Here is a 54,408-nt window from a genome sequence, read left to right as displayed (position 1 = left end):
CAGCCCGGCCTCCACCGAGCCGAGCCCGCCCAGCAGACTGAGCGCGACGAGATTGTAGACGGCCACCGGCAGGGCCAGCAGCGGAAATGCGGCGAACATGCAGACGCCCTCCCCCAGCGGGCCTCCCCGGCCCGATGCGGGACATTAGCGCCGTGCGACGACAGCCGTGAAGGGGCCGCGCGCCAGACGGGAACCGGCCCTAGACCTCGTCCACGCCCTGCGGCAGGCGCGAGCGCGACTGCAGCCACATGACGCCCAGGAGATCCGAGGCCGAGGCCCAGAGCCGGCCGAGGTTGGTGTATTTGGACCGGCCCGTCTGGCGATGACGGTGCCCCACGGGCCGGAACTCGACGCGGTAACCCTCCCGCAGCATCAGGGCCGGCAGGTAGCGGTGGATATGGTCGAAATAGGGAAGGCGGAGGAAGGCTTCGCGGCGGAACGCCTTGAGCCCGCAGCCGGTGTCGTCCGCCGTATCCCTCAGAAGCCGCTTGCGCACGCCGTTGCCCAGGCGGGAGGCCACCTTCTTGGCCCGGCTGTCCTGGCGGCGGACCCGCTCGCCGCCCACCATGGCCAGGTCCGGCCCGCCCGCCAGCAGGGCCTCGACCAGGGCCGGTCCGTCGGCGGGGTCGTTCTGACCGTCGCCGTCGAGGGTGACGATCACCGGAGCCCGCGCCGCCATGACCCCGGAGCGGATCGCGCGGCTCTGGCCGGAATTGCGGCGGTGGGACAGAACCCGCAGTTGCGGAATCTCGGCCTTGAGGGCGGCGAGCGCGGCTCGGGTGCCGTCGCGGCTGGCGTCGTCGACGAAGATGATCTCGACCTGGCGGCCTGCGAAGGCGGCGGCGATCTCCCGCGCCAGGGCCGGGGCTGCGCCCTCTTCGTCGAAGACGGGAACCACCACGGAGATGTCAGGCGATTGGCTCATGCCCCTCCATAGCGGAAAAGGCGGCGCGCGGAAGGATCGTGCTACCACCACGCCATGACGTTCCAGTCGACTCTCCAGTGGGCCAGCCGGGGCTGGCGCGGCCCGGCGTTCGCCGCCCTGGTCGCGCTGATCGCCGGCCTGCCCGGCGTCTTCGCCATGCCGCCGCTCGACCGGGACGAATCGCGATTCGCCCAGGCGACGGCGCAGATGCTGGAAACCGGCGACTTCGTGGTGATCCGGTTCCAGGACGAGCCGCGCTTCAAGAAGCCGATCGGCATCCACTGGCTGCAGGCGGCCAGCGTCTCCCTCGTCTCGGCGGCGGAGGATCGGGAGATCTGGGCCTATCGCCTCCCCTCGCTGCTGGGCGCCATGCTGGCGGCGGCGGCCTGCGCCTGGGGGGCGGCGGCCTTCTTCGGCCCCACGTCGGGCCTGCTGGCCGGCGCCATGCTCGGCTCGACCTTCCTGCTGTCCACCGAGGCCTTCATCGCCAAGACCGACGCCGTGCTCTGCGGGTTGACGACCCTGGCCCTGGCCGCCATGGCGCGGATCTACGCCGCGGCGCGGGAAGGGCCCGCCGTGAGCTGGCGGACGCGCCTCCTGTTCTGGACAGGACTGTCCGGCGCATTGCTGGTCAAGGGTCCGGTCGCCCTGGTCGTCGTCGGGCTGACGGCGGCGGCGCTCGTCCTCTGGGACCGGCGCGCCGACTGGCTCGCGCGGTTCGGCTGGGCCTGGGGCCCGATCCTGCTGATCGCCCTGGTGGGCCCCTGGGCCTGGGCCGTCACCGTGGCCACAGACGGCCATTTCTGGCGGGAAGCCATCATGGGCGACCTGGCGCCGAAGCTGGCCGGCGGCCATGAGAGCCATGGCGCCTGGCCCGGCTACCACACGCTCGGCGTCTGGTTCCTGGCCTTTCCGCTGAGTCTTCTCATCCCGGCAGGCCTCATCTTCGGCTGGCGCCACAGGGCCGAGCCCGGCGTCCGCTTCGCCCTCTGCTGGCTCGTTCCGGCCTGGCTCTTCTTCGAGATCGCGCCCACTAAGCTCGTCCACTACACCCTGCCGACCTACGGCGCCCTGGCCTGGCTGGCGGCCGCGGCCCTGCAGGCGCCCATCGGACGGCTGGGACGCTGGAGCGGCGCGATCCTTGCCGGGCTCGCGGGCCTCGTCTTCGCCGGCGTCAGCTTCTATCTCGTGTCCCGGTTCGGCGGCGCGGCCGACGCCACGGCCGCCGCCGCAGCCGGCGGCTTCCTGGCCGCCGCCGGCCTGGTGGGCGGCTTCATGCTGGTCAGCAAGGCGCCGAAGGGTGCGATCGTGGCGGCCATGGGCCTGGCGATCATGGGCCACGGCGTGCTGGCCGCGGCCCTCGTCCCAGGCCTCGCGCCCCTGTGGCTGTCGGAGCGCGTCGCCCGCGCCATGGCCGAGGCCCGTCTGCTGCCCCGCCAGGGCATGGCGCCGCCGCCCGTGGCCGTCGCCGGCTACGCCGAGCCCAGCCTGGTCTTCGCGCTGGGCACGCCCACCGACCTCGGCGACGCGCCCGAGGCGGCCCTGGCCATCGCCACCTTCCGGCCCGCCGTCGTCGAGGCGGCTCAGGAGGCGGCGTTCCGGCGCCTGCTCGACGCCCGCGGCCTCACCGTCCGCCAGGTGCGCGAGGTCCGGGGCCTGAACTATTCCCACGGCGCCCCGGTGCTGCTGCGGATCTATGTGAACGCCGAGCCGCGGCCCGCCCAGCCGCGGGCCCTGCCCCCCACGGAGGCTGCGCCATGAGCCGCAGGATCGAAATCGTCGAGGTCGGACCGCGCGACGGACTGCAGAACGAGTCCGCAATCCTCGAGGTCGACCAGAAGCTCGCCTTCATCGACCGCCTGCGAAGGGCCGGCGCCCGGCGGATCGAGGTGGTCTCCTTCGTCAATCCCCGCCGCGTGCCGCAGATGGCGGGCGCCGAGGAGATCATGGCCGGCCTCCCGGCCGCCGAGGGCCTGTCGCGCATCGGCCTGGTGCTGAACATGAAGGGCTGGGAGCGCGCCGCGGCCGCCGGATGCGAGGAAGCCAATGTGGTGGTCTGCGCGACCGACGGATTCGGCGTCCGCAACCAGGGCGCGTCGGTCGCCGAACAGATGGCGACGCTGGCCGCCATCGCCGAGCGGCGCGCCGCCGAGGGGGGGCCGGCCTTGTCGGTGACCTTCTCCGTCGCCTTCGGATGTCCCTTCGACGGGGAGGTGAGCGAGGATCAGGTGGTCGCTCTGGCGCGCGAAGCCGGCGCCCTGGGCGTGCCGGAGATCGCCATCGCCGACACGATCGGGGTCGCCGACCCCTGGACCGTCCGCCGTCGCATCGCCGCCGTGCGCGCCGCCGCGCCCGAGGCTCGCCTGCGCGTCCACTTCCACGACACCCGCAACACCGGACTGGCCAACGCCTATGCGGCGGTCGAGGCCGGCGTGCAGGTGCTCGACGCCAGCTGCGGCGGGCTGGGCGGCTGCCCCTTCGCGCCGAACGCGACGGGCAACATCGGAACCGAGGACCTGGTCTACATGCTGGAGCGGGCCGGGTTCGAGACCGGCTATGATCTCGGCCGCCTGATCGAGACGGCCCAGTGGATGGCGGAGATCCTGGGCAAGCCGCCGGCCGCCTCCGTCAGCCGGGCCGGTAGCTTTCCGAACGCCTAGATCGCCCGGCCGGTGATCCGCCACAGGATCGGCCGCGCCACGGCGGCGCCGACCACCAGGGGGCCGATGAGCCAGGCGGCGACGCGCTGTCCGAGCCCCTGGGCCCGCTTGCGGAAATAGCGGGCGAGACCGAGGCCCTTGTAGAGTTCCACCCGCAGCGGACTGGCGCGGCTGGTGTGGCCCAGATGGACGACCTCGGCGGTCGGGTGGAACATGACTTCGCCGCCCGCCTCGCGGACCCGCCAGCACAGGTCGATGTCCTCCACGTGGAGGAAGTAGCCCTCGTCGAAGCCGTTGATGCGACCGTAGTCGATGCGGCGCATGGCGAAGAAGGCGCCGGAGATGGTCGGCACCGCGCAGAGCTCGGCCGGCGCGTCCTGATTCTCCCAATGCACTTCGTAGCGCTGGAGCGCCGGCACCCGGCGGGTGAGGCTGGAAAGCGACAGCAGGGCGGCCATGGGCGTGATTTCGCCCCGCCGTGCGCCGCGCTGCTCGCTGCGGTCGGCGTTCAGCACCCGCCCGCCGACGAGCCGCATGCGCCCCCCCTCCAGCACCGCCGCGGCGAGGGCGGAGGCCGCGCCGGGCTGCAGGAAGGCGTCGGGGTTGAGGAAGATCAGCACATCACCCGTGGCCGACTGCGCGCCGATGTTGGCGCCGCGGGCGAAGCCCACATTGCCGTGGCCCGTGACCAGGCGCAGCCGCCGGTCGCCGGCCGCCACCGCGCGCATCGCCGCCGCCTCGCGTGCGTTCGAGCCGTTGTCGACGAGGACGAACTCATCCACCTCGGGGTCGGCGAGCACACAGGCGAGGCTCTGCTCGAGCGCCTCGCCCGTCATGTACACGACCATGATCACCGAGATACGCGCCCGGGGGGCGATGCCGTCCGGCGTCGCAGCGGATTCGACCGCTACGAAGGATGCGCCGATGTCGTTCATCCAGCCTCCATGGCCTCGGCGGACACCGAATACTCCGCCTCGCCCCGAGCCTCGCGCTCAACATCGGGCGGAAGCGCCTCGGTGGCAAGCCTCGTCACCGCCTCGGCCACCGTCAGGATCTCCTGCCCCTGCGAACCCAGGCGCCGCAGGGCGACCTTGCCCTCCTCCGCCTCGCGACGACCGACCACGGCGATCACGGGCGCCTTGGCCAGGCTGTGCTCGCGAATCTTGTAGTTGATCTTCTCGTTGCGCAGATCGGTTTCCACCCGCAGGCCCGCCGCCGTCATCTTCGCCGCCACCTGACGCGCGAAGTCGTCGGCGTCGGAGGTGATCGTGGCCACCACCACCTGAGTCGGGGCAAGCCAAAGCGGGAAGGCGCCGGCATAGTTCTCGATGAGCATGCCGATGAAACGCTCCATCGAACCGGCGATCGCCCGGTGCAGCATCACCGGCCGCTGCTTGGAGCCGTCCTCGGCGATGTAGGAGGCGTCCAGGCGCTCGGGCAGGACGAAGTCCAGCTGCAGCGTGCCGCACTGCCAGGTCCGGCCGATGGCGTCGCGCAGGTGGAATTCGAGCTTGGGCCCATAGAAGGCGCCTTCGCCGGGCAGATGCTCCACGCCCATGTTCACCGCCGCGCGCGCGGCGCGCTCCAGCTTCTGCTCGGCGATGTCCCAGATCTCGTCGGTGCCGGCGCGCACGTCGGGGCGCAGGGCGAGCTTCACCGAGTGCAGCTCGACGCCGAAGTCCGCATAGGCCGAGTTCAGCAGGCGGACGAAGCGGCGCGTCTCCTCCTCGATCTGGTCCTCGCGGCAGAAGATGTGGGCGTCGTCCTGGGTGAAACCGCGGACGCGCATGATGCCGTGCAGGGCGCCCGAGGGCTCGTAGCGGTGGCAGGCGCCGAACTCGGCCATGCGCAGGGGCAGGTCGCGGTAGGACTTCTGACCGACGTTGAAGATCTGGACGTGGCCCGGGCAGTTCATCGGCTTGACGGCCAGGCTCTCGCCCTCCTCCGTCTCGCAGACGAACATGTTGGCCCCGAACTTCTCCCAGTGACCGGAAGCCTCCCACAGGGAGCGGTCCAGGATCTGGGGCGTCTTGACCTCCTCGTAGCCGTCGGCGGCGAGCCGACGACGGATATAGGCTTCCACCGTGCGGTAGAGGGTCCAGCCCTTGGCGTGCCAGAAGACCATGCCCTTGCCCTCTTCCTGGATGTGGAAGAGGTCCATGGCCTTGCCGATCTTGCGGTGGTCGCGCTTCTCGGCCTCCTCGATGCGCTGGATATAGGCCTCGAGGTCGGCCTCATTGGCCCAGGCCGTGCCGTAGATGCGCTGAAGCTGGGCGTTGCGATGGTCGCCGCGCCAGTAGGCGCCGGCCAGCTTGGTCAGCTTGAAGGCCTTGCCCACGTGCCGGGTCGACGGCAGGTGCGGCCCGATGCAGAGGTCCTTCCAGCCGCCCTGCCAGTAGACGCTGATCTCCTCGTCGGCCGGCAGGTCCTCGATGATCTCGGCCTTGTACGCCTCGCCGATCCCCTTGAAGTGGGCGATGGCCTCGTCCCGGTTCCAGACCTCTCGGCGGATCGGCTCGTCGCGCTCGACGATCTCGCGCATCTTGGCTTCGATCTTGGGGAAGTCGTCGATGCTGAAGGGCTCGTCGCGGGCGAAGTCGTAGTAGAAGCCGTCCTCGATCGACGGGCCGATCGTCACCTGGGTGCCGGGGAAGAGCTCCTGCACCGCCTCGGCCAGGACGTGAGCGGCGTCGTGGCGGATGGTCTCCAGGACCTCCGGATCGTCACGCGTCAGGATCTGGAAGGCGCCGCCGTGGCGCAGCGGCCGCTCCAGGTCGAGGAGCACGCCGTCGACCTTCACCAGCACGGCCTTCTTCTCCAGCGACTTGGAGATGCCGGCGGCGATCTGGCGGCCCGTGACGCCGTCCTCGAACTGGCGTTTGGACCCGTCGGGGAAAACAAGCTCGATCATGATTCACACGTCCATTTCCGCGCCTCGGGCCTCTCGGAGCCGGGCGGCGGGGGCGGCGGGTCATATCCCGAACCGCCCCAGGGGTTGCATCGGCACAGCCGGCTGGCCGCAAGCATCGAGCCGCGCCAGGGGCCGTGGTCGATCAGGGCCTGGGCCGCATAGTCCGAGCACGTCGGCAGGAAGCGGCACTGGCGTCCGATCAGGGGGGAAAGCGTCAGCTTGTAGGCGCGGTGGGCGCCTCTGACGCAGGATTCGTAGAGAGTCATGCCGGCCGCAGGCTTGCGAGTCCTCGCAGCGCTTACGTCTCAGGGGCGGTCAAATCAAGCCGCGCCGGCGCGGCTAGTTCGCTCCATGGCCTGGCGCACGGCCGCGGCCGCGGCCTCGAACGCCAGCAGCGTCGAGGCGTGTCGGGCGGGATAGTCCTTCACCGGCGCAAGCATCGAAAGGTCCGAAAAACGTCCTTCGGGCGGCTCTCCGCCCGCCTTCAGCATAGCACGGAAGGCGTCGCGGGCCATCTCGATCTCGGCCAGGCTGGCGCCGAGGACGTGCGCGCCCAGGACCGCGGCCGCGGCCTGGCCGAGCGCGCAGGCCTTCACGTCCTGGGCGAAGTCGACGACGCGGTCGCCCTCGACGGCCACGTCCACCACGACGCGGCTGCCGCACAGCTTGGCCGTCTTCTCGGCCGAGCCGTCCGGCGCAGCCAGCCGGCCGGCGTGCGGCAGGTTGGCCGCCAGGCTGAGCAGTTTCGCCGAATAGAGCTCGTCGATCATGGGCAGGATGTAGGCGCTCAGGCCCGCGCCCGCCACGCCGCCTCGGCGCGTTCCTTCAGCGCCTCGCCCATGGCCGCGAAGCCGCGTCTGAGCGGGCGCTGGATGCGCTTGGCCGAGCGGGGGCCGAGCAGCCCCAGGAACCACTCGCCGTTGGAGAGGATGCAGGCATGGTCGGCCACCTGCTCGATCTCGATGTAGCGGATGGCCGTGCCGAAGCCGCCGGCGACGCTGGTGCGCCAGTGGATCTGCTCGTTGGGCACCCAGTCGACGATCTGGGCGCGCACCTCGCGCGGCGCCTGTTCGGGCAGGGTGAGCGTCAGCGACAGCGGCGCGCCGATGGCCAGCCGGCCTTCGGCGCGGGAATAGAGCGGGTTCCACTCCGGCCAGGCCGCCGGATCGGCGAGGTTCTCCCACAACACGTCCGGCGGGGCCTGCACGCCGATGCGGTGCTCCACCTTCAGGCCCTTGGGTCCGGCCGCCTGCTTCTTCTTGCCGAAGCCGAAGCCGGGCATGAAGGAGGGGCGGAGTTGGCTGTCGTTGCGGTTGGGGCTCAGCATGGTCAGCTCGGCTCCTTCAGGCGCCAGGTGGCGCCGGTCGCGGAGTCCATGACCTCCACGTTCAGCGCGTTCAGTTCGTCACGGATGGCGTCGGCGCGGGGCCAGTCCTTGGCGGACCGCGCCTCGATACGGGCGGCGATCAGCGCCTCCACCCGCGTCTTCAGGTCCTCGTCGGCCCCGCCCTGGAACCAGGCCTCCGGGTCCGACTGCAGGAAGCCCATCAGCCTGCCCGAGGCCAGCAGCTCGCCCTTGGCCCTGGCCTTCTCTTCGGGCGAGCCGGTCTCCAGCGCCGAGGCGAGCGCGAAGAGCTCGGCCATGGCCTGGGCGGTGTTCAGGTCGTCTTCGAGCGCGGCGAGGAACTTCGGCGCCGGCGCATCGGTGGACGGCGTGACGTCGGCCGCCCGCCGCAGGGCGCCGTAGAGCCGGTCGAGCGACTTGCGCGCCTGCTCGATCAGCTCGCCGGACCATTCCAGCGGCGCGCGGTAGTGGCCGACGAGCAGGGCCCAGCGCACCGCCTCGCCCGGCGCCTGCTTCACCAGGTCGTGGACAAGGACGACATTGCCCAGGCTCTTGGACATCTTCTCCGAACCGAAGTTCAGGAAGCCGTTGTGCAGCCAGTAGCGGGCATAGTCGCCCGTATGGCCGCCCTCGCAGCCGTGGGCGGCGCAGACGCCTTGCGCCAGCTCGTTCTCATGGTGGGGGAAGATCAGGTCGTTGCCGCCGCCATGGATGTCGATGGGCAGGCCGAGCGCCTGTTCGATCATGGCCGAGCACTCGATGTGCCAGCCGGGCCGCCCCGGCCCCCAGGGGCTCTCCCAGACGGGCTCGCCCGGCTTGGACGGCTTCCACAGGACGAAGTCGGCCGGGTGGCGCTTGTAGGGGGCCACATCCACGCGGGCCCCGGCGATCAGGTCCTCCAGGGAGCGGCCCGACAGCTTGCCGTAGTCGGGATAGGCCTGGGTGTCGAAGAGGACATGGCCTTCCGCAGCGTAGGCGCCGCCCTTCTGGACCAGGGTCGCGATCATCGCCTGGATGGCGTCCATGGTCTGGGTGGCGCGCGGCTGGAAGGTGGGGCGAAGCGCGCCCAGCGTCGCCATGTCGCGGTTGTAGATCTCGATATAGCGCTCGGTGATCACGTCGATGGCGACGCCCTCGGCCTGGGCCTTGGCGTTGATCTTGTCGTCCACGTCCGTGACGTTGGCCGCATAGAGGACCGCCTCGTCGCCATAGGCGTGACGCAGCAGGCGGAAGAGGACGTCGAACACCACCACCGGGCGGGCGTTGCCGATGTGGGCGTAGTTGTAGACCGTCGGTCCGCACACATACATCGTCACCCGCTTGGGATCGGCGGGAACGAAGGGCCGCTTGGCGCGGGCCATGGTGTCGTAGAGATTCAGGGACATCGGCTACACTGACGCTGCGGAACGGTTGCCCGGTCGGGCGCTCGACCCATATACAGATCGCCCGGGCGGGAAGACAGGGGGCGCATCTGCTCAAGCTTCCGGCCCGTAGAAAAGGGTGGCACGCGTCATTTCCGGGACCTTCGTCCCGGCGCAACTCAGCCCTGGAAAGACCCATTCACGCCATGGACGCCATCACCAGCGACCGGAACCTGAACGGTCCGGACTCCCTTCAGCCCGTCGAACGCCCCACTCGCGAAGAGGCCATGGCCGCCGTTCGCACCCTGATCGCCTGGGCGGGGGACGATCCGCGCCGCGAAGGCGTGCTCGATACGCCCAAGCGCGTGGTCGACGCCTATGCGGAATGGTTCGAGGGCTACGGCGCCGACCCCGCCAAGGAGCTGTCGCGCACCTTCGAGGACGTGCAGGGCTATGACGACATCGTCATGCTGCGCGAGATCGAGGTGGAGAGCCACTGCGAGCACCACATGGCGCCGTTCCTGGGCAAGGCCTATGTCGCCTACATGCCCACCAACCGCGTCGTCGGCATCTCCAAGATCGCCCGGGTGGTCGAGATCTTCGCCAAGCGTCTCCAGACCCAGGAGACCATGACCCAGCAGATCGCCGACGCCATCACCGACAGCCTGCGCCCGGCCGGCGTGGCCGTCCTGATCGACGCCCAGCACCAGTGCATGACCACCCGCGGCGTCCACCACCGCCACGTGGGCACCATCACCACCCAGTTCACCGGCGTCTTCCGCACCGACGCCAGCCTGCGCCAGCGGTTCCTGGACTTCGTCAACAAGCGCTGAGGCGTAGGCCCCCTCCGGCCCTGCGGGCCACCTCCCCCTCGCCGAGGGGGAGGATCTGCTCAGCGGTTGCGGACATCTCGGCGCCAAGATGCTCCCCCTCCCAGGGGGAGCTGGCGCGAAGCGCCTGAGGGGGCGTCCGCCTCCGCCCTTTGCGGCCGGTGGACCAGGGTCACCAGGACGAAGCTCAGCATCATCAGCAGGTACCAGGAGCCCATCTTGGCGACGGAGACCGGCGTCCAGCCGTCCTGCTGCTCGGGATAGACCCAGGCCGAGGCGTAGGTGCCGAGGTTCTCCGCCACCCAGATGAAGAAGGCCGTCAGGACCGCCCCCAGAACGAGCGGCATGCGGCGCGCCGTCCGGTCCGGCGTGAACCGAATCCAGGTGCGCCCGAAGACGAGGACCGACAGGGCGAACAGGCCCCAGCGGATGTCGGGCAGATAGTGGTGCGTGAAGAAGTTGGCGTAGGACAGCAGCGCCAGGATCCACGGCGCCCAGAGCGGCGGATAGTTCTCGAACCTGATCTCCATCAGCCGGATGATGCGGGCCATGAAGGAGCCGACGCAGGCGTACATGAAGCCTGAGAAGAGCGGGACGCCGCCGATCCGCAACAGGCTCTCTTCCGGATAGGTCCAGGACCCTTGCGCGGTCTTGAAGACCTCCATGGCCGTACCGACCACGTGGAAGACGGCGATGACCACGGCCTCGCGCGGCCGCTCCAGGCGGGTCGCCAGCAGGAAGACCTGCAGGGCGACGGCCGCGATCACCAGGAAGTCGTAGCGGGCCAGCGGCGCATCGTCCGGCCACAGGAAGTGCGTGCCCACCAGCAGGGCCAGCATGGCGCCGGCATAGAGGCAGGCCCAGGCCTGCTTCAGGCCGAACAGCAGGAACTCGTAGGCGTGGCCGCGCCAGGGCGAGCGCTCGGCCCAGGGCCTGGCCCAGGCGTCGAAGGCCTCGACCCGGCCCTTGATCCGGTCCTTCAGGCTCAGCGTCGGAGCTCCGCCAGGAGCAGGTTGGCGGCCGCCTCGGGAGAGCCCTCCCCGGTCAGCGCCACGGCCACGAAGGCGCGGGTCTGCATCGAGTAGGCGACCACGGCCTTGGCGCCCGGCAGGCCGCCGGAGTGGCCGAGCCAGACGTCCGTGGCGGCCGGGTCGGCGGCGGAAAGATCGCTGACCATGACGCCCAGGCCGTAGTGGCCGGGACCGACGCCGGTCATCGGATAGAGACGGTAGAAGCGGCGGCGGGTCGCCTCCGGACCGTGCAGCCGGTCGGCCAGCAGGTCGCGCCAGAAGCGCACCATGTCGAGCGAGGAGGCGGCCACGGCGCCGGCGGCATAGGGCGTGGAAATCTCGTCGGCCGTTCCCGGCGCGGCCTCGGCCGGCGCCGGCGGCGCAAGCCCCTCGACCTTGGCCTGCGGGGCGATGAAGACGGTGTCCTCCAGCTCGCGCCGGGCGGCGATCCGCTCGGCCAGGGCCTCATGCCAGGGCTTGCCGTCCACGGCTTCGATGATCTGGCCCAGCAGGACGTAGTTGGTGTTGGAATAGGACCAGGCCGCCCCCGGCTGGAACAGCGGCGGATGGGCCGCGGCGACGGCGAGCAGCTGCTCGGGGCTCTTGTAGCCGGGCGTCGCGCGCAGGGTCTCGTCGGCCTGGAAGCTGTAGAGGCCGCTGGTGTGGGCCAGCAGGTCCTCGAGAGTGATCCAGGCGGCGTTCGGCATCGCCGGGGCCCAGCGGTCGAGGGTGTCGGTCAGGGACAGCTGGCCGGCCTCGACCATCTGCATGACGGCGGTGGCGGTATAGGCCTTGGCCACGCTCGCCCAATGGAAGCGGGTCGGCAGCGGGCCTTCATCGGCGCGCCAGGCCTGGGTCCAGACGCTGCCGTCGGGTTCGGCGACGGCGGCGGTGATCGCCTTGACGCCCGGCATCTTGCCGACCGCCTCGGTCAGGCGGGCCTCGTAGTTGTCACGGATGACCGGTTGCAGGCGCGTCGAGGCCGAGGTCTTGGCGATCTCGAACTGCCAGTCGCCGATCTGCTGGCGTAGAGCCCCGCCGGCATAGTCGGCGCGGCCGTCCTTGGGCGGCTCGGGCTTCCGCCGGCCCAGGCCGAAGGGCCAGGCGGCGAGGGCCGGCGCCGGCGCGGCGGCGGCGGCGGCGGCCGAGGCGATCAGGGCGCGGCGGCTCAGGCTCATGGCATGTCTCTCCCTCGCTCGGCCTCCCCCTGGACCGGAAGGAGGGCTATAGCATGGCCATGTCCGAGCGCTTCCCCACCCTGACCGACACGCACGCCCTCGAGCGGGGCGAGACCATCGCCCCCCGCTTCGACGACAACGGCCTGATCGCCGCCATCGCCACCCACGCCGACACTGGCGAGGTGCTGATGTTCGCCTGGATGAACGCGCAGGCCCTCGACCTGACCCTGAAGACGGGCAAGGCCCACTACTGGAGCCGCTCGCGCCAGGAACTGTGGCTGAAGGGCGAGACCAGCGGCCAGGTTCAGCTGGTCGTCGAGACGCGGATCGACTGCGATCAGGACTGCGTCTGGATCAAGGTCCGGCCGCAGGGCGACGGCGGCGCCTGCCACGTCGGCTTCCGCTCCTGCTTCTATCGCGTCGTCGAAGACGGGAAGCTGGTGGAACGGCCCGAGTGACGGGCGCCGCCGGTCCTGCCTAGACCTTCGTCAGGCCCGACACGCCGCCTTCGCCGGGCGTGGCGGTGAAGGCCGCGCGCACGCCCGTCTCATAGTCCTTGGAGACGATGGAGGAGACGGTCATCAGCTCGCCCTTGACCTCGTCCGGCGTCAGGGTCAGCAGGACGAATCCCTTGGCGTCGTGGTCGGAGAAGACGATCTCCTTGGCGCCCTTCATGTAGAGCTCGCCCACCGGCAGGCCCTTCACATAGTCGCCGGCGCCGGGGCTGGTGATGCCGGTCGTGCCGAACTCCACCGCGCGCAGGGCGCCCTCGTCGTCATAGAGCTCGTTGGCCCAGAAGGCGTGGCTGTCGCCGGAGATGACGACGGCCTTGGCGCCGGCGGCGGCCACGGCGTCGTAGAGGCGCTCCCGCGCGGCCGGATAGCCGTCCCACATGTCGAGACCGTAGGGCAGGCCCATGGCGGCCAGACGCTCCATCTGGTCGATGCGCTTGGCGATGTCCTCCGGCTGGGTGGCGATGGCGGCGGCGACCGCCTCCTCGCCCAGCACCGAGCGCGGGCTCGGCACGTCGACCCGGGCCATGACCACCTGGTTGCCCAGCACCTGCCAGGTGCGGCCCGCCTTGACGGAGTCGGCGACCTCCTTGGCGAACCAGGCTTCCTGGGCCTCGCTCATCATGCGGCGGGCGGGATCGTGCAGCTTCTTGCGGAAGGCCGGGATGTCGGGCTTGCCGTCCACCACGGGCAGGTCGCGGGCGTAGTCGAGCTGCTCGTCACGGGCCGTCAGCCGCGTCTCCAGCATGATCAGGCTGACCAGGTCGCCGAAGTGGAAGGTGCGGTTCATGGCCTCGAAGGCGCCGCCGGGCGCCGGATCGCGGATCGGCATCCACTCGAAATAGGCCTTGAGCGCCGCGGCCTTGCGGGCGTTCCAGTCGCCCTCGGCCTCCGACTGGTGGTTCTCGGCGCCGCCGAACCAGGAGTTGTTGGCCGTCTCGTGGTCGTCCCAGGCCACGATCCAGGGCGCGCGGGCGTGCGCCGCCTGCAGGGCCGGGTCCGACTTGTACTGGGCGTGGCGCGTCCGGTAGTCGGAGAGGCTGACGATCTCGTGCGGCGGATCGTGCGGCCGCTCGCCCGCCACGGCCGAGGTCATGCCGTAGGAGCCTTCGCCCCCGTACTCGTAGATGTAGTCGCCGAGGTGGACGACGGCGTCGAGCTTGGGCAGGTCGGCGATGGCCTGGTAGGCGTTGAAATAGCCGTTCGGATAGAGCGAGCAGGAGGCCACCGCGAGGACCACCTCGAGCGTCTCGCCGGTGGAAGGCGTCCGGGTGCGGCCCATGGGCGAGGTCACGCCGTTGGCTTCGAACTCGTAGGTGTAGGCGCGGTCCGGATCGAGGCCGGTGACGTCGATCTTCACCGTGTAGTCCCGGTCGGGGCCGGTGACGCCGCTCCCCGACTTGGCGCTGCCCGCCCGGCGGTCCACCGGATTGATGCGCCAGGTGTAGGCGATGGGCGCGCTGGTCTCCGCCTTGGGCGTGATGCGGGTCCACAGGATCATGGCGTTCGGCAGGGGATCGCCGGAGGCGACCCCGTGTTCGAAGGCCACGGGGCCCTCATAGGCGCCCTGGGCCAGGGCGCCGCTCGCGGGCGCCGCCGCACCGAGGCCAAGGAGGGCGAGCGCCCTGCGTCGATCGATCTTCATGATGGTGTCCCCCAACTCGCGCCATGTGGTCGGCCGTGCAATAGAGAGCGCTTCTGCGACAGGAGAATGATGCCCATGGCCAGCGAGACCCTGCACGTCCCTCGGGAGAAGCTTACGAAAAAGACGCTCCAGCTCCACTATGCGATCGCCTCGCTGATGGAGGAGATGGAAGCGGTCGACTGGTACCGTCAGCGCGCGGACGATTGCGACGATCCCGAGCTGAAAGCCATCCTTCTTCACAACGCGAAGGAGGAAATGGAGCACGCGGCCATGGTCCTGGAATGGATCCGCCGAAATGACGAGCAGTTCGACGGCCAGTTGCGCGAGTACCTGTTCACCGAAGGCTCCATCACCGGCCAGGAGGAAGAGTCGGCGGGCAAGCATGGCCTCTGAGGCGGGCCTTCCGCCGAGCGAGACCGACGACGGCGAGGCGGCCGACGTGCTTCGCCTGGAGATCGGTCCGGACGCCGCCGGCGAACGGCTGGACAAGGCGCTGTCCAGCCTGGCCGAGGGCCTGTCCCGGGCCCGCCTGCAGGCCCTGATGGCGCAGGGGGCGGTGACGCGGGACGGCCTGGTCCTGACCGACCCCTCCGCCCGCGCCCAGGCGGGAACCTACGAGGTGGCGATCCCGCCGCCGGCCCCGGCCGAACCCGAGCCGCAGGACATTCCGCTCGCCATCCTCTTCGAAGACGCCCACCTCATCGTGGTGGACAAGCCGGCGGGCATGGCCGTCCACCCGGCGCCGGGAACCCCGGACGGCACGCTGGTGAACGCGCTGCTGCATCACTGCGGCGACAGCCTCTCGGGCGTGGGCGGCGTGGCGCGGCCGGGCATCGTGCACCGCATCGACAAGGACACGTCGGGCGTGCTGGTCTGCGCCAAGAGCGACGCCGCGCACCAGGGCCTGTCGGCCCTCTTCGCCGCCCACGACATCGAACGGACCTATGTGGCCCTGACCCGCGGCGCGCCCTATCCGCCGCGGGGCACGATCGAGACGCGGCTGGGCCGCTCGACCCACGACCGCAAGAAGATGGCCGTCCTGCGCACCGGCGGCCGGGAAGCCGTCACCCACTACGACACGACGGCGATCTTCGGCCCGGCCGAGCGCCCCCTGGCCGCCCGCGTCGCCTGCCGGCTGGAGACCGGTCGCACGCACCAGATCCGCGTCCATCTGGCGTCGAAGGGCGCGCCCTGCCTGGGCGATCCCGTCTACGGCTCGGGCATGCCGGCCGCGCCGGTCCGCGAGGCCATGGCCCGCGCCGGCCTTTTCCGCCAGGCCCTGCACGCCGCCGTCCTCGGCTTCGTCCATCCGGTGACCGGGGAAACGGTCCGGTTCGAGAGCCCCCTGCCCGCCGATATGGCGCAGCTTGAAGCTCTGCTCACCCAGCTCTGAGAATTTCGCGAAGCCGACATCCGCCAGGCGCCTTGCTTGCGCCCAGATCGCCGCGTAGAAATACCTGAGTTGAGAAGTCGGATTTTATCGGGCCGTCTCCTCCCCGACGGTCTTCCGCCCGACGAAACCAATACCTATCTGGGACGGTTGAGGGGGCGGACGGTCCGCGCGCGTCTGGCGCGGCGACCCGACAGTCCGCAGGAAAAGGGGATATGCCATGGCTGCGAACACGCTCGCCGTCATGTCGCCGGAAGGCGGCCTGAGCCGGTACCTGAGTGAGATCCGCAAGTTTCCGATGCTGGCCAAGGACGAGGAGTTCATGCTCGCCAAGGCCTGGCAGGAGCATGAGGATTCCGAGGCCGCGCACAAGCTCGTCACCAGCCACCTGCGTCTCGTGGCCAAGATCGCCATGGGCTATCGCGGCTATGGCCTGCCGATCGGGGAAGTGATCTCCGAGGGCAATGTCGGCCTGATGCAGGCGGTGAAGAAGTTCGATCCGGACAAGGGCTTCCGCCTGGCCACCTACGCCATGTGGTGGATCCGCGCCTCGATCCAGGAATACATCCTGCGCTCCTGGTCCCTCGTGAAGATGGGCACCACGGCGGCGCAGAAGAAGCTGTTCTTCAACCTGCGCAAGGCCAAGAGCCAGATCAGCGCCTTCGAGGAGGGCGACCTGCGTCCCGAACAGGTGCGCGAGATCGCCACCAAGCTCGGCGTGCTGGACGAAGAGGTCATCTCCATGAACCGGCGCCTCTCCGGCCCGGACGCCTCGCTGAACGCGCCGCTGCGTTCGGACTCCGAGAGCGAGTGGCAGGACTGGCTGGCCGACGACGACTCGCCCAGCCAGGAGAGCATCGTCGCCGAGAACGAGGAGCGCGGCCTGCGCATGGGCCTGCTCGAGGAAGCGATGGCCGAGCTCACCGACCGCGAGCGTCATATCCTGACCGAGCGGCGGCTGAAGGACGACCCGACCACGCTGGAGGAACTGGCCAGCCAGTACGGCGTCAGCCGCGAGCGCGTGCGCCAGATCGAGGTGCGCGCCTTCGAGAAGCTGCAGAAGTCCATGCGGGCCGCCGCCGAGGAGCGGAACCTGGTCGCCGCCTGAGGCAGCCGAAGGAAGCAGGATCGACGGCCGGCGGAGACGCCGGCCGTTTTTCTTTGGGCCGGCTCAGGCCACCCGCTTGCGGCCGCCCTGGGCGTCCTGCGGCATGAAGGCCGACAGGGCCGCGACGTGGAAGGCCACCTGGGCCGCGTCCAGTCGGCGAGGATCGACGACGGTGGCGAGATAGCGCTGGAACTCGGCCGCCGCCGAGGCGAGCTTCAGGTCGCCGGTGGAGACGGCCACCTTCTGCAGGTCGGCGCCCTGGGCCTGCATGGCGCGATAGGCCTGGGCGGGATCGCTCTCCAGCGCGCCGGCCGCCGATTTCAGGATCTTGATCGCCTGGGTGATGCGGGCCTTTTCGGGCGTCGCGCGCGCATCGGAGCGGCGCTTCAGAGGACCGCTGTAGTCGCCCGAGTTGAAGCGGCGACGGTCGGGGCCGACATAGGTCACCGCCTCAACCCAGTCGCGCGGGTGCAGGGTCACCGCCTCCAGCCGCTTGAGCAGGTCCTTGGTCGTGAAGGGCTTGCGCAGGAATTCGTGGACCCCTGCGTCGCGGGCGCCGAGCACGGCGGCGGCCGTCGGCTGCGCCAGGATCATGATCACCGGCGCCTGGCGGCAGGAGGCCTCGCTGCGGCGCAGCCGTCGGGTGAACTCGATGCCGTCCACGCCGCCGCGCGCGGCGTGCTCGATGAAGATGATCTGCGGGTCGATCGCCTTGAGCAGCTCCATGGCCTTGCCAGCCGTCGGCGCCACCCAGACCTGGCAATGGGTCAGGCTGCGCATCAGGTCGGCCAGCATGCGGCTGCTGGCGGCTGACGGATCGATGACCAGGGCCCGCTTCAGGGCCGGGGCCATACGCTCGATCAGCTTGCGATCGTCATTGAACACTGGGGAACTCCGCGATTCCCCAGATGCTCGCATGGGCCCGTAAAGAACCGCTTACGCCGGCGCCCGGCTAGCCCTGGAAAGGGTCCAGCATCATGATGATGTCGTCCCGATCCGGGCTCGTGGACAGCAGCACGGCCGGCGCGCCGATCAGCTCCTCGACCCGGCGGACATACTTCACCGCATTGGCCGGCAGGTCCTTCCAGGAGCGCGCGCCGCGGGTGCTCTCGCTCCAGCCCTCCATCTCCTCGTAGATGGGCTCGATCGCCGCCTGGTCGCGCAGGCCGGCGGGCAGGTAGTCGATGGTCTCGCCGTTCAGCCGGTAGCCGACGCAGACCTTCAGCGTCTCGAAGCCGTCGAGGATGTCGAGCTTGGTCAGCACCACCCCCTGCACGCCGCCGACCGCCACCGACTGGCGCACCAGCACGGCGTCGAACCAGCCGCAGCGCCGCGGCCGGCCGGTGACGGTGCCGAATTCGTGGCCCCGCTCGCCCAGCAGACGGCCGGTCTCGTCGTTCAGCTCGGTGGGGAAAGGCCCCTCGCCGACGCGGGTCGTATAGGCCTTGACGATGCCGAGCACATAGCCGCCGGCCGTGGGACCGACGCCGGCGCCCGCCGCGGCTTGGCCGGCGACGGTGTTGGAGGAGGTCACATAGGGATAGGTGCCGTGATCGACGTCGAGCAGGGTCGCCTGGGCGCCTTCGAACAGCACCCGCTGGCCGTCCTTGATGGCGTCGCCCAGCACCCGCCAGGCCGGCTTCACATAGGGCAGGATCTTCGGGGCCACGGCCTCGAGCTGAGCCAGCACCTCGGCCGGGGTGATCTCCGGCAGGCCGAGGCCGGCGCGCAGGGCGCCGTGGTGGGCGAGCAGGCGCTCGATCTTGACCTCAAGCGCCTCGCGGTCGGCGAGGTCGGCGAAACGGATGGCGCGGCGGCCGACCTTGTCCTCGTAGGCCGGGCCGATCCCCCGCCCGGTGGTGCCGATCTTGCCGGCGCCGGCGCGGGCCTCGCGCGCGCCGTCCAGGTCGCGGTGCAGGGGCAGGACCAGGGTGGCGTTCTCGGCGACCACCAGATTGTCGGGGGTGATGGCCAGACCCTGGCCCTGGGCGCGCTCGATCTCGTCCAGCAGCGACCAGACGTCGACGACGACGCCGTTGCCGATGATGGAGAGCTTGCCCTGGATGACGCCCGACGGCAGCAGGGAGAGCTTGTAGGTCTTGTTTCCGACCACGATGGTGTGGCCGGCGTTGTTGCCGCCCTGGAAGCGGACGACCACCTCGGCCCGATTGGCGAGCCAGTCGATGACCTTGCCCTTGCCCTCGTCGCCCCACTGGGCGCCGATCACCGTCACATTGGCCATGAAGATACGATCCTTCCGCCTGCCGAGCGGATCCATCCCGCCCTTCGACAGGCGCTCGGCGGGAGGATTTGATCGATTTTGCGCGACCCGCCGGCCGCCTTCGCGGCCCGTCCGGGTCAGAAGCTGTAAATCAGCCGCACGCCCGCATCGTCAAGGCCCTGGTTCTTGCCCTGGTGGAAAATCTGGGCGTTGGAGATGTGGACCCAGGAGAGCTCGGCCGAGAAGCGTTCGGTGAACCGGTAGCCGAGCGACAGCTCGGGCTGGAAGAGCACCTGGGACCCGAAGTCGATCCGGGTGTTGTAGAGCTCCAGGCGGCGCGCCACCTCCTCGGGCGGCAGGCCCGGCTCGTTCACCGGCGGAAGCCCCGCCTCTCCGTCCGTGTAGGCCAGGCCCAGCCCCGGGCGGACGTAGAGCCGCTCCGTGAGGCCGATGGGCCAGGAGAGGCCTGCGGCCACGAAGTTGCTGGTGTCCTCGCTGTTGATCGAGACGAAGGCGTGGGCCTGGGGTCCGCCGAAGATCTGTTCGATACGGTCGGAGCGAACGCCCAGATGGATGTCCACGCCGCCCTCTCGGCCCGCCGCCCCGGAGCCGATCGCCTCGCCGATGAAGGTCACGTCGTGGGCGTAGGCGCCGAACAGGAATTCCGCCCCCTGGGCCGCGCCGGCCCAGCCCAGGGCGAGCGCCGCGCCCGCCGCCGCTACAGTACGCATCATGGAAGCCCCCGATCCAGTCTCGGCACCTAAGCACAGGCTTGGGCGGCGCAAAACCGTCGCGTGAGGCGCCGGCCCGCGCTATCAGCGAAGCATGACCCGACCGCGTTTCCATCTCGCCTTTCCCGTCCATGACCTGGCCGCGGCGCGCGCCTTCTACGGCGGCGTGCTGGGCTGTCCGGAAGGCCGTTCGAGCGACTCCTGGATCGATTTCGACTTCTACGGCCACCAGATCGTCGCCCATCTGGCGCCCGAGGAGGCGGGCCATCGCCAGACGAGCGCCGTGGACGGCGAGCAGGTGCCGGTGCGCCACTTCGGCGTCATCCTGGACCTGGAGACCTGGGGCCTCCTCGCCGAGCGGCTGAAGGCGGCGGGGACGAAGTTCATCATCGAGCCGCAGGTACGGTTCCAGGGCCTGCCCGGCGAGCAGGCGACGCTCTTCTTCCTCGACCCTTCCGGCAATGCGCTGGAGTTCAAGGCCTTCGCCCGCGACGAGATGGTCTTCGCGAAATGAGCGTCACCCTCTCCGACATTCAGGCCGCCGCCGTCCGGCTGAAGGGCCATGCGGTGGAGACGCCGCTGGTCGAGAGCCCCGCGCTCAACGACCGCGCCGGACGCCGGGTGCTGCTCAAGCTGGAGACCCTGCAGCGGGTCGGGGCCTTCAAGTTCCGCGGCGCCTTCAACCGGCTGTCGCAGCTCGACGCCGATCAGCGGCCGCGCGGCGTCGTGGCCTTCTCCTCGGGCAACCACGCGCAGGGCGTGGCGCTCGCCGCCCGCCTGTTGGGCATGCCGGCCCTGATCGTCATGCCTTCCGACGCGCCGGCGGTGAAGGTCGCCGCGACCCGCGGCTACGGGGCGGAGATCCGGCTCTACGACCGCATGACGGAGAGCCGCGAGGCCATCGCCGCCGGCATCGCCGCCGAACGGGGCGCTGTGGTCGTGCCGGCCTTTGACGATCCGGACATCATCGCCGGCCAGGGGACGGTGGGGCTCGAACTCGCCCGCCAGGCCGAGGCGCTGGGCGTCCGCCTCGCCGCCGCGGCCGCGCCGATCAGCGGCGGCGGTCTCATCTCGGGGCTCTCCATCGCGCTCAAGGCCCAGAGCCCGGAGACCGAGATCATCGGCGCCGAACCGGCCGGCTATGAGGATACGCGCCAGTCCCTGGCCGCCGGCGAGCGCGTGGTGATCAAGCCCGCGGGCCGCACCCTGTGCGACGCCCTGGAATCGCCCTTCCCCGGCGAGATCACCTTCCCGATCATGCGGCGCAATCTGGCCGGCGTCGCCGTGGTCACCGACGCCGAGGTGGCGGACGCCATTCGCACCGCCTTCGCCTTCCTCAAGCTGGTCGTCGAGCCGGGCGGCGCCGCGGCCCTGGCCGCCCTGCTGGCCGGCAAGATCGCCGGAGAGGGACCGATCGCCATCGTCCTCTCCGGCGGCAATGTGGACCCGGAACTCTACGCCCGGATCCTCAGCGGCGAGGTCTAGAGGCGGTCCTCCGGGGTCGCGCCGCCAGGCGCCTCGCGCGGGGTGACCAGGCGCGCGAGCTTCGGCCTGATCCACTGTTCGAAGTCGTCGACGAACTCGTAGACCACCGGCACGAGCACCAGCGACAGGATGGTCGAGGTGATCAGGCCGCCGATCACCGCCACGGCCATGGGCTGGCGGAACTCCGCGCCCTTCTCCAGAGCCATGGCGGTCGGCAGCATGCCTGCGGCCATGGCCACCGTGGTCATGACGATGGGCCGGGCCCGCTCGCGGCAGGCCTCGATGAGGGCCTCGCGCTGGGGCATGCCCTCGCGCTCGCGCTCGATGGCGTACTCCACCAGGAGGATCGAGTTCTTGGCCGCCAGGCCCAGCAGCATGAGGAAGCCGATCATCGAGGGCACCGACAGCGACAGCTGGAAGATCAGCAGCCCCAGGAAGGCCCCGCCCACCGCCAGCGGCAGGGCCGAGAGGATGACGACCGGCTTGAAGAAGCTCCGGAACAGCAGGATCAGCACGCCGAAGATCATCGAGACGCCGGCGAAGATGGCCATGCCCATGGAGCCGAACAGCTCCTGCATCGCCTCCAGTTCGCCCGTCTGGGCGGGCGCGACGCCTTGGGGCAGATTCTTCATGATCGGCAGCTGCTGAACCTTGGCGTAGGCGTCGCCCAGCTCCACCCCGTTCAGCTCGGCCTGGACGGTCTGCTGGCGCTGCCGGTTCAGGCGCTCGATCTGGGCGGGTCCGGCCTGGAACTCCACGTCGGCCACGGCTCCCAGGGTGGTCACCCCGCCGCTGGCCGTGGGGAGCCGCAGATTCTTGATCGTCTCCAGGTCGGCGCGGGCGTCGGCCGGGAGGCGCAGACGGATGGGCAGGCGCCGCTCGCCGATGGTCAGCTTGGCGACGTTGGCGTCGATGTCGCCCACGGTCGCCACCCGGGCCACGCTGGCGATCTGCTCGGCGGTGACGCCCAGGCGGGCGGCCTCGGCGTCGCGCGGCCGGATGATCAGCTCGGGCCCTGTCGGCGGAACCGACGGACGCGGCTCGGCGATCTCGGGCACCGTGCGCATCTGGCGCTCCAGTTCGAGGGTCGCCTCGCGCAGCTTGTCCGGGTCCTGGCTGGTCAGGATCACCTGTAGGCCCGCCTGGCCCTGCGAATCGAGGAAGGTCACGCGCGCGTCAGGAATGCGCCGCAGCGCTTCGCGCATCTCCCGCCGGATCTCGGCGCCGGAAAGGTCGCGGTCTTCGTCCAGGAGCACGGTCACCGAACCGCTGCGCAGGTCGCCGCCGCCGCCGCCGCCCAGCGAGCCCGGCCCCTGGGCGGCCACGGTCGAACCGATCTGGGCGAAGACGTCGGTCACCTCGGGCCGGTCGGCGAAGGCCGCATTGATGCTGCGGACAACGCCTTCCATGTGCTCGACGGTCGCGCCGGGCGGACCTTGCACGTTGACATAGAGGTAGTCGGGATCCCCGGGCGGCTGGAACCCCTTCGGCAGAAGGGGGATCAGCAGCAGGGAGAGGATGAAGAGCACGCCGCCGGCCACCGAGGCGAGGATCCGGTGGTCGAGGGCCCATTCCAGGGTGCGACGGTAGGGCCCCGTGAACGGCTTGCGTTCGTGCGGGTGGGTGGTCGGCTTGAGCAGATAGGCGGCCATCAGCGGCGTCAGCAGGCGCGCCACCAGCAGGGAGAAGATCACCGCCACCGAAACGGTCAGGCCGAACTCGCGGAAGAACTGGCCGGCCATGCCGCCCATGAAGGAGACGGGCGTGAACACCACGACGATCGAGAAGGTCGTGGCCACCACCGCCAGGCCGATGGCGTCGGCGCCTTCCAGGGCCGCCTGATAGGGCCTCTGCCCGGCGGCGACCCGCTTCTCGATGTTCTCGACCTCCACGATGGCATCGTCGACCAGAATGCCGATCACCAGGGTCAGGCCGAGCAGGGTCACCACGTTCAGCGAGAAGCCGAGCCAGTCCATGACCAGGAAGGTGGGGATCAGGGACAGCGGCATGGCGACCGCCGCAATGAGGGTCGAGCGCCAGTCGCGCAGGAAGATGAAGACCACGAGCGCGGCCAGGATCATGCCTTCCATCAGCACGTGCTGGGTGGCCCGGAAGCTGGCGCGGGTCTCGTCGACCGAGGAAAAGATCTTGGTGAAGGTGACGCCGGGATACTGGCTTTCCAGCCGCTCCAACGCGTCCAGCACGCCGTCCTCCACGGCCACGTCGCTGGAGTCGCGCGTCTTCATGACCATGAAGCCGACCACGGGCTGGCCGTTCAGGCGTGCAAAGCCCCGCACCTCGGAGGAGCCGTCGCCGATGTCGGCGATGTCGTCCAGCCGGACGAAACCGCCCGCGCCCGTGGGAATGGTCAGGTCGCGCAGGGCGTCGACCGTCTCCACGGCGCCCAGGACGCGGAGGGTCTGTTCCTGGCCCCCGATGCTCACCCGCCCGCCGGGGGCGTCGAGGCTGAAGCCGCGCAGGGCGTTGTTCACCTGGGCCGCCGTCAGGCCGCGGGCGGCCATGCGGTCGGGGTCGAGGATGACGTTGATCTCGCGCGTGACGCCGCCGACCCGGGCGACCTGGGCGACGCCTTCCTCGGACTGAAGGGCTCGGGCCAGCGTGTCCTCGACGAACCAGGACAGCTCAGCGTCCGACATTTCGGGCGCGGCGACGGCGTAGGTCAGGATGGGCTGGGAATCGAGCTCCACCCGCTGCACGGTCGGCTCGTCGATCTCCCTCGGCAGGATGGCGCGCGTCTGGTCGATGCGCGAGCGGACGTCGTCGGTGGCCTTCTGCAGATCCTCGCCCAGCTCGAACTCCACCGTCGTCGAGGAGACGCCCTGGCTGACGGTCGAATAGATGTTCTTGACGTTGGGAATGCCGGCCAGGGCGTCTTCCACCGGCCGGGTGATCTGGGTCTCGATCTCGGAGGGCGCGGCCCCGCTCTGCGTCACCAGCACGGAGACGGCGGGAAACTGGACGTTGGGGAAGAGCTTCACCGGCAGGTTGCCGTAGGCGATCATCCCCGCGATCGTCAGCGCGATGAACAGGACGACGACCGGAACCGGGTTCCGGATCGCCCAGCTGGAAATGCCCAGGTGGCGTTCGCCGTTCATTTGGCGGTCTCGGTCTTGGCGGCCGGCGCCTTCGCCGCCGGGGCGGCCGCCGCAGCGCCCTTACGCACCGGTCGAACGGTGTCGCCCTCAAGCAGGAAGGCCGAGGCGCTCTCGACCACCAGCGACCCCGCCGGGGGGCCCTTCTGCAGCTCGACCAGTCCGCCGCCGCGGGCGCCGGTGGAGACCGGGACGCGATCGACCTTGTTGTCGGGTCCCACGACCATCACGCTGGCGCCGTCGCCGTCGTAGCGGATGGCGGTCTCTGGCACGGCGACGCTGTCCTCGCCGGCCCCCGTAAAGGCCGCACGCGCAAAGCCGCCGGCGCGAATGTCCGGCCGCTGGGGCAGGCGCACCCAGACCGTGCCGAGGCGCGTCTGCGGATCGACCCGCGGACTGACCAGGCGCACCGTGCCCTGCACGGCCTGTTCGTTCTGGAGAATGACGCGGACCGGCTGGCCGGCGCGAACCGAGGCCAGGTCCGCCTCGGAGAGCTGGGCCTCCAGCTCGATCAGCCCGTCCCGGGCGATGACGAACCAGGGCTCGCCGGCGCCGGCCGCCAGGTCGCCCGGACGGATGTTGCGGGCGAGCACGAGACCTGACACCGGCGCGCTGACGTTCAGCTTGGCCTGCCGGGTGCGCAGGTCCTTGAGCCCCGCCGCCTGGGCCTCCGCGGCGGCGCGGGCGGACTGCGCCTGATAGCGCCGCTGCTCGATCTGCTCGTCCGACAGCACGCCCTGGCCCTCGAGGCCTTCGACGCGGGCGGCCTGGGCCTCGGCCTGGGCGGCCTGGGCGCGGGCCTGGGCGAGGGCGGCTTCCTGCTGTTCGATCTGGGCCTGCAGGAGGGCGCCGTCGAGGCGCGCCAGGGTCTGGCCGCGGCGGACATAGGCGCCCGGCTCCACCAGGACCTCGGCCACCCGATAGCCGCTGACCTCGGGATTCACGGCCGCCTCCTCGCGGGGGACGAGGGGGCCGGATGCGGTGACGGCGCCGGAGATCGCGCGCTCGGCCACAGGGACCACCGTGACGGAGCGGGCCTGCTGTGCGGCGCTTTCCGGCTCCGGCTTGTCGCCGCACGCCGCCAGACCGCCGAGGGCGGAGATCGTCGCCAGCAGCAGCAGCTTACGCGAGACGGAGGAGGATCGGATCAGTCGGGTCATGCGCGCCCCTCAGCGGGCCGAAGTGGAATCGGAGAAGTCGTCGGCGGGCCAACCGCCGCCGAGCGCCTTGTAGGCCTGGACGGCCCGGCGCTGAGCCTGGACCTGGGCGGCCGTCAGCTGGGCGCGGACGGCCCGCCAGGACTGCTCGGCCGAGAGCGCGGTCTGGAGGTCGGTGACGCCGGCGCCGTAGCCGAGGCGGCCGGCCTCAAAGGCCCGCTCGGCGCGCGCCTCGCCCTCGGTGAGCAGTTCGACGCGGCGGCGGTCGGCCGCCAGTTGCACGAGCGCGTTCTCGGCCTCGCCATAGGCGGTCTGAACCACCCGCTCGTAGTTGATCACCGCCTGCTCGGTGCGCGCATTCTGGGCGCGCAGGTCGAGGAGCAGCTGCGGAATGTTGAGCACGGGCTGGGAGACGTTGGCGCCGATGCTCCAGTTCTGGGTCGTCGCCGAATAGCCCGGCTGCTCCTGCTTGGAGATCCCCAGGCCCGGCGTCAGGGTGAAGGTCGGGAAGAAGGCGAGCTGGGCGTAGGTCAGCCGGCCGGCGGCCGAGCGGATGCGGGCCTCGGCCTCGCGCACGTCGGGACGGCGGGCCAGCAGCTCGCCGGGCAGGGAGGCCGGCACGGGCGGCACGAGGCCGGGCGCGGCCTCGACATCGACGCTCTGCACCGGATCGACGCCGCGGCCGACGAGCACCAGCAGGATGCGCTGCTGGGCCTGAAGCTGGGCCTCCAGATTGGCGACCTGGGCGCGCGCCTGGGCGAGGTCGCCGGCGATGCGGTCGGCGTCGGAGCTGGCGGCGATGCCGAGTTCGACGCGCCGCTCCGCAAGGTCCGCGAGGGATTCCTGGATGCGCAGCGTCTCGCGCGCATCGGCGAGCTGGATCGCCAGGCCGCGCGCCTGGAAGTAGGCGTCGGCGACATTGGCCGCCAGGCTGGCGCGCGCGCCCTCATAGGCGAAACGGGCGGCGGCGGAGTCGCCGCGGGCGGCCCGGCGGGCGGCGAAGAACCGGCCGAACAGGTCCAGTTCCCAGCTGACGTTGAAGTTCGCCTGGTAGCTCTCGCTCTCGCCCGAGGTGGACAGACCCGGGATGTTGATCTCCTGCCCCTCGACCTGCTCGGTCTCGGTGCGGCGCGCCGAGCCCGTCAGCTGGCCCTGAGGCAGGAAGGCGGTGAGCGCCGAGGCGGCCGTGGCGCGCGCCTCGCGCAGACGGGCGGCGGCGCTCTGCGCATCGGGGCTGAGCACGAGGGCCTGCTCCACCAGGGCGGTGAGCTGCGGGTCTTCGAAGGCGAGCCACCACTGATCGAGGACGGCCTCGTCCAGGCCCGCGCTCGGCGGGGCCTGATAGGCGGCGGGCAGGTTCGTCACCGGCTCGCGGGGCGAGGCGCAGGCGGCGAGCGCCAGGCACGTCACGAGGGCGAAGGTGGAGAGGAAGCGCATGCGGTCTTCTAGGAGCCTCTGCCGCGAATCGCACGGCATCATAGAACAGCGGTGGCGATCCGCGTCCCGGGATGGCTTCCAGAACACAGGTTCGCGACTGCCCTATTGCAGCAGCGATAAATTCTCCGCCGCCTGATGTCACACGCTGTTACATCGCCGGTGGCGCAGCGGCGCCATGCGGACTAGGGTCGCGGTCACCCAAACCCCAGTCTGCAGAGTTCCGATGAAGACGCTCCTTCTCGCGGCGGCCGCGACCGTCGCCTTGGCTTCCACGCCGGCCCTGGCCCAGTCGGTCATCTCCGGCGCCGAGATCGGCAAGCACATCGAAGTGCTCGCCTCCGACGCCTTCGAGGGCCGCGCGCCGGCGACCCCGGCCGAGGAAAAGACCGTCAACTACCTGATCGAGCAGTTCAAGGCCGCGGGCCTGAAGCCGGCCGGCGACCTCAAGGACGGCCGGCGCGCCTGGACGCAGGACGTGCCGCTCGCCCGCTTCGAGATCGAGGGCCCGGTGGCCACGACGGTGAAGGCCGGCGGCGAGACGCTGACCCTCGACCAGGGCGAGGAGATCGCCATCCGCGCCGCGGCCAACGGCCAGAAGCGCGTGGAGATCCAGGACGCGCCGGTGGTCTTCGGCGGCTACGGCGTCGTCGCGCCGGAGCGCGACTGGAACGATTTCAAGGGCATGGACCTGAAGGGCAAGGTGGTCCTCGTCCTGGTCAACGACCCCGACTACGAGACCGGCGAGGGCGACTTCGGCGGCAAGGCCATGACCTATTACGGCCGCTGGACCTACAAGTACGAGGAAGCCGCCCGCCAGGGCGCGGCCGGCTTCCTGGTCATCCACGAGACGGCGCCGGCCTCCTACGGCTGGGCGACGGTCAAGAACTCCAACACCAATGAGATCTTCGACATCGTCCGCGCCGATCCGACGAAGGCGCACGCCCCGCTGGAAGGCTGGGTGCAGCGCGAGGTCGCCGTGGACCTGCTCAAGCGCGCGGGCCTGGACTTCGAGGCCCTGAAGAAGGAGGCCCAGACCCGCGCCTTCCAACCGAAGGTCCTGGAGGGCGTCACCTTCTCCACCGCCTTCGACGTCGACGCCCGCCAGGTGGTCAGCAAGAACGTGGTGGCCGAGGTGACCGGCGACGAGCGTCCCGACGAGCGCATCCTCTACACCTCGCACTGGGATCACCTGGGCGTGGGCCTGCCGGACGCGCAGGGCGACACCGTCTATAACGGCGCGCTGGACAACGCCGCCGGCGTCGCCACCGTGCTGGAGATCGCCGAGGCCTTCGCCAAGGGCGAGCCCCCCGCCCGCAGCGTCGACTTCCTGATCGTGACGGCCGAGGAAAAGGGCCTGCTGGGCTCCGAATACTACGCCGCCAACCCGCTCTACCCGCTGGAGAAGACGGTGGCGGTGCTGAACCTCGACGCGCCCTCCTCCGCCGGTCCGGCGAAGAACTTCTCCGCCGCCGGCGACGCGGCGTCGGATCTGCAGGACATGCTGATCGCGCAGGGCGCCGAGCTCGGCCGCACCTTCGCGCCCGATCCGCGCCCCGAGGCCGGCGGCTTCTTCCGCTCCGACCACTTCCCGTTCGTGAAGATGGGCGTCCCGTCGATCTCCTACCGCTCCGGCGACGAGCTGGCGCAGGGCGGGGTGGCCGCGGGACAGGCCTGGTCCAAGGCCTATACCGCCGACCGCTATCACCAGCCGGCCGACGAGTACGGCCCCGACTGGAACCTGGACGGCATGGCGCAGGACGGCCAGCTGCTGTACGCCCTGGGTCAGGAACTGGCGAACGCCGAAACCTGGCCGGAGTGGAAGGCGGGGTCGGAGTTCAAGGCCGCCCGCGACGCGAGCGCCGCGGCCCGCAAGTAGGAGAGGCTCATGACCGGGACGGTGCGCGCCGGCATCGGGGGCTGGACCTTCGAACCCTGGCGCGGCGTCTTCTATCCGAAGGGGCTGCGGCAGGCCGACGAACTGGCCTATGCGGCGCAGCACCTCCCGGTGATCGAGATCAACTCCACCTACTATTCCAGCCAGAAGCCCGAGAGCTTCGCCAAGTGGGCGGCGGCGACGCCGGAGGGCTTCGTCTTCACGCTGAAGGCGTCCCGCTTCTGCACCAACCGCAAGGTGCTGGCGCAGGCCGGCGAGTCGATCGCCAGGTTCCTGAACCAGGGGATCGCCGAACTGGGCGACCGTCTCGGGCCGATCCTGTGGCAGTTCATGGCCACGAAGAAGTTCGATGCGGCCGATTTCGAGGCTTTTCTCGACCTCCTGCCCGGCGACCTCGAGGGCCGGCCCCTGCGCCATGCGGTGGAAGTGCGGCACGAGAGCTTCGGCGATCCGGCCTTTCTGGCGATGTGCCGGGCGCGCAATGTGGCGGTCTGCCTGACCGAACACGCCGAGTTTCCGATGATCGCCGATCCGACGGCGGACTTCGTCTACGCCCGGCTGATGGCCGGCTCCGACGCGATCGAGACGGGCTATGAGCCGGCGGCGCTCGACGCCTGGGCCGATCGGCTGCGGGTCTATGCGCGGGGCGATCGGCCGGACGACCTGCCGATGGTCGAGGCGGTCGCGCCGGGCGGCGGGCCGCGGGACGTGTTCGCCTTCTTCATCAGCGAAGGCAAGGTGCGGGCCCCGGCTGCGGCCCAGGCCCTGATGCGCCGCATCGCCGGCTGAAGACGCACGAAAACGCCTCCGCAGCGGACCGCGGAGGCGTCAGATCGCAAGAATACGAATTCTGTTGGAGAGCAAGCCTTGCCGGCTTAGCTGCCCGGGAACCGCATCGGCACCTTGACCTGACCGGTCTTGGAGCCCATCGGCAGCGCTTCGGCGACGCAGAGCGCGGCCTTGTCGAAGCCCTTGCCCGCAGCGCTGTCCTGCAGGACCTTGCAGTCCGACAGCTTGCCGCCGTCGGCCGTGCATTCCAGCATGACCGTCGCAGCGTCACGCGTATTGGCGTGCTTGCTGATGCAACGAGCCATGCTTTCTTCAAACGAAGCCGCCGCAGTGGCGGACGTCAGGACGAGGCTCACGAAGACGCCCCCACCAAGTGCGATGATCTTTTTCACCTACCCACTCCTTCTAGAACGGAAGTGAGGAGACCATCGGGGATTCAGGTTAAAATTGTCTAATGCGCCCAAGAAAAGCTTGGTGAAGGCAAATAAACCATGCCAGGCGCGCGGTTCACCGGCGATCTGTCTTTATGATTCAGCAGGATGCGCCGATCGCCCCTGGAACTCGCGTCCTGAAAGCGCCGCCGCACATCGTCGCAAACGCAACCCCTGGTGAGAAAACGTTAGCAACCTCACGTTCATCATGCCGCCGCCTGATGATGGGGCATGTGACCAGGGGGGTTTGGCGCAGATGCGGTTCCGGCTCGTTGACTTACCATTGATCGTGAAGATCGGCGTCGCGCCGGTCTTCGCGCTCGTCATGCTCGCGGCCCTCGCGGCCGGGACCATCTACATGCAGAGCGCCCAGACCCAGGCGCTGCAGCAGGTGGTCAACACCGACATGCCCAACAGCCTCCGCATCCAGCGGATTTCGGAGCGCATCAACGATGTGCACGGGCAGCTCTACTTCATCCTGACCCACCAGGCCGCCGGCATCGAGCTCGAGAAGATCGAGACCCAGAGCCAGCAGATGCTGGCCGACCTCGACGCGATCACCGCCGACGTGGCCAAGGCCAAGGCCACCGCGCCGGCCAGCCAGCACGCCAAGTTCGACCAGCTGATCAAGGACCTGAAGGAGACGCGCGACGCGCTCGACGTGATCGCCGCCATGATCAGCGTCGACTTCGGCACCGCGGCCAGCTTCGCCGCGCCGTTCGAAGAGCAGTACACCAAGATGACGGCCAACCTGCGCACCATCGTGCAGGAGACCCAGGCCGAGACCGACGCCCGCGCCGCCGCCAGCGAGGCCAAGGCCGACATGGCGCGCAACATCACCATCGGCGCGGTGCTGATCACCCTGCTGGCGGCCGGCGCCATCGCGCTGCTGTCGGTGCTGACCACCCGCCGTGCGGTTCAGAACATCGCCGGCGCGACCGAGCGCCTGGCCCGCGGCGACAACGAGGTGAACCTCGACGCCCTGAAGCGCGGCGACGAGCTGGGCGCCATCGTCCGCTCGCTCACCGTCTTCCGCGACAACCAGATCCAGATGGAGCGTCTGCGCGAGGAGCAGGAGGCTGCGCGCGCGACCGCCGAGGAGACCCGCCGCCAGAGCGCCGAAGCCGCCGCCGCCGTGGCCGAGGAACAGGCCGCCGTGGTGGGCGCCCTGGCCCAGGCCCTGGACGCCCTGGCCGACGGCGACCTGACCTATCGCCTGGAAACCAGCTTCCCGGGCGACTACCAGAAGCTCCGCGACGACTTCAACGCCGCCGTGGCCAAGCTGGAAGAGGTGATGGGCGCCATCGCCTCGACGACCAGCTCGATCACCTCCGGCGCCACCGAGATCTCGACCAGCGCCGACGACCTGTCGCGCCGCACCGAGCATCAGGCGGCCACGCTGGAGGAGACCGCCGCGGCCCTCGACGAGATCACCGCCACCGTCCAGAAGACCTCCGACGGCGCCGACCAGGGCCGTGAGGCCGTGACGTCGGCCCGCGCCGACGCCGAACGCTCCGGCGAGGTCGTCCGCCGCGCCGTCGCCGCCATGGGCCAGATCGAACAGTCCTCGGCCCAGATCGGTCAGATCATCGGCGTCATCGACGAGATCGCCTTCCAGACCAACCTGCTGGCCCTCAACGCCGGGGTCGAAGCCGCCCGGGCGGGCGAGGCCGGCAAGGGCTTCGCCGTCGTGGCCTCCGAGGTCCGGGCCCTGGCCCAGCGCTCGGCCGAGGCCGCCAAGGAGATCAAGGCCCTGATCAGCGCCTCGACCGAACAGGTCAGCCAGGGCGTGGGCCTCGTCGGCGAGACCGGCAAGGCGCTGGAGCGCATCGTCACCCAGGTCACCGAGATCAACGGCCTCGTCTCCGAGATCGCCGCCTCGGCCAAGGAGGAGGCGCTCGGCCTCGCCCAGGTCAACACCGCGGTCAACGAGATGGACCACGTCACCCAGCAGAACGCGGCCATGGTGGAGCAGTCCACCGCCGCCAGCCGCGTCCTGGCCGACGAGGCCCGCGAACTGGCCCGCCTGGTGGCCCTCTTCAAGGTCTCGGCGGCCCATGCCCCCAAGTCCGAGCGGAGCGCCGCGGTCAGCGCCTCGCGCCCCGCCGCCCCGGCGCCGCGCGCAGCCGCGCCTTCGCCCCGCCCGGCCACGGCCGGCGCCACGGCCCTGGCCATGAAGCCGGCCGCCGAGGAAGAGGGCTGGGAAGAGTTCTGATCCCGCCGAACAGAGCCGAACACGACGGAAGCGCGCGGCCCCCCGCGCGCTTCTTTCGTTTGACCTCGCCGGCTTGACCCCCCCGGCTTGACCTCCGCCGCGTCACGGGTCCGCACTGCCTCCAAAAGCAGGAGGACGACCCATGACCCCATTTTCGATGGACGACCTGATGTTCCGCCCCGGCCTGATGTCGGGCGAGCGCATCCTGATCACCGGCGGCGGCACGGGCCTGGGCAAGGTGATGGCCGAGGCCTGCCTGATGCTCGGGGCCACCGTCTACATCTGCGGACGCCGCGGGGGCGTCGTCGAGGCGAGCGCCCGGGAGCTGATGGACGCCCATGGCGGGCGCTGCGTCGGCCTGGCCTGCGACATCCGCGTGCCCGAAGCGATCGAGGCCATGCTGGACCAGATCTGGGCCGACGGCGGCGCGCTGACGGGGCTGGTGAACAACGCCGCGGGCAACTTCATCAGCCGGACGGAGGACCTGTCGCCGCGGGCCTTCGACGCCATCGCCAACATCGTCTTCCGCGGGACCTTCTTCGTCACCCAGGGCTGCGGCAAGCGCTGGATCGCCGAGGGCCAGAAGGCCTCCGTGGTCTCCATTCTCACCACCTGGATCTGGAACGGCGGGCCCTTCACCGTGCCCTCGGCCATGTCCAAGGCCGCCGTGGCCACCATGAGCCAGTCGCTGGCGGTGGAGTGGGGCTCGCACGGCATCCGCTTCAACAACATCGCCCCCGGCCCCTTCCCCACCGAAGGCATGAGCGCGCGCCTGAACCCGGGCGGCGACGGTCAGGAGCGGTCGAACGCCTATGGCGACATGAGCGCCAACCCCATGGGGCGCGTGGGCGACATGCGGGAGCTGGCCAACCTGGCCGTCTACCTGCTGCATCCCCTCTCGGCCTATGTGAACGGCCAGACCATCGCCATCGACGGCGCGGCCTGGCAGGCCACCGGCGGCAACTTCTCGCGCCTGCGCGCCTGGGGCGACGCCGAGTGGAAGGCCGCGCGCGACTCCATCCAGAGGACCAACGAAAAGGACCGGGCTCAGCGGACGGTCTGAGCGCCCTCGCCGGTATGGTTAATCACCTCTTAACGGCCCCTGCGCCACAAACCCTCTGATGCGCCGCCTGTTGCTCCTTCTCGCCCTCCTCAGCCTGCCGCTGGCGGGGGCGGAGCTTGCCCTGGCGCAGACGGCGCCGGCGGGCCCTGAGGGCCGGCTGTCGGCCAGCCGCCCGGACGCCGGGGCCCTGGGACTGCGCGGCGCGGAGGCTTTCGCCCCCCCGACGCCCGGAGAGGCCGAGGCCAAGGCCGAAGCCGAGCCGGCGGCGGACCTCGGCCTGCGTCCGCTGGGGGCGGCCGCCGCCCCGCCGCTCGCCTCCCTGCCGCCGGCCCCGGACGCCCGCCAGTGCCGCCTGGCCTGCGCGCAGGACTACTACTTCTGCCTGGCGGGCGACGCCTCCGACGAGTGTCCGCAGGCCTGGGGTCAGTGCCGCCTGGGCTGCGATCCGCGGACCGGCCTGGGCGGCTGAGGCGCCTGGCGCGAAGGCGGCGCGGACGAGCCTCGAGGCCTTCGCCTGCATCTGGATTGGCGCGCCGCCATTCGTGGCCCTAGAATGACGCCCGTCAGTTTTGCGTACGGAGTCGCATGTCCCAGCTCGCCCTCGCCCCCTCGGTCGGCAAGCGCGCCCAGACCAAGGCGCAGAATCGCACCGCCATCCTCGACGCCGCGCGGGAAGTGTTCGGGGAGCTCGGCTACGAGCAGTGCACCGTGCGCGACATCATCCGGCGCACGGGCCTGGCCGCCGGCACCTTCTACAACTACTTCAAATCCAAGGAGGAGGTGTTCGCCGCCCTGGCCGACGACGGCGCCAAGCGGTTCGCGCCGATCCTCAAGGCCCTGCGGAGCCAGAGCGCCGACTTCGAAGGCTTCGTCCGCGCGGCCCTGATGGCCTATTACCGCTTCCTCGCCGACGAGCACAGCAACTGGGCGGCGAGAAGGCCCGCCGACGAGCACCTGCACGTCCAGGGCCAGACGCCGGAGATGGCCGCCGTCTTCGACGAGGTGCGCGAGGCCTTCGTGGCCGAGATCGCCCGCGGCGGCGCGCCGGCCGCCGACGCCGACTATCTGGCCGCCGCCTGCATCGCCATCGCCCGCGAGGTGGGCGACCAGATGCTGAGCCGCCGCCCGATCGACGTGGACGGCGCTGCGGCCTTCTCCTGCGCCCTGATCCTCTCCGGCCTGAAGGGCCTTCCCCGGGCCCAGGGCGCGGGCGCGTGAGGGCGTTGGTCGTCGAAGAGCTGGCGCCCGACTACGGCGGCTGCGTCCTGAAGTCGGTCGAGACGCCGACGCCGGGGCCCGGCGAGGTGCGGGTCCGGGTCAGGGCAGCGGCCGTCAACTTCCCCGACCTGCTGCAGACGCGCGGCGAGTACCAGCACAAGCCGCCCCTGCCCTTCATTCCCGGCATGGAGATCGCCGGCGAGGTGGAGGCCCTGGGCGAAGGCGTGGACCGCTTCCGGATCGGCGACGCCGTGGTCGGCGGCGCGCGCATCGGCGGATTCTCGGAGCTGGCCGTCACCCCCGCCCTGGGGCTCAGGCCGAAGCCGGAGCGCCTCTCCTTCTCCGAAGCGGCCGGCTACGCCACCGCCTATCTGACCGCCTATGTGGCCCTGGTCCGCCGCGCCCAGGCGGAGGCCGGCGAATGGGTGCTCGTCCACGGCGCCGCCGGCGGGGTCGGCCTGGCCGCGGTCGACCTGGCCCGTCAGCTGGGGTGCAAGGTGATCGCCGCCTCGGCCTCGGACGAGAAGCTGGCCATCGTGCGGGAGGCCTACCGGCCCGAGGCCACGGTCAATGTCACTGGCGGTTTCCGCGAGGCGGTCAAGGCGATCACCGGCGGCGCCGGGGCCGACATCGTCTATGACCCCGTCGGCGGCGACGTCTTCGACGAGAGCGTCCGCTGCGTGGCCTTCAACGGCCGGATCCTCTCCATCGGCTTCACCTCGGGCCGGCTGCCGACGCTGCCGGTCAATCTCGCCCTGATCAAAGGCTTCTCGTTGATGGGCGTGCGGGCCGGCGAGTACGGCCGCAGGTTCCCTGAAAAGGGCCGCGAGAACCAGGAGGCCGTCTGGGCCCTGGCGCGCGAGGGGAAGGTGACGCCCCGGGTGCATGCGGAGTACCCTCTGGCCGACTGGCGCGCCGCCTTCGACAGCCTCGCCGAGCGCAAGGTGGTCGGAAAGGCCGTGATCCGGCCCGATCTGTGACCGCGGAGCTTCCGAGATGACCATCACCAGCGACGACGAACTCGAGGCCCTGCGCAAGATCGGCCGGATCGTCGCGCGGACCCTGGAAGCCATGGGCCAGGCCCTGGAGCCCGGCATGACCACCAAGGAGCTGGACGACATCGGCCGCGCCCTGCTGGAGGCCGAGGGGGCGCGCTCGGCGCCGGAGCTGGCCTACGGCTTCCCGGGCGCCACCTGCATCTCCGTCGGCCCCGACGTCGCCCACGGCATTCCCGGGGACCGGAGGATCGCCGCGGGCGACCTGGTGAACATCGACGTCTCGGCCGAGCTCGACGGCTTCTATGGCGATACGGGCGCCAGCTTCGCCGTGCCGCCGGTCTCCAAGACGATCGAGCGCCTGTGCCGCGACGGCCGCCGCGCCATGTGGAGCGGCATCCGCGCCGTGCGCCCCGGCGCGCCGCTGAACGCCATCGGCAAGGGCGTGGAGGGCTTCGCGCGGAAGAACGGCTACACCCTGATCCGCAACCTGGCGAGCCACGGCGTCGGCCGATCCCTGCACGAGGAGCCCGAGGGCCTGGCCACCTGGTACGACCCCGCCGACCGCCGCACCATCGGCGAGGGCCTGGTCTTCACCATCGAGCCCTTCCTGGCGCTCGGCGACGACTGGGTGGACGAGCTCGACGACGGGTGGACCCTGCGGCCCAGCCGCGGCGGCCCGGCGGTGCAGTACGAACACACGCTGGTGGCGACGAAGAACGGCCCGGTCATCCTGACCCTGGCGGCCTGAAACCAAACTATCGGGCGCACAGCGGTTGACGGGGCCAGGCCTTTCCAGTATCCACCGCGGCTCGTTTTTCTGACCTGGAGCCACCAACGTGAAGCGGACCTTTCAGCCGTCCCGACTCGTGCGTAAGCGCCGTCACGGCTTCCGCGCGCGCATGGCCACCAAGAATGGCCAAAAGGTCATTCAGCGCCGCCGCGCCAAGGGCCGCAAGCGTCTGAGCGCCTGAGGGCGTTCAGCCTTAAGCGGCATTGAGGTGTCGGCGTGACCGACGCCCCTATCAAGATCGAACGCCTGCGCAAGCGGCCGGACTTCCTGGCCGCGGCGCGGGCGTTTTCGTGTGCGCGCGGCGCCGTGGTCGTGCAGGCCCGCGACCGAAGCGACGCCGACCCGTTGGTCCGTGTCGGATTCACCGCCACCCGCAAGGTCGGCGGCGCCGTCGTCCGCAACCGCGCCAAGCGCCGGATGCGCGAGGCCGCCCGGCTCGTCCTGCCCGACTTCGCCCAGCCCGGACACGACTATGTGCTGATCGCCCGCGGCGGCGCGCCCACCCGTGCGTGGCCACGTCTGCTTGACGATGTGAAAAGCGCGCTGATAAGCCTCGCGGCCGAAAGCGACCGGCAGGCGCGTCCGTCTGCGACCGCATCCTCCCCTTCCGCCTGAGCGCGCGTCTCCATGCAAAACGAAAACACCCGCAACACGATCATCTTCGTGGTCAGCGCGGTCATCATCCTGATCGTCTACCAGTTCCTGGTGATCGAGCCGGCGGCCAAGCGGCGCCAAGCGGAGGCCGAGCGGGCCGCCGCCGCCGCGCCCGTCGCCCCGGGCACCAATACGGTCGGCGCGCCGGACTCCCTGCCGGCGACTGCGGCCCAGCTGGCGGACCGGGCGACGGTGGTCGCGACGACGCCGCGGGTGCCGGTGGCCACGCCCGCCCTGTCGGGCTCCATCGCCCTGCGCGGCGCGCGCATCGACGATCTCTTCCTGACGGACTACCGCACGACTGTCGATGCGGACGCCCCGCCCGTGGAGCTGCTGCGTCCCGAAGGCGCCGAGCACGCCTGGTTCGCCGAGTTCGGCTGGACGGGGGCGAACCTCGCCGGCCTGCCCACGCCCGACACCCGCTGGACGGTCATCGAGGGCGAGCGGCTGGCGCCGGATTCGCCGGTCACCCTGCGCTACTCCAACGGCCAGGGCCTGACCTTCACCCGCCAGATCGCCGTGGACGATCGCTACATGTTCACGGTCACCGACACGGTGGCCAACACGGGCGCGTCGGCCGTCACGCTCGCCCCCTACGCCTCGGTTCAGCGCCAGGGCGTGCCCGACGACCTCGGCCGCAACCAGATCGTCCACGAGGGCGCCGTCGGCTGGCTCGGCGACGAGCTGCGCCTGGTCAAGTACAAGAAGTGGGCGAAGGACGGCGGGCCGGAGGTCACCTCCACCGGCGGCTGGCTCGGCATCACCGACAAGTACTGGCTGGCCGCGCTCGTCCCCAATCAGGACGAGCAGATCAAGGGCGAGTTCCGCGTCACCGACGCCGGCGGCGGCCTGGAGATCTTCGAGGCCAACTATGTGGGCCAGCCGCACACCATCGCGCCCGGCCGCCAGATCACCGAGACGACCCGCCTGTTCGCCGGCGCCAAGACCGTTCCGGTGCTGAAGGCCTACGAGCGGAACCTCGACATCCCGCGCCTGGACAACGCCGTGGACTGGGGGAACTTCTGGTTCTTCACCCGGCCGCTGTTCTCGTTCCTGCACTGGCTCTACCAGCACATCGGCAATGTCGGCCTGGCCATCCTGGCGCTCACCGTCGTGGTGAAGCTGGTCTTCTTCCCGCTCGCCAACAAGAGCTACGAGTCGCTGACCAAGATGAAGAAGGTGCAGCCCCAGATCGAGGAGCTGCGCAAGAAGTACAAGGACGACCCGGCCAAGCAGCAGCAGGAGCTGCTCGGCCTCTATCAGAAAGAGAAGATCAATCCGCTGACGGGCTGTCTGCCCATGCTGCTGCAGATCCCTGTCTTCTACGCGCTCTACAAGGTTCTGACCGTCACGATCGAGATGCGGCACGCGCCCTTCTACGGCTGGATCCAGGACCTGTCGGCGCGTGATCCGACGACCATCTTCAACCTGTTCGGCGCCATTCCGTGGGATCCCTCGACAGCGCCGCTGATCGGAAGCTTCCTGAACGGGCCGCTGCACCTGGGCGTGCTGCCGCTGCTCTACGGCTTCACCATGTGGCTGACCACGGCGATGAACCCGCCGGCGGGTGATCCGATCCAGCAGCGCATCTTCCAGCTGATGCCGATCATGTTCACCTTCATCATGGCGCCGTTCGCCGCCGGCCTCCTGATCTACTGGACCTGGAACAACGTCCTGACGATCATCCAGCAGTACATCATCATGCGCCGCTTCAAGGTGGATAACCCGATCGACAGCCTGATCGGCCGCTTCACCGGCAAGAAGGCCGCCGGGTGAGCCAGCCCCCCGAGGAGATCTTCGACGCCGAGGCCCTGGAGCAGGCGCGCATCCTCTTCGCCCGCAAGGCGGAGTTCATGATGGGCGCCGTCTCCATCGACGGCCTGCCGGCGCCGGACCTGCCGGAGGTGGCCTTCGCCGGCCGCTCCAACGTCGGCAAGTCCTCGCTGATCAACGCCCTGGTGGGGCAGAAGCACCTGGCGCGGGCCTCCAACGAGCCGGGGCGGACGCGGGAGGTGAACTTCTTCGTGCTGGACGATCGCCTGCGGCTGGTCGACCTGCCCGGCTACGGCTGGGCGCGGGCGTCGAAGTCCGAGGTGAAGAAGTTCCAGAACCTGGGCCGGGACTATCTGCGCGGCCGGCCGAACCTGAAGCGGGCCTATCTGCTGATCGACGCCCGCCACGGGCTGAAGGCGGTGGACAACGAGCCCATGGACGCCTTCGACACCGCCGCGGTCTCCTACCAGATCGTGCTCACCAAGGCCGACAAGCTGAAGCCCGCCGAGGTCGAGGCGATGCGCGAGAAGACCCTGAAGGCCATCGCCAAGCGCCCGGCCGCCTTTCCGAGGGTGATCGCCACCTCCTCGGAGAAGGGCCAGGGCCTGGCCGAGCTGCGGGCCGAGATCGCCGCGGCCTGCGAGATCGGCGAGATCTAGCCGGCCGCGTCCGACCTCAGGGCTGCTTCACCACTTCGCCGCCCTTCATCACGAAGACCGGCGCCTCGAGCAGGGCGACGTCGGCCAGCGGATCGCCGGCCACGCCGACCAGGTCGCCCCAGGCGCCGGGCGCGACCACCCCGACCTGACCCTCCTGCCCCAGCGCTTCGGCGGCCGTGACGGTCGCCGACTGGATCGCCTGCAGCGGCGTTGCGCCATAGCGGACCATGACGGCGAACTGCTTGCCGTTGTCCCCATGCGGATAGACCCCGGCGTCGGTGCCGTAGACCATCTTCACGCCCGCCCTCAGCGCCTTGCGGAAGTTCTCCCGCTGGATCTCGGCGATGTCGCGGTCCTTGCGCAGATTGTCCTCCAGCACGCCGTTCTTGCGCCCTTCGGACTGGGTGTACTCGGTGTTGTAGATATCCATGCTGAAATAGGCCCCGTGCTCGCGGGCCAGCCGGATGCCCTCGTCGTCCACCAGGCTGGCGTGCTCGATGGTGTCGACGTCGCCCAGAATGGCGGCCTTGATGCCCGGCGCGCCGTGGGCGTGGGCGGCCACCTTCAGGCCGGCCATGTGGGCGGCTTCGGTGACGACCTTGATCTCGTCCAGCGACATCTGCTGCACGCCCGGCTCCGTCCCGCGGGAGAAGACGCCGCCGGTGGCGCAGATCTTGATCACCTGGGCCCCGTACTTGCGAAGCGTCCGGACGTTGCGCCGCGCCTCGTCGGCGCTGTCGGCGACATAGGGGCTCTTCTCCTCCATCGAGGGCGGGAAGAAGGTCGAGTCGCAGTGCCCGCCGGTGGCGCCGAAGGAATAGGCCGCCGTCACGATGCGCGGGCCGGGGATGTGGCCCTCGTCGATCGCCTCGCGCAGGCCGACGTCGCCATAGAATTCCGAGCCGACGTTGCGCACCGTGGTGAAGCCCGCCTCCAGCGTCTTCTTCGCATTGGCGGTCCCGACCGCCGTCCAGAAGGCGTCGGAGAACTGAAGGTAGTTGTAGCCGCCATAAACCGGGGTGGAGGTCAGATGGACGTGCATGTCGATCAGGCCGGGCAGCAGGGTCACGCCCGGCAGGCGGATCTCCGTCGCCCCCTCCGGCGCGGCCGCCGCCCCCGATCCGACGCGCGTCACCTTGCCGTCCGTGATCACCACCACGGGATCGGCGGTCATCTGGCCGGTGGCCGGATCGAGCAGGCGCGCGGCGCGGACGACGACGGTCTCGGCCTGCGCGGCCCCGGCCAGGGCGGCCAGGGCGAGGCCTGCGGCCAGGCGGCTGAAGTTCTTCGGATTCATGGCAAGCTCCCCGACTCGGCGGCCCCGCCGGGGCCAGAGCCTGGGCATAAGCGCCCGCTGCGCGCCCGTCGATTCGAAGATCATGCCCCGAGGATCGAATGGCGCCCGGGCGCCGAAGGATCGGGCGCTGGGTGACAGCAGGCCCTGCGTCCGCTATCGGGGCGCTCCGACCTGAAGGGAGCCCGCGCCACGTGACCGATATCCCCGAAGAAGAAGGCTGGGCGACCGCCAGGACCCTGGCCGAGGCCCTGCCCTTCATCCAGCACTACGACCGCGAAACCGTCGTCATCAAGTACGGCGGCCACGCCATGGGCGAGGAGTCGGTGGCCAAGCTGTTCGCCGCCGACGCGGTGCTCCTGAAGATGCTGGGCGTCCATCCCGTCGTCGTCCACGGCGGCGGTCCGCAGATCTCGCGCATGCTGGACAAGGCCGGGGTGAAGTCGAGCTTCGTCGACGGGCTGCGCGTGACCGACGCGGCCACCATGGAGGTCGCCGAGATGGTGCTGTCGGGCGCCATCAACAAGGAGATCGCCAACTGGATCACGCTCGCCGGCGCCGAGGCCGATGTGCGCGGCGTCGGCCTGTCGGGCAAGGACGCCCGGCTGATCACCGTCGAGAAGGCGGTTCGCACCCGCAAGGACCCCGACAGCCAGATCGAACAGGCGGTGGACCTGGGCTATGTGGGCGAACCCACCAAGGTCGATCCCAAGCTGATCGAGGCCCTGCTCTACGCCGACGAGGACTATGTGCCCGTCGTCGCCCCCATCGGCGTGTCGAAGGATGGCGAGACCTACAACATCAACGCCGACACGGTCGCCGGCGCCCTGGCCGGGGCGCTGCGCGCCAAGCGCATGCTGCTGCTGACCGACGTGAAGGGCGTGCTGGACGCCAATGGCGAGCTGATCCGCCAGATGAGCGTGGCCGAGGCCCGCGAGGCCATCGCTTCGGGCGTGGCCACGGGCGGCATGATCCCCAAGCTGGAGACCGCCATCAACGCCGTCGAATCCGGCGTCGAGGCGGTGGTCATCCTGGACGGCCGCCGGCCCCACGCCATGCTGGTCGAGCTCTTCACCGAGCACGGCGCAGGCACCCTGATCTCGGCATGAGCGCCGATCTCGTCCATATCGACACCTGGCTGTTCGACCTCGACAACACGCTCTACCCGGCCGAGTCCGGCTTCATGAGCGAGATCGAGGCGCGGATGACCGGCTTCGTGATGCGCGTGACCGGCCTGCCGCGGGACGAGGCCTTCGCCCTGCAGAAACGCTACCTGGCCGAACACGGCCTCACCCTTCGCGGGCTGATGGAGCACCACGGGGTCGATCCGCTGGAGTTCAACGCCCTCTTCCACGATCTTTCGCTCGACGCGCTCGCCCACGACGCCGAGCTGCTGGCCGCCCTGGACCGGCTGCCGGGCCGCCGGCTGATCTTCACCAACGCCGACGACATCCATGCCGAGCGGGTGCTGAAGCATCTGGGCCTCGACCATCTGTTCGACGACGTCTTCCACATCGAGTCCTTCGGCTTCCGCCCCAAGCCCGATCCGGCGGCCTTCGACGCCATGCTGGAGGCCCACGGCCTGGCGCCGGACGCGACCGCCTTCTTCGAGGATTCCGAGCGCAACCTGGCGCCGGCGGCGGCTCTGGGCATGACCACCGTCCTGGTGGGCCCTCACGCGCCGGCCTCGAGCGCCCCCTTCGTCCAACACCGCACCGAGAAGCTGGCGCCGTTCCTGGCGAACGCGCGTCTGAGGGAGACCCGCTGATGAGCACCGTGACCTTTGACGACCTGAAGACCGAGATCGAAGCCGCCTGGGAGCGGCGCGACGGCGTCTCCGTCGAGACCAAGGGCCCCGTGCGCACGGCGGTGGACGAAACCCTGCGCCTGCTCGACGAGGGCCGGCTGCGGGTGGCTGAGCGCGCCGAGGACGGCCAGTGGATCGTCCACCAGTGGGCCAAGCAGGCGATCCTGCTGTCCTTCCGCCTCAATCCCAATAGCGTCATGCACGCGGGCGCGCCGGGTCCCTATTGGGACAAGGTTCCGACCAAGTTCGACGGTTGGGACGCGCCTCAGTTCCAGGCGGCAGGCTTCCGGGCCGTGCCCGGCGCCGTCGTCCGCCGCGGCGCCTTTGTCGGCAGGAACGTGGTGCTGATGCCCTCCTTCGTGAACATCGGCGCCTATGTGGACGAGGGAACCATGGTCGACACCTGGGCGACCGTCGGCTCCTGCGCCCAGATCGGCAAGGGCGTGCACATTTCCGGCGGGGCCGGCATCGGCGGCGTGCTGGAGCCCCTGCAGGCCAATCCGACCATCGTCGAGGACGGCTGCTTCATCGGCGCCCGGTCCGAGGTGGCCGAGGGCGTCATCGTGCGCGAGGGCGCCGTCCTCTCCATGGGGGTCTTCATCACCGCCTCGACCAAGATCGTCGACCGCAAGACCGGCCAGGTCCATCGCGGCGAGGTGCCGCCCTATTCGGTGGTGGTTCCGGGCTCCCTGCCCGATCCGCACGGCGCGGGTCCGTCGCTCTACTGCGCCGTGATCGTCAAGACCGTCGACGCCCAGACCCGGTCGAAAACCAGCGTCAACGAACTGCTCCGCGACTGACCGCCAGCCGTCTCCGGCCCGCCGCACAGTTTACGCCCGTCCCCTGCCTATCCACAGGCAGGGACTGCTTTTTCCGCGCGTCACTCGCTCATTTTGAGCGGCGCCGCCGTTTCGCCGCATAGTGGAGTAGATTAGTTTTATTCGCAGAAGCGGCGACCCTTCTATTCTAGGTTAACAAAGTCTTCCCCCTCAGATAACCGCGTAAACCGAATAGAAGTTGTCGCCGCTTCGCCCGAATAACACGTACCGACGTCGTTAATACCACGTCAACCATAGGCGGAGCGGTGACCATGTTCTTGCTAAACAGGGATGAAGGGCGGCCACCCACCGCCTCTCGCGACCAGAATTCCGATGCTCACCAGGAAAGGCGTTGCTGGGATGAGCCGACGCCAGGTTATCTCGACCAGGACGCCATGCGGTTCTTCTACCGCTGGGGCGGACATCTCTCGGCGACGCTGATCCGGATTCGGGCCCGTTTCGACGGAGATCTGGACCAGTATGTCCTTTACCTGACCTTTCTCCTGGCGGAGCTCGCCGAAACCATGAACGCCGAGGCGGGCGCGGTGCGGCCGGCGCGCGGCATGAACGCCCTCAGCGTGTCGGAGATCACCGGCATCCCGCGCGAAAGCGCGCGCCGCAAGCTGCTGCTGCTGGCCGCCAACGGCTATCTGCACCGCGACGAGGAAGGCCTCTTCACCCTGGGCGACCGCTACGGCCTGGACGCCTTCTTCTCGGAGCTGAAGCCGCTCTTCTGGGACGCCGTGCGCCTCCCGCGCTGAAACGAGAGGCGCGCGGCGAAGCGCCTTAGTCGACCTCGTCCATCCAGCGCCACAGGCTGCGGATGGCCAGGGCCCGAAGGGCGGCGTCCTCGGAGATCGGGACAGGAAGCCCCGCCAGACTGAGGCAGTCGTTGAGCGTCAGCGGATCGCGAGGCGAATAGGACAGCCCCAGCGCCCGCGCCGTCTGCTGAAAGCGCCGCCAGGCGCATTCGACACCCGCCGCCGAACGAGCGGCCCCGAAGGGCAGAAGCCCTCCCTGCAAGACCCTCTGATAGGCCACAAGCGTGGCGCCGCCGCACAGCTTTGCGGCGATGAAGTCGAACGCCTCAGGGTCGAGCGGCTCCATGGCGAGATCCTCGGCCGGACAGCCGAGCAGCAGGGCGGACGGCGCCTCAGACCGGACGAAGGCGCTCATGACGACATTGCCCCGGTCGTCGGCGAAGGCGTACTGCAGCACGTGATCCCGCCCCTGCACGCCGAGCGAGCGAACCGCGAAATAAAGACGATCGGTTCCGACACACTTTTCCCTCACGCCCGGGATGTTCTTCAGAAGCTGGCCGGCGTCCTTGCGCGCAGGACGAACAGTTCGCAGGGCGAACCCCATCCGATTGGCCGCCGGCTTCTGACTCTTCCTGTGGAATATGCTGTGGATGAACATTCTTCGACTCCAACTCTGGAGTCATGAACTCATCTTCTCTTGAGAATGGGAATAATCGAGGTCCCTAGGCTGGGATGTTTTACGCACGTTAAGCAACTCAACTTGAGCGAGTTCAGGTCGGTGAGGCGCGTGATGCGAGCCATTGCCTGCGGGCCCCGCCACGGTTTAGGTGCAGCCATGCCCAGCCTCGACGCCGTTCGCCTCACCCAGGACCTTATCCGCCGCCCCTCGGTCACTCCGGCCGACGCCGGCGCCATGGACGTCCTCCAGGCGGAACTGGCGCGCCTGGGCTTTTCCTGCCGGCGCATGCGGTTCGGAGAGATCGAGAACCTCTACGCCCGCTACGGCGACGCCCGGCCCAATCTCTGCTTCGCCGGCCACACGGACGTGGTGCCGGTGGGCGACACCGCCGCCTGGAGCCGCGACGCCTTCGCCGGCGACATCGTCGACGAGATCCTGATCGGGCGCGGCGCGGTGGACATGAAGAGCGCCCTGGCGGCCTTCGCCGCGGCCGCCTCGGCCGCGATCGCCCGCGGCGAGGTCAAGGGGTCGCTGTCCTTCCTCATCACCGGCGACGAGGAGGGGGTGGCCACCCACGGCACCAAGATGGTGGTCGAGGCCCTGGCCGCCGAGGGCGAGGCGATCGACCACTGCGTGGTGGGCGAGCCGACCAGCGCCGAGACCTTCGGCGACATGATCAAGATCGGCCGCCGCGGCAGCATCAACGCCCAGATCACCGTGGAGGGAAGGCAGGGGCATGTCGCCTACCCCCACCGCGCCGCCAACCCCGTGCCGGTCCTGGTGCGCATCCTGGCGCGCCTGGACGCCCATGTGCTCGACGAGGGCTATACGGGCTTCCAGCCGTCCAACCTCGAGATCACCACGGTGGACGTGGGCAACGCCGCCACCAATGTGATCCCGGCCGCGGCCAGCGCCCGGGTCAATATCCGCTTCAACCCGGCCCATACGGGCGCGAAGCTGGCCGCCTGGATCGAAGACGTGGCGCAGGCCGAGGCCGCCGGCTTCCCCGGGACCGTCACCGTGACGCCCGCCATCAGCGGCGAGGCCTTCCTGACCGAGCCCGGCGACTTCACCGACGTGGTCGCCGCCGCCGTGCGCGATGTCGCCGGCCGGGACCCGGAGCTTTCCACCACCGGCGGCACGTCCGACGCCCGCTTCATCCGCGCCCTGTGCCCGGTGGTGGAGCTGGGTCTCGTGGGCAAGACCATGCATGCGGTGGACGAGCGCGCGCCGGTGGCCGAGATCCGCGACCTTCAGGCCGTCTACGAACGCCTGATCGCCCGCTATTTCGAGCGGTTCGGCGGCTGAGCGCACCGCAGGCGCGGTGGCGGCCGATCAGTCTTCCGCCGCTGACGCGTCGCCTTCGTACCTGACGCCGACGAGATAAAGGCCCTCGGCGGGCGCGACGGGGCCGCAGGCGCGGCGGTCCCGGGCCAGCAGCGCCTCGCGCACCCGTCCGGCCGGCCAGCGGCCGACGCCGACCTCGGCGAGGGTTCCGGTCATGGAGCGCACCTGCCGATGCAGGAAGGAGCGCGAGGCGAACTCCAGCAGCACCGCGTCGCCCTCGCGCCAGACGCGGGCCACGTCCAGGGTCTTCATCGGCGACTTGGCCTGGCACTGGAGATCGCGGAAGGTGGTGAAGTCGTGATGGCCGACCAGGGCCTGGGCCGCGACGTGCATGGCTTCGGCGTCCAGCGGCTTCTTGACGTGCCAGACCCGCCCACGGTCGAGGGCCGGCGGCGCCCGCCGGTTCAGGATCCGATAGACGTAGCGCCGCTCGGTGGCCGAGAAGCGGGCGTGCCAGCGCGGATCGTCCGGGACCTCCGCGGCCAGGACGACGACGGCCTCCTCGATCAGGTGGGCGTTGAGCGCATCGCGCACCACGTCGGGCTTCCAGTCCTTGTCGAGGTCGATGTGGACGACCTGGCCGGTGGCGTGGACGCCGGTGTCGGTGCGGCCGGCCGCCTGCAGACGCAGGTCCTGGCCGCAGAAGGCCTTCACCGCCCGCTCGATGGCGCCCTGGACGCTCGGCAGGCCTTCCTGGGCCTGGAAGCCGCGATAGGGGCGGCCGTCATACTCGACCGTGAGCTTGTAGCGGGGCATCAGGCGAGCCGCGTTCCCGCCGGCAGCGGGAAGCCGCGCAGGAAGACGTCGGACTCCTGCGGCCCGCGCCCCTCGCGCTGCAGCCGCATCAGGCGTACGGCGCCCTCGCCGCAGGCCACGAGCAGATCCTCGTCCAGCACCTCGCCCGGCGCGCCTTCGCCGTCCTCGCGACGGCAGGCGAGAACCTTGACGCGCACGGGCCCCTTCTCCGTCTGAGCGGTGAACCAGGCGCCCGGGAAGGGCGACAGGCCACGGATCTGGCCGTCCACCGCCGCCGCCGGCTTCGACCAGTCGATGCGCGCCTCCTTGGGCCGGATTTTCTTGGCGTAGGTGACGCCCGCCTCGGCCTGGGGAACGGCCTGGAGCTCGCCGATTTCGATCTTCGGCAGGCTCTCGGCGAGAAGGTCGGCGCCCAGGCGGGCCAGCCGGTCGTGGACGTCGCCGGCGGTGTCCAACGGACCGATGCGGGTCGTCGCCGTGGCGAGCACGGGCCCCTCGTCCAGCCCCTCGGTCATGCGCATCACCTGCACGCCGGTCACCGGATCGCCCGCCATCACCGCCCGCTGGATCGGGGCCGCGCCGCGCCAGCGCGGAAGCAGGGAGCCATGCAGGTTGAACGATCCGAGCCGCGGCGCGTCGAGCACCGCCGCCGGCAGGATCTGGCCGTAGGCGACCACGCAGGCGGCGTCGAGGTCGAGCGCCTGGAAGGCCGCCACCTCGGCCGGGTCGCGCATGGAGGCCGGCGTGCGCACCGGCAGGCCATGGGCCTCGGCGAAGGCGTGGACCGGCGAGGGCTTGAGCGTCTGCCCTCGGCCCCGCGGCGCGGGGGGCTGGGAATAGACGCAGGCGATCTCGTGGCCGGCCTCGACCAGGCGGGCGAGGGCGGCGACGGCGAAATCGGGAGTTCCGAGAAAGGCGAGGCGCATGGACGCGGTTTAGCCGTCCGCCTAGGCTGCGCAAAGCCGTGGGGGGAACCAATCGCAAAGCTTGACCGTTAACCCGCGGCTTCAGGAGAAGAGGAGGCGTCTATGCGCACCACCATCATCACCACCCTGGCCGCCGCTGCTGCGGCCTTCGCCCTGTCGGCCTGCACCCAGGCTGAGCAGAACGAGGCGGAAATGAACGCCGAGAACGCGGCCGCCGAGGCCAACGAAGCCGCCGCCGACGCCGCCGATGCGGCGGAGGAAGCCGCCTCGGACGCCGCGGCCATGGCCGAGGACGCGGCCAACGAGGCCGGCGAGGCGATGGAGAACGCCGGCGACGCCATGACCGGTGCGGCCAACGACGCCGAAGCCGAAGTCGAGGGCGAGACGCCCTAAGCGATCTCTCTTCGGAAATGCGAAAGGGCGGCTCGCTTGGCGCGGGCCGCCCTTTTTCGTCGCGAGGGGCCGGGGGCCGCCTCAGGCCGCGCGGGCGTGCTTCCTGACCTTGGCGATGGCCCGGTCGCGCTTCAACCGCGACAGATGGTCGATGAAGAGCACGCCTTCCAGGTGGTCCATCTCGTGCTGGATGCAGACGGCGAAGAGCCCCTCGGCGTCCTCCTCCACCTGCTCGCCCTGATAGTTCATGTAGCGCAGTTTCACGCGCGCCGGGCGGTCCACCTCGTCATAGATCTCGGGGATGGACAGGCAGCCCTCCTCGTAGGGCGCGGTCTCCTCCGAGGCCCACAGGATCTCCGGATTGACGAAGTAGCGCGGGTGCTTCTCCTCGTCGGGTCCGGAAATGTCCATGACGATGACGCGCTTGGGCACGCCGATCTGGATGGCCGCCAGTCCGATGCCGGGGGCGGCGTACATGGTCTCCAGCATGTCGTCCATCAGGGCGCGCAACTCGTCGTCGACCTTGTCGACGGGTTGGGAGACCTGCTTGAGGACCGGGTTCGGGACCGTGAGAATTTCGCGGATGGCCATGACTTGCGAGGTAAGCGCGCCAATCCTGAGCGTCAAGGTCGGGCTTGTCGCAGATCAGCGATCCTCGCCCACCGCACGGATGTGGGGGGAAGGCTCGCTGTCGTCGGTCAGCTTGGCGAGCGGACGAACCGCCGTCTCGAGCGGCGAGAGTTCCGGCAGTTCGCGGCCCTCATGGTCCACCTTCAGGTCCTCGAAGCGCCGGGCCTGGGTCAGCACCTGGCTCTCCAGCGAGCCCACGAACTGATTGTACTTGCCCACCGCCTGCTCGAGGGCGCGGCCGACGCCCAGGGCGTGGCTCCCCATGACGGAGACGCGCTTGTAGAGCTCCCGGCCCAGGTCGGCCACCTGCCGCGCATTGACCGCCTGGTCCTCCACCCGCCAGCCATAGACGACCGCCTTGCACAGGGCGAAGAGGGTGGTGGGCGTGACGATGATCACGCGGCGATCCATGGCCTCGCTGAGCAGGTCGGGAGCCCGCTCCAGCGCCGCGGCCAGGAAGCCGTCGCCCGGCACGAACATGGCCACGAAGTCGGGCGAACGGTCGAACTGATCCCAGTAGGCCTTGGCCGACAGGCCCGACATGTGGCTGCGCACGCTCTGGGCGTGACGCACCAGGCAGGCGTCGCGGGCCGCCTCGTCCACAGCCTCCAGGCTCTCCAGGAAGGCGTTCAGCGAGCACTTGGCGTCGATCACGAAGACGCCGCCGCCGGGCAGCCGCACCACCACGTCGGGCCGGCGGCGGCCTTCCTCGGTGTCGGTCTGGGCCTGTTCCTCGAAATCGTACCGGTGGGTCAGACCGGCGGCGTCGAGCACGTTGCGCAGGGTCTGCTCGCCCCAGCGGCCCTGGACCCCGGCGCCGCGGCGGAGCGCCGCGGAGAGCTTGCGGGCCTCGTCCTGCGTGGCGGCCGAGGCCTTCATCAGCTGCTCGATCTGCGCCTTCAGACCGCCGGTCTCCTCGGCGCGGGTCTTTTCGACGGCCGTCACCTGTTCCTGGAACTTCAGCAGGGTTTCGGCCACCGGCTTGAGCTGCGCCTCCAGGCGCGCCTGGGCGAGCTGCTCGCGGTTCTTGAAGGTCTCGTCCGTGCGCTTGAGCAGCTCGTCGGCCACCCGGCTCGCCTGTTCGGCGGCCTGGGCGCGCAGGAGTTCGGCCTGGGCCTCGGCCTGCGCCTTGAAGGCGCGCAGCTCGGCCTCGGCGTCGGCGCTGCGGTCGCGCAGCTCCCAGAGGGCGGTCTGCGCCCGGTCGGCGCGCCGCCGTTCCAGTATGGCCCAGGCGAAGCCGGCCACGGCGGCGAGCGCGCAGACGAGGATGGCGATCAGAGCAGGGTCGAAGTTCATGGTCCGTTCCTAGCTGGAGTCGCGCCTCGAAGCCAGTCCGCCCAGGCCGCCTCGGCAAGCTTGACCATGGCAGGCTAGGCCAGAGTCGTGTCAGTCGTTCGGCGGTTTTGCTGCAGGATGGCCGCGCTCAGGCGGGCCGGCGTGCGCGCAGCGCCTGGGCGATCGTGCCGTCGTCCAGCCAGTCGAGTTCGCCGCCCACGGGCACGCCGCGGGCCAGCATGGAGATGGTGACGCCCGCGCCCGCCAGCCGCTCGGCCAGGTAATGGGCCGTGGTCTGGCCATCCACCGTCGCCGGCAGGGCGAGGATGACCTCCGACACTTCGGGCGCGCCGGCCCGCGAGACCAGCGGACCGATGCGCAGGGCGTCGGGCCCGACGCCGTCCAGGGCCGAAAGCAGGCCGCCCAGCACGTGATAGCGGCCCCGGAAGGCGCCGCCGCGCTCCATGGCCCACAGGGCGCCGACCTCCTCGACGACACAGATCAGGCCGGCGTCGCGCTGCGGATCGGAACACACCGCGCAGGGGTCCTGAGTGTCCAGCGCCCCGCAGACGGAGCAGGTCTTCACCCGCTCGGCCGCATCGGCCAGGGCGCCGGCCAGCGGCGTCAGAAGCTGTTCGCGCCGCTTGAGCAGGGCGAGCGTCGCACGGCGTGCGGATCGCGGCCCCATGCCCGGCAGCTTGGCGAGCAGAGCGATCAGGCGTTCGATTTCCGGTCCGGCGGAGGCGGCCAAGGGCGTCCGATCAGAACTTCGGCATGCCAGGCAGGCCCATGCCGGCCAGCGGACCTGCGGCCTCGCGCATCACCTCGGCCTGCATCTGGTCCAGCTTGCGCTTGGCGTCGGCGTGGGCGGCGACGATCAGGTCCGACAGCACCTCGCCCTCGCCCGGAGCCAACAGGCGCTCGTCCAGGGCCACGCCGGCCAGTTCGCCGGAGCCCTTGAGCGTCACGGTCACCATGCCGCCGCCGGAGGTGCCCTCGACCGTGGTTTCGGCGAGCTTCGCCTGGGCGTCGGCCAGCTTCTGCTGCATGGCCTGGGCCTGCTTCATCAGGGCGCCGAGGTCCTTCATGGGGCTCTAGTCCTCTTCGTTGTCGGTCTCGTCCTCGCCCGCAGGCTGGACGTCGGGTTGCGGCAGGGCGCGGACGCTGACGATCTCGGCGCCCGGAAAGGCCTCCATCACGGCGCGGACGAAGGGATCCTGCTCGATCTTCTGACGGGCCTCGCGCTCCTCGCGCTTCTGCTTCTCCCACAGGCTCTCGGCGCCGCCGCCGCCCTGGGCGGCGATCAGCCAGGGCGTGCCGGTCCACTCCTTCAGCCGGCCGGCCAGGCGCTGGATCAGGTTGTTGGGCGCGCCGGGCGCGGGCTCGAATTCGATGACGCCGGGGCGGAAGGCGATGGGGCGCATGAAGCGCTCGACGTCCAGGCGCAGCGAAATGTCGCGCTTCTGGTCGATCAGCGCGATGACGTCCTCGAAGCGGCGCAGGGTGATCTCCGGCGCCCCCTGCGGCGCCGGGGCGGCCATCTGCCGGGCCACGGCGCTGGCGCCCCCGCCGCCCCCGCCGCCGCCGGACGATCCGCCGCCGCCGGAAGGTCCGGAGCCCTGGGGCAGAGGCTCGCCGGCCTGCAGCTTCTTCAGCGCCTCCTCCGGCCCGGGCAGGTCGGCGGCGTAGGCCAGGCGGATCAGGGCCATGTCGGCGGCCGCAGCCGGGTCCGGCGCCCGGCGGACCTCCTCGTGCGCCCGCAGCAGCATCTGCCACACCCGCGACAGGGTGCCGGCCGAGAGCGCCGCGCCGATGGCGGTGAGTCGGGCGGCCTGCTCCTTGGGCATGATCAGGGCCTGCGGCCCGACCGCCTTGGCCACCGAGGCCGAGTGGCAGTGCTCCAGCAGGTCCATCATCACCTGGGCCGGATCGGCGCCGTAGCCATAGAGGCTGCGGAACGCCTCGATGGCCGCGCCCGCCTCGCCCTTCATGGCCTGTTCGAACAGGGTGATGGTCTGGGCCCGGTCGGCCAGGCCCAGCATGTCGCGGATGGAGGCGGCGCTGACCGTCTGGCCGGCCTCGGCCTGGACGATGGCCTGGTCGAGCATCGACTGGGCGTCGCGCACCGAACCCTCGGCGGCGCGCGCGATCAGCATCAGCCCCTCGGACTCCACACGGGCGCCCTCGCGCTCGCAGATCATCTCCAGGTTCTTGACGATCACCTCCGGCTCCACCCGGCGCAGGTCGAACCGCTGGGTGCGCGACAGGATGGTCACCGGCACCTTGCGGATCTCGGTGGTGGCGAAGATGAACTTGGCGTGCGGGGGCGGCTCCTCCAGCGTCTTGAGCAGGGCGTTGAACGCCCCGGTCGAGAGCATGTGGACCTCGTCGATGATGTAGACCTTGTAGCGCGCCTCGACGGGGGCGTAGCGCACCCCGTCGAGCAGCTCGCGCATGTCGCTCACGCCCGTGCGGCTGGCGGCGTCCAGCTCCAGCACGTCCATGTGCCGCCCCTCGACGATGGCGCGGCAGTGGCGGCCCTCCTGGGCCAGGTCGAGCGTCGGGCCGTGGACGGCGTCGGATTCGTAGTTCAGCGCCCGCGCCAGCAGGCGCGCCGTCGTGGTCTTGCCGACGCCGCGGACGCCGGTGAGCATGAAGGCGTGGGCGATGCGGCCGGCGGCGAAGGCGTTGCGCAGGGTGCGCACCATCGCCTCCTGACCATAGAGGTCCTCGAAGGTGCGCGGCCGGTACTTCCGGGCGATGACGGTATAGGCGGCGCTCCCTTCGGCCGCCGCAGGAACCGGCGGCGGCGCAGACGCGTCGCCGAACATGTCCGAGGTGTTCGGATCACGCTCGGGCGGATCGGGATCGAGCGTGAGGTCTTGGTCGGACATCGGGGGAGCGCTGGGGGTCGGGTGGAGACCGGACGACGACCCGGAGCGAAACTCGTTGCGGCTGCTTCCTTCCGGACCTGACCGGGTTGGCGAGGACTCCGTCCGCCGCCGATCTCCTGCCCCCAATATCGCGATGGAAAGGGGTGCGTGCAAGCGCGGGCGACGATAGAACCGCGTTCATGCCTCTGAACGCCTTCCAGAACACCTTCGCCGGCAACCCGCTCGACCGGGCCAGCGACCGGCGGACCGACGTCGCCTGGCTCGCCGAAATGCAGGCCTCGCCCGAATCGCTGGCCATGGTGCTGTGGAACGGAAAGCCCCTGTGCGAGGCCGCTCCTGGCGGCGGCGTGCAGATCGCCTATGTGCCCGCGACCATGTCCGACGAGCTGGCCGGCGGCGCCGAGCGGCTGCTGTTCATGGGGCTCTGGAAGGAGACGGCGGTCTTCGCCGTGGACATCGAGGGCGGCGTCGACCCGGCCGAGGGCCCCTTGCGCGGTCTGGGCGCCTTCGAGGACCTGCGCGCCGTGGCCATGCGGCTGACGCCCGCCGAAGCCGCCATGGCCGCCACGGCCAAGTCGATGTTCGAATGGCGCCGCCGCCACCGCCACTGCGCGGCCTGCGGCGAGCCGAGCCTCCCGGTGGACGGCGGCTGGAAACGCCAGTGCCCCGCCTGCAAGGCCGAGCACTTCCCCCGCACCGATCCGGTGGTGATCATGCTGCCCTACATCGGCGACCGCTGCATGCTGGGCCGGCAGGCCGCCTGGCCCAAGGGCATGTTCTCGGCCCTGGCCGGCTTCCTGGAGCCCGGCGAGACGATCGAAGAGGCCTGCGCCCGCGAACTGATGGAGGAGGCCGGCCTGAAGGCGACCACCGTCACCTACCATTCGACCCAGCCCTGGCCCTATCCGTCCTCCCTGATGATCGGCCTGCTGGCCGAGGTGGAGAACGACGAGGCCGCGCCCGACCAGACCGAGCTCTCCGAGGTCCGCTGGTTCACCCGCGCTCAGGCCCGCGACCTACTGGCCGGCAAGATCGAGGACGCCTCGGCCCCCGGGCCGCTCGCCATCGCCCACCAGCTGATCAAGGCCTGGGCCGAAGACGGCGGCTGAGGCCTCAGCGCACCTTCAGAACCAGCACCACCAGCAGGGCGGACAGGCCGAGGTGGACGAGCATGAAGCGCACGAGCACCTGCGCGTTGGACCAGCCGAGCGCCTTTCGGCAGTGGTCGTGCAGCGGAAAGCGGACGCCTGTCAGGATGGGGATCTTGAAGAAGCGGGTGACCGCCACCTTCACCAGGCCCGTCGCGCCGTTGAGCAGGATGACCG

Annotated in this window: 56 protein-coding genes and 1 other RNA gene (1 of these 57 only partly in view); 28 read left to right on the top strand and 29 right to left on the bottom strand. The window is 70.3% G+C overall.

Going from position 1 to position 54,408, the window contains the following annotated elements:
- Both H2041_RS11620 and H2041_RS11615 read right to left on the bottom strand, forming a co-directional pair.
- Positions 1-99, bottom strand: the 5' portion of a protein-coding gene (locus H2041_RS11620) for a hypothetical protein (protein ID WP_293412815.1). 330 nt of this gene lie to the left of the window's left edge; only the first 99 of its 429 coding nucleotides appear in the window; the start codon lies at positions 97-99; its stop codon lies beyond the left edge, outside the window.
- Positions 100-199: 100 nt separating this feature from the next.
- Positions 200-925: a glycosyltransferase family 2 protein gene (locus H2041_RS11615; RefSeq protein WP_293412813.1), complete on the bottom strand. Its 726-nt coding sequence runs from the start codon at positions 923-925 to the stop codon at positions 200-202.
- A 54-nt stretch (positions 926-979) separates the two neighbouring features.
- Between H2041_RS11615 and H2041_RS11610 the strand changes: the two genes are divergently transcribed.
- Both H2041_RS11610 and H2041_RS11605 read left to right on the top strand, forming a co-directional pair.
- On the top strand, positions 980-2,686 hold the full coding sequence (locus tag H2041_RS11610; RefSeq protein ID WP_293412811.1) for a glycosyltransferase family 39 protein: 1,707 nt from the start codon (positions 980-982) through the stop codon (positions 2,684-2,686).
- Positions 2,683-3,585 carry a hydroxymethylglutaryl-CoA lyase gene (locus H2041_RS11605; RefSeq protein ID WP_293412809.1) on the top strand — a complete coding sequence of 301 codons (903 nt, stop codon included), beginning with the start codon at positions 2,683-2,685 and terminating at the stop codon, positions 3,583-3,585. The genes H2041_RS11610 and H2041_RS11605 overlap by 4 nt, the downstream gene beginning before the upstream one ends.
- Here H2041_RS11605 and H2041_RS11600 read toward each other — a convergent pair.
- Genes H2041_RS11600 through cysS form a run of 6 tightly spaced genes read right to left on the bottom strand, consistent with a single transcriptional unit; the run spans position 3,582 to position 9,226 of the window.
- Positions 3,582-4,520 carry a glycosyltransferase family 2 protein gene (locus tag H2041_RS11600; protein WP_293412807.1) on the bottom strand — a complete coding sequence of 313 codons (939 nt, stop codon included), beginning with the start codon at positions 4,518-4,520 and terminating at the stop codon, positions 3,582-3,584. The two genes, H2041_RS11605 and H2041_RS11600, sit on opposite strands and share 4 nt — an antisense overlap.
- Entirely contained in the window at positions 4,517-6,496 is a 1,980-nt protein-coding gene (gene thrS / locus H2041_RS11595) for a threonine--tRNA ligase (protein ID WP_293412805.1), read from the bottom strand. Before thrS ends, H2041_RS11600 begins: the two co-directional genes overlap by 4 nt.
- Positions 6,493-6,762 (bottom strand): membrane protein insertion efficiency factor YidD, encoded by a 270-nt coding sequence (yidD, locus tag H2041_RS11590; protein WP_293412804.1) that lies wholly within the window; start codon positions 6,760-6,762, stop codon positions 6,493-6,495. The genes thrS and yidD overlap by 4 nt, the downstream gene beginning before the upstream one ends.
- A gap of 54 nt (positions 6,763-6,816) precedes the next feature.
- Complete coding sequence (locus tag H2041_RS11585) at positions 6,817-7,266, bottom strand: iron-sulfur cluster assembly scaffold protein (RefSeq protein ID WP_293412998.1); 450 nt, start codon at positions 7,264-7,266, stop codon at positions 6,817-6,819.
- A 17-nt stretch (positions 7,267-7,283) separates the two neighbouring features.
- Positions 7,284-7,823: an SRPBCC domain-containing protein gene (locus H2041_RS11580; RefSeq protein ID WP_293412803.1), complete on the bottom strand. Its 540-nt coding sequence runs from the start codon at positions 7,821-7,823 to the stop codon at positions 7,284-7,286.
- A 2-nt stretch (positions 7,824-7,825) separates the two neighbouring features.
- A complete protein-coding gene (cysS, locus tag H2041_RS11575) occupies positions 7,826-9,226 on the bottom strand; it encodes a cysteine--tRNA ligase (protein ID WP_293412801.1) in 1,401 nt (466 codons plus the stop codon).
- A 182-nt stretch (positions 9,227-9,408) separates the two neighbouring features.
- Here cysS and folE point away from each other — a divergent pair, with 182 nt between their 5' ends.
- Positions 9,409-10,035 (top strand): GTP cyclohydrolase I FolE, encoded by a 627-nt coding sequence (gene folE / locus H2041_RS11570; protein WP_293412799.1) that lies wholly within the window; start codon positions 9,409-9,411, stop codon positions 10,033-10,035.
- A 59-nt stretch (positions 10,036-10,094) separates the two neighbouring features.
- On the opposite strand, the gene H2041_RS11565 is transcribed toward folE, so the two are convergent.
- Positions 10,095-11,021, bottom strand: coding sequence for a DUF817 domain-containing protein (locus tag H2041_RS11565; RefSeq protein WP_293412996.1), 927 nt, complete (start codon positions 11,019-11,021; stop codon positions 10,095-10,097).
- The gene (locus tag H2041_RS11560; RefSeq protein ID WP_293412797.1) at positions 11,018-12,220 is read right to left on the bottom strand and encodes a serine hydrolase; all 1,203 of its coding nucleotides are present in this window, start codon (positions 12,218-12,220) and stop codon (positions 11,018-11,020) included. Before H2041_RS11560 ends, H2041_RS11565 begins: the two co-directional genes overlap by 4 nt.
- A 59-nt stretch (positions 12,221-12,279) precedes the next feature.
- Here H2041_RS11560 and hisI point away from each other — a divergent pair, with 59 nt between their 5' ends.
- The gene (gene hisI, locus H2041_RS11555; RefSeq protein ID WP_293412994.1) at positions 12,280-12,678 is read left to right on the top strand and encodes a phosphoribosyl-AMP cyclohydrolase; all 399 of its coding nucleotides are present in this window, start codon (positions 12,280-12,282) and stop codon (positions 12,676-12,678) included.
- A gap of 19 nt (positions 12,679-12,697) precedes the next feature.
- Here the strand turns inward: hisI and H2041_RS11550 are convergent, their stop codons facing one another.
- Entirely contained in the window at positions 12,698-14,377 is a 1,680-nt protein-coding gene (locus tag H2041_RS11550) for an alkaline phosphatase D family protein (RefSeq protein WP_293412795.1), read from the bottom strand.
- A 75-nt stretch (positions 14,378-14,452) separates the two neighbouring features.
- On the opposite strand from H2041_RS11550, the gene H2041_RS11545 reads away from it, so the two are divergent.
- From H2041_RS11545 to rpoH, 3 genes are all read left to right on the top strand, one after another.
- On the top strand, positions 14,453-14,770 hold the full coding sequence (locus H2041_RS11545; RefSeq protein WP_293412793.1) for a ferritin family protein: 318 nt from the start codon (positions 14,453-14,455) through the stop codon (positions 14,768-14,770).
- On the top strand, positions 14,760-15,770 hold the full coding sequence (locus H2041_RS11540; protein ID WP_293412791.1) for an RluA family pseudouridine synthase: 1,011 nt from the start codon (positions 14,760-14,762) through the stop codon (positions 15,768-15,770). Before H2041_RS11545 ends, H2041_RS11540 begins: the two co-directional genes overlap by 11 nt.
- A gap of 217 nt (positions 15,771-15,987) precedes the next feature.
- Positions 15,988-16,875 (top strand): RNA polymerase sigma factor RpoH, encoded by an 888-nt coding sequence (gene rpoH / locus H2041_RS11535; protein ID WP_293412789.1) that lies wholly within the window; start codon positions 15,988-15,990, stop codon positions 16,873-16,875.
- A 63-nt stretch (positions 16,876-16,938) separates the two neighbouring features.
- Here the strand turns inward: rpoH and H2041_RS11530 are convergent, their stop codons facing one another.
- The 3 genes from H2041_RS11530 to H2041_RS11520 all read right to left on the bottom strand — a co-directional run bounded on the left by H2041_RS11530 (position 16,939) and on the right by H2041_RS11520 (position 19,830).
- Positions 16,939-17,760 carry a response regulator gene (locus H2041_RS11530; protein ID WP_293412787.1) on the bottom strand — a complete coding sequence of 274 codons (822 nt, stop codon included), beginning with the start codon at positions 17,758-17,760 and terminating at the stop codon, positions 16,939-16,941.
- A gap of 67 nt (positions 17,761-17,827) precedes the next feature.
- Positions 17,828-19,117 carry an adenylosuccinate synthase gene (locus tag H2041_RS11525; protein ID WP_367133585.1) on the bottom strand — a complete coding sequence of 430 codons (1,290 nt, stop codon included), beginning with the start codon at positions 19,115-19,117 and terminating at the stop codon, positions 17,828-17,830.
- Between the two features lie 116 nt (positions 19,118-19,233).
- Entirely contained in the window at positions 19,234-19,830 is a 597-nt protein-coding gene (locus tag H2041_RS11520) for an acyloxyacyl hydrolase (protein ID WP_293412785.1), read from the bottom strand.
- Between the two features lie 91 nt (positions 19,831-19,921).
- Here H2041_RS11520 and H2041_RS11515 point away from each other — a divergent pair, with 91 nt between their 5' ends.
- The gene (locus tag H2041_RS11515; protein WP_293412783.1) at positions 19,922-20,341 is read left to right on the top strand and encodes a VOC family protein; all 420 of its coding nucleotides are present in this window, start codon (positions 19,922-19,924) and stop codon (positions 20,339-20,341) included.
- Entirely contained in the window at positions 20,338-21,312 is a 975-nt protein-coding gene (locus tag H2041_RS11510) for a threonine/serine dehydratase (RefSeq protein ID WP_293412781.1), read from the top strand. Before H2041_RS11515 ends, H2041_RS11510 begins: the two co-directional genes overlap by 4 nt.
- Here H2041_RS11510 and H2041_RS11505 read toward each other — a convergent pair.
- From H2041_RS11505 to H2041_RS11495, 3 genes are read right to left on the bottom strand one after another with little or no spacing between them, the layout of a single operon-like run.
- Positions 21,309-24,428 (bottom strand): efflux RND transporter permease subunit, encoded by a 3,120-nt coding sequence (locus H2041_RS11505; RefSeq protein WP_293412779.1) that lies wholly within the window; start codon positions 24,426-24,428, stop codon positions 21,309-21,311. The two genes, H2041_RS11510 and H2041_RS11505, sit on opposite strands and share 4 nt — an antisense overlap.
- The gene (locus tag H2041_RS11500) at positions 24,425-25,585 is read right to left on the bottom strand and encodes an efflux RND transporter periplasmic adaptor subunit (RefSeq protein ID WP_293412777.1); all 1,161 of its coding nucleotides are present in this window, start codon (positions 25,583-25,585) and stop codon (positions 24,425-24,427) included. The genes H2041_RS11505 and H2041_RS11500 overlap by 4 nt, the downstream gene beginning before the upstream one ends.
- Positions 25,586-25,594: 9 nt before the next feature.
- The gene (locus H2041_RS11495) at positions 25,595-27,019 is read right to left on the bottom strand and encodes an efflux transporter outer membrane subunit (RefSeq protein WP_293412775.1); all 1,425 of its coding nucleotides are present in this window, start codon (positions 27,017-27,019) and stop codon (positions 25,595-25,597) included.
- A gap of 223 nt (positions 27,020-27,242) precedes the next feature.
- Here H2041_RS11495 and H2041_RS11490 point away from each other — a divergent pair, with 223 nt between their 5' ends.
- Together H2041_RS11490 and H2041_RS11485 are read left to right on the top strand one after the other, a co-directional pair.
- Entirely contained in the window at positions 27,243-28,895 is a 1,653-nt protein-coding gene (locus tag H2041_RS11490; protein WP_293412773.1) for a M28 family metallopeptidase, read from the top strand.
- 9 nt (positions 28,896-28,904) lie between these two features.
- Complete coding sequence (locus H2041_RS11485; protein ID WP_293412771.1) at positions 28,905-29,702, top strand: DUF72 domain-containing protein; 798 nt, start codon at positions 28,905-28,907, stop codon at positions 29,700-29,702.
- Between the two features lie 86 nt (positions 29,703-29,788).
- Here the strand turns inward: H2041_RS11485 and H2041_RS11480 are convergent, their stop codons facing one another.
- Positions 29,789-30,058 carry a hypothetical protein gene (locus H2041_RS11480; RefSeq protein WP_293412990.1) on the bottom strand — a complete coding sequence of 90 codons (270 nt, stop codon included), beginning with the start codon at positions 30,056-30,058 and terminating at the stop codon, positions 29,789-29,791.
- Between the two features lie 364 nt (positions 30,059-30,422).
- Between H2041_RS11480 and H2041_RS11475 the strand changes: the two genes are divergently transcribed.
- The 10 genes from H2041_RS11475 to yihA all read left to right on the top strand — a co-directional run bounded on the left by H2041_RS11475 (position 30,423) and on the right by yihA (position 39,503).
- Positions 30,423-32,348, top strand: a complete 1,926-nt coding sequence (locus H2041_RS11475) for a methyl-accepting chemotaxis protein (protein ID WP_367133660.1) — start codon at positions 30,423-30,425, stop codon at positions 32,346-32,348.
- Between the two features lie 142 nt (positions 32,349-32,490).
- The gene (locus H2041_RS11470) at positions 32,491-33,411 is read left to right on the top strand and encodes an SDR family oxidoreductase (protein ID WP_293412767.1); all 921 of its coding nucleotides are present in this window, start codon (positions 32,491-32,493) and stop codon (positions 33,409-33,411) included.
- 58 nt (positions 33,412-33,469) lie between these two features.
- Positions 33,470-33,880: a hypothetical protein gene (locus tag H2041_RS11465; RefSeq protein WP_293412765.1), complete on the top strand. Its 411-nt coding sequence runs from the start codon at positions 33,470-33,472 to the stop codon at positions 33,878-33,880.
- 116 nt (positions 33,881-33,996) lie between these two features.
- Positions 33,997-34,629: a TetR/AcrR family transcriptional regulator gene (locus H2041_RS11460; RefSeq protein WP_293412763.1), complete on the top strand. Its 633-nt coding sequence runs from the start codon at positions 33,997-33,999 to the stop codon at positions 34,627-34,629.
- On the top strand, positions 34,626-35,609 hold the full coding sequence (locus H2041_RS11455) for an NADPH:quinone oxidoreductase family protein (RefSeq protein ID WP_293412761.1): 984 nt from the start codon (positions 34,626-34,628) through the stop codon (positions 35,607-35,609). The genes H2041_RS11460 and H2041_RS11455 overlap by 4 nt, the downstream gene beginning before the upstream one ends.
- A gap of 16 nt (positions 35,610-35,625) precedes the next feature.
- Positions 35,626-36,375 carry a type I methionyl aminopeptidase gene (map, locus tag H2041_RS11450; RefSeq protein WP_293412759.1) on the top strand — a complete coding sequence of 250 codons (750 nt, stop codon included), beginning with the start codon at positions 35,626-35,628 and terminating at the stop codon, positions 36,373-36,375.
- Positions 36,376-36,463: 88 nt separating this feature from the next.
- Positions 36,464-36,598 carry a 50S ribosomal protein L34 gene (gene rpmH / locus H2041_RS11445; RefSeq protein WP_293412757.1) on the top strand — a complete coding sequence of 45 codons (135 nt, stop codon included), beginning with the start codon at positions 36,464-36,466 and terminating at the stop codon, positions 36,596-36,598.
- A 35-nt stretch (positions 36,599-36,633) separates the two neighbouring features.
- Positions 36,634-37,032, top strand: coding sequence for a ribonuclease P protein component (locus tag H2041_RS11440; RefSeq protein WP_293412755.1), 399 nt, complete (start codon positions 36,634-36,636; stop codon positions 37,030-37,032).
- Positions 37,033-37,044: 12 nt separating this feature from the next.
- Entirely contained in the window at positions 37,045-38,847 is a 1,803-nt protein-coding gene (gene yidC, locus H2041_RS11435) for a membrane protein insertase YidC (RefSeq protein ID WP_293412753.1), read from the top strand.
- Positions 38,844-39,503 carry a ribosome biogenesis GTP-binding protein YihA/YsxC gene (yihA, locus tag H2041_RS11430; RefSeq protein WP_293412751.1) on the top strand — a complete coding sequence of 220 codons (660 nt, stop codon included), beginning with the start codon at positions 38,844-38,846 and terminating at the stop codon, positions 39,501-39,503. The genes yidC and yihA overlap by 4 nt, the downstream gene beginning before the upstream one ends.
- Positions 39,504-39,519: 16 nt before the next feature.
- Here the strand turns inward: yihA and H2041_RS11425 are convergent, their stop codons facing one another.
- Positions 39,520-40,800: an amidohydrolase family protein gene (locus H2041_RS11425; protein ID WP_293412749.1), complete on the bottom strand. Its 1,281-nt coding sequence runs from the start codon at positions 40,798-40,800 to the stop codon at positions 39,520-39,522.
- A gap of 191 nt (positions 40,801-40,991) precedes the next feature.
- Here H2041_RS11425 and argB point away from each other — a divergent pair, with 191 nt between their 5' ends.
- The 4 genes from argB to H2041_RS11405 all read left to right on the top strand — a co-directional run bounded on the left by argB (position 40,992) and on the right by H2041_RS11405 (position 44,183).
- A complete protein-coding gene (gene argB, locus H2041_RS11420) occupies positions 40,992-41,906 on the top strand; it encodes an acetylglutamate kinase (protein WP_293412747.1) in 915 nt (304 codons plus the stop codon).
- On the top strand, positions 41,903-42,565 hold the full coding sequence (locus H2041_RS11415; RefSeq protein WP_293412745.1) for a pyrimidine 5'-nucleotidase: 663 nt from the start codon (positions 41,903-41,905) through the stop codon (positions 42,563-42,565). The genes argB and H2041_RS11415 overlap by 4 nt, the downstream gene beginning before the upstream one ends.
- Complete coding sequence (gene dapD / locus H2041_RS11410) at positions 42,565-43,404, top strand: 2,3,4,5-tetrahydropyridine-2,6-dicarboxylate N-succinyltransferase (protein WP_293412743.1); 840 nt, start codon at positions 42,565-42,567, stop codon at positions 43,402-43,404. Before H2041_RS11415 ends, dapD begins: the two co-directional genes overlap by 1 nt.
- Before the next feature lie 413 nt (positions 43,405-43,817).
- On the top strand, positions 43,818-44,183 hold the full coding sequence (locus H2041_RS11405; RefSeq protein ID WP_293412741.1) for a hypothetical protein: 366 nt from the start codon (positions 43,818-43,820) through the stop codon (positions 44,181-44,183).
- A gap of 25 nt (positions 44,184-44,208) precedes the next feature.
- On the opposite strand, the gene H2041_RS11400 is transcribed toward H2041_RS11405, so the two are convergent.
- Positions 44,209-44,841 (bottom strand): hypothetical protein, encoded by a 633-nt coding sequence (locus H2041_RS11400; protein WP_293412739.1) that lies wholly within the window; start codon positions 44,839-44,841, stop codon positions 44,209-44,211.
- Positions 44,842-45,018: 177 nt separating this feature from the next.
- On the opposite strand from H2041_RS11400, the gene dapE reads away from it, so the two are divergent.
- Complete coding sequence (gene dapE, locus H2041_RS11395; RefSeq protein WP_293412737.1) at positions 45,019-46,170, top strand: succinyl-diaminopimelate desuccinylase; 1,152 nt, start codon at positions 45,019-45,021, stop codon at positions 46,168-46,170.
- 27 nt (positions 46,171-46,197) lie between these two features.
- Here the strand turns inward: dapE and truA are convergent, their stop codons facing one another.
- Positions 46,198-46,965, bottom strand: a complete 768-nt coding sequence (gene truA, locus H2041_RS11390) for a tRNA pseudouridine(38-40) synthase TruA (protein WP_293412735.1) — start codon at positions 46,963-46,965, stop codon at positions 46,198-46,200.
- Complete coding sequence (gene fmt, locus H2041_RS11385; protein ID WP_293412733.1) at positions 46,965-47,891, bottom strand: methionyl-tRNA formyltransferase; 927 nt, start codon at positions 47,889-47,891, stop codon at positions 46,965-46,967. The genes truA and fmt overlap by 1 nt, the downstream gene beginning before the upstream one ends.
- A 102-nt stretch (positions 47,892-47,993) precedes the next feature.
- Here fmt and H2041_RS11380 point away from each other — a divergent pair, with 102 nt between their 5' ends.
- Positions 47,994-48,284, top strand: coding sequence for a hypothetical protein (locus tag H2041_RS11380; RefSeq protein WP_293412731.1), 291 nt, complete (start codon positions 47,994-47,996; stop codon positions 48,282-48,284).
- 81 nt (positions 48,285-48,365) lie between these two features.
- Here H2041_RS11380 and H2041_RS11375 read toward each other — a convergent pair whose 3' ends face one another.
- The 6 genes from H2041_RS11375 to ffs form a co-directional block, all read right to left on the bottom strand.
- The gene (locus H2041_RS11375) at positions 48,366-48,875 is read right to left on the bottom strand and encodes a peptide deformylase (protein ID WP_293412729.1); all 510 of its coding nucleotides are present in this window, start codon (positions 48,873-48,875) and stop codon (positions 48,366-48,368) included.
- Positions 48,876-48,929: 54 nt separating this feature from the next.
- Positions 48,930-50,210: a DNA recombination protein RmuC gene (rmuC, locus tag H2041_RS11370; RefSeq protein WP_293412727.1), complete on the bottom strand. Its 1,281-nt coding sequence runs from the start codon at positions 50,208-50,210 to the stop codon at positions 48,930-48,932.
- A gap of 127 nt (positions 50,211-50,337) precedes the next feature.
- Positions 50,338-50,940, bottom strand: a complete 603-nt coding sequence (gene recR, locus H2041_RS11365) for a recombination mediator RecR (protein WP_293412725.1) — start codon at positions 50,938-50,940, stop codon at positions 50,338-50,340.
- A gap of 10 nt (positions 50,941-50,950) precedes the next feature.
- On the bottom strand, positions 50,951-51,277 hold the full coding sequence (locus tag H2041_RS11360) for a YbaB/EbfC family nucleoid-associated protein (protein ID WP_293412723.1): 327 nt from the start codon (positions 51,275-51,277) through the stop codon (positions 50,951-50,953).
- Between the two features lie 6 nt (positions 51,278-51,283).
- On the bottom strand, positions 51,284-53,083 hold the full coding sequence (locus H2041_RS11355) for a DNA polymerase III subunit gamma/tau (protein WP_293412721.1): 1,800 nt from the start codon (positions 53,081-53,083) through the stop codon (positions 51,284-51,286).
- A gap of 19 nt (positions 53,084-53,102) precedes the next feature.
- Positions 53,103-53,201, bottom strand: an RNA gene (ffs, locus tag H2041_RS11350) — signal recognition particle sRNA small type.
- 61 nt (positions 53,202-53,262) lie between these two features.
- On the opposite strand from ffs, the gene nudC reads away from it, so the two are divergent.
- Positions 53,263-54,192 (top strand): NAD(+) diphosphatase, encoded by a 930-nt coding sequence (gene nudC / locus H2041_RS11345; protein ID WP_293412719.1) that lies wholly within the window; start codon positions 53,263-53,265, stop codon positions 54,190-54,192.
- A gap of 4 nt (positions 54,193-54,196) precedes the next feature.
- Here the strand turns inward: nudC and H2041_RS11340 are convergent.
- Positions 54,197-54,408: hypothetical protein (locus H2041_RS11340; RefSeq protein ID WP_293412717.1), on the bottom strand; the 212-nt coding region annotated here is incomplete at its 5' end.

Source organism: Phenylobacterium sp. (assembly GCF_013911965.1).
Taxonomy (GTDB): domain Bacteria; phylum Pseudomonadota; class Alphaproteobacteria; order Caulobacterales; family Caulobacteraceae; genus Phenylobacterium.
The sequence above is the reverse complement of the archived record's forward strand: the minus strand, read 5'-3'. Positions and strand labels throughout refer to the sequence as shown.

Bases quoted from the DNA above. Each gene is read 5' to 3' on its own strand.
- H2041_RS11615 (WP_293412813.1), bottom strand. From the start codon at position 925: ATGAGCCAATCGCCTGACATCTCCGTGGTGGTTCCCGTCTTCGACGAA.
- H2041_RS11610 (WP_293412811.1), top strand. From the start codon at position 980: ATGACGTTCCAGTCGACTCTCCAGTGGGCCAGCCGGGGCTGGCGCGGC.
- H2041_RS11605 (WP_293412809.1), top strand. From the start codon at position 2,683: ATGAGCCGCAGGATCGAAATCGTCGAGGTCGGACCGCGCGACGGACTG.
- H2041_RS11600 (WP_293412807.1), bottom strand. From the start codon at position 4,520: ATGAACGACATCGGCGCATCCTTCGTAGCGGTCGAATCCGCTGCGACG.
- thrS (WP_293412805.1), bottom strand. From the start codon at position 6,496: ATGATCGAGCTTGTTTTCCCCGACGGGTCCAAACGCCAGTTCGAGGAC.
- yidD (WP_293412804.1), bottom strand. From the start codon at position 6,762: ATGACTCTCTACGAATCCTGCGTCAGAGGCGCCCACCGCGCCTACAAG.
- H2041_RS11585 (WP_293412998.1), bottom strand. From the start codon at position 7,266: ATGATCGACGAGCTCTATTCGGCGAAACTGCTCAGCCTGGCGGCCAAC.
- H2041_RS11580 (WP_293412803.1), bottom strand. From the start codon at position 7,823: ATGCTGAGCCCCAACCGCAACGACAGCCAACTCCGCCCCTCCTTCATG.
- cysS (WP_293412801.1), bottom strand. From the start codon at position 9,226: ATGTCCCTGAATCTCTACGACACCATGGCCCGCGCCAAGCGGCCCTTC.
- folE (WP_293412799.1), top strand. From the start codon at position 9,409: ATGGACGCCATCACCAGCGACCGGAACCTGAACGGTCCGGACTCCCTT.
- H2041_RS11560 (WP_293412797.1), bottom strand. From the start codon at position 12,220: ATGAGCCTGAGCCGCCGCGCCCTGATCGCCTCGGCCGCCGCCGCCGCC.
- hisI (WP_293412994.1), top strand. From the start codon at position 12,280: ATGTCCGAGCGCTTCCCCACCCTGACCGACACGCACGCCCTCGAGCGG.
- H2041_RS11550 (WP_293412795.1), bottom strand. From the start codon at position 14,377: ATGAAGATCGATCGACGCAGGGCGCTCGCCCTCCTTGGCCTCGGTGCG.
- H2041_RS11545 (WP_293412793.1), top strand. From the start codon at position 14,453: ATGGCCAGCGAGACCCTGCACGTCCCTCGGGAGAAGCTTACGAAAAAG.
- H2041_RS11540 (WP_293412791.1), top strand. From the start codon at position 14,760: ATGGCCTCTGAGGCGGGCCTTCCGCCGAGCGAGACCGACGACGGCGAG.
- rpoH (WP_293412789.1), top strand. From the start codon at position 15,988: ATGGCTGCGAACACGCTCGCCGTCATGTCGCCGGAAGGCGGCCTGAGC.
- H2041_RS11525 (WP_367133585.1), bottom strand. From the start codon at position 19,117: ATGGCCAATGTGACGGTGATCGGCGCCCAGTGGGGCGACGAGGGCAAG.
- H2041_RS11520 (WP_293412785.1), bottom strand. From the start codon at position 19,830: ATGATGCGTACTGTAGCGGCGGCGGGCGCGGCGCTCGCCCTGGGCTGG.
- H2041_RS11515 (WP_293412783.1), top strand. From the start codon at position 19,922: ATGACCCGACCGCGTTTCCATCTCGCCTTTCCCGTCCATGACCTGGCC.
- H2041_RS11510 (WP_293412781.1), top strand. From the start codon at position 20,338: ATGAGCGTCACCCTCTCCGACATTCAGGCCGCCGCCGTCCGGCTGAAG.
- H2041_RS11505 (WP_293412779.1), bottom strand. From the start codon at position 24,428: ATGAACGGCGAACGCCACCTGGGCATTTCCAGCTGGGCGATCCGGAAC.
- H2041_RS11500 (WP_293412777.1), bottom strand. From the start codon at position 25,585: ATGACCCGACTGATCCGATCCTCCTCCGTCTCGCGTAAGCTGCTGCTG.
- H2041_RS11495 (WP_293412775.1), bottom strand. From the start codon at position 27,019: ATGCGCTTCCTCTCCACCTTCGCCCTCGTGACGTGCCTGGCGCTCGCC.
- H2041_RS11490 (WP_293412773.1), top strand. From the start codon at position 27,243: ATGAAGACGCTCCTTCTCGCGGCGGCCGCGACCGTCGCCTTGGCTTCC.
- H2041_RS11485 (WP_293412771.1), top strand. From the start codon at position 28,905: ATGACCGGGACGGTGCGCGCCGGCATCGGGGGCTGGACCTTCGAACCC.
- H2041_RS11470 (WP_293412767.1), top strand. From the start codon at position 32,491: ATGACCCCATTTTCGATGGACGACCTGATGTTCCGCCCCGGCCTGATG.
- H2041_RS11465 (WP_293412765.1), top strand. From the start codon at position 33,470: ATGCGCCGCCTGTTGCTCCTTCTCGCCCTCCTCAGCCTGCCGCTGGCG.
- H2041_RS11460 (WP_293412763.1), top strand. From the start codon at position 33,997: ATGTCCCAGCTCGCCCTCGCCCCCTCGGTCGGCAAGCGCGCCCAGACC.
- map (WP_293412759.1), top strand. From the start codon at position 35,626: ATGACCATCACCAGCGACGACGAACTCGAGGCCCTGCGCAAGATCGGC.
- yidC (WP_293412753.1), top strand. From the start codon at position 37,045: ATGCAAAACGAAAACACCCGCAACACGATCATCTTCGTGGTCAGCGCG.
- H2041_RS11425 (WP_293412749.1), bottom strand. From the start codon at position 40,800: ATGAATCCGAAGAACTTCAGCCGCCTGGCCGCAGGCCTCGCCCTGGCC.
- H2041_RS11415 (WP_293412745.1), top strand. From the start codon at position 41,903: ATGAGCGCCGATCTCGTCCATATCGACACCTGGCTGTTCGACCTCGAC.
- dapD (WP_293412743.1), top strand. From the start codon at position 42,565: ATGAGCACCGTGACCTTTGACGACCTGAAGACCGAGATCGAAGCCGCC.
- H2041_RS11405 (WP_293412741.1), top strand. From the start codon at position 43,818: ATGCGGTTCTTCTACCGCTGGGGCGGACATCTCTCGGCGACGCTGATC.
- H2041_RS11400 (WP_293412739.1), bottom strand. From the start codon at position 44,841: ATGTTCATCCACAGCATATTCCACAGGAAGAGTCAGAAGCCGGCGGCC.
- dapE (WP_293412737.1), top strand. From the start codon at position 45,019: ATGCCCAGCCTCGACGCCGTTCGCCTCACCCAGGACCTTATCCGCCGC.
- truA (WP_293412735.1), bottom strand. From the start codon at position 46,965: ATGCCCCGCTACAAGCTCACGGTCGAGTATGACGGCCGCCCCTATCGC.
- fmt (WP_293412733.1), bottom strand. From the start codon at position 47,891: ATGCGCCTCGCCTTTCTCGGAACTCCCGATTTCGCCGTCGCCGCCCTC.
- H2041_RS11380 (WP_293412731.1), top strand. From the start codon at position 47,994: ATGCGCACCACCATCATCACCACCCTGGCCGCCGCTGCTGCGGCCTTC.
- H2041_RS11375 (WP_293412729.1), bottom strand. From the start codon at position 48,875: ATGGCCATCCGCGAAATTCTCACGGTCCCGAACCCGGTCCTCAAGCAG.
- rmuC (WP_293412727.1), bottom strand. From the start codon at position 50,210: ATGAACTTCGACCCTGCTCTGATCGCCATCCTCGTCTGCGCGCTCGCC.
- H2041_RS11360 (WP_293412723.1), bottom strand. From the start codon at position 51,277: ATGAAGGACCTCGGCGCCCTGATGAAGCAGGCCCAGGCCATGCAGCAG.
- H2041_RS11355 (WP_293412721.1), bottom strand. From the start codon at position 53,083: ATGTCCGACCAAGACCTCACGCTCGATCCCGATCCGCCCGAGCGTGAT.
- nudC (WP_293412719.1), top strand. From the start codon at position 53,263: ATGCCTCTGAACGCCTTCCAGAACACCTTCGCCGGCAACCCGCTCGAC.